Origin of the sequence: Streptomyces sp. NPDC003077 (assembly GCF_040611095.1) — a bacterium.
Classification (GTDB): domain Bacteria; phylum Actinomycetota; class Actinomycetes; order Streptomycetales; family Streptomycetaceae; genus Streptomyces.
In genome coordinates this window covers 1-49,946 of record NZ_JBEXNM010000067.1, presented here as the reverse complement: position 1 = coordinate 49,946, position 49,946 = coordinate 1, and the positions used below count along the sequence as shown (strand labels likewise).

Annotated in this window: 47 protein-coding genes and 1 pseudogene; 26 read left to right on the top strand and 22 right to left on the bottom strand. The window is 72.3% G+C overall.

What is annotated here, in order from left to right; translation table 11 throughout:
* Positions 1 to 117: 117 nt before the first annotated feature.
* The 5 genes from ABZX96_RS31305 to ABZX96_RS31285 all read right to left on the bottom strand — a co-directional run bounded on the left by ABZX96_RS31305 (position 118) and on the right by ABZX96_RS31285 (position 4,659).
* Positions 118 to 873, bottom strand: coding sequence for an SDR family oxidoreductase (locus tag ABZX96_RS31305; protein ID WP_355550900.1), 756 nt, complete (start codon positions 871 to 873; stop codon positions 118 to 120).
* Positions 874 to 1,088: 215 nt separating this feature from the next.
* Positions 1,089 to 2,024: an SURF1 family protein gene (locus ABZX96_RS31300; protein ID WP_355550898.1), complete on the bottom strand. Its 936-nt coding sequence runs from the start codon at positions 2,022 to 2,024 to the stop codon at positions 1,089 to 1,091.
* Between the two features lie 313 nt (positions 2,025 to 2,337).
* Complete coding sequence (locus ABZX96_RS31295) at positions 2,338 to 2,571, bottom strand: hypothetical protein (protein ID WP_355550896.1); 234 nt, start codon at positions 2,569 to 2,571, stop codon at positions 2,338 to 2,340.
* Positions 2,572 to 2,635: 64 nt separating this feature from the next.
* Positions 2,636 to 3,664 (bottom strand): DEDDh family exonuclease, encoded by a 1,029-nt coding sequence (locus ABZX96_RS31290; RefSeq protein WP_355550894.1) that lies wholly within the window; start codon positions 3,662 to 3,664, stop codon positions 2,636 to 2,638.
* Between the two features lie 284 nt (positions 3,665 to 3,948).
* Complete coding sequence (locus ABZX96_RS31285) at positions 3,949 to 4,659, bottom strand: peptidase E (protein ID WP_355550892.1); 711 nt, start codon at positions 4,657 to 4,659, stop codon at positions 3,949 to 3,951.
* A 267-nt stretch (positions 4,660 to 4,926) separates the two neighbouring features.
* Between ABZX96_RS31285 and ABZX96_RS31280 the strand changes: the two genes are divergently transcribed.
* The 4 genes from ABZX96_RS31280 to ABZX96_RS31265 are packed head-to-tail and all read left to right on the top strand — an operon-like array spanning position 4,927 to position 9,589.
* Positions 4,927 to 5,982 (top strand): sterol desaturase family protein, encoded by a 1,056-nt coding sequence (locus ABZX96_RS31280; protein ID WP_355550890.1) that lies wholly within the window; start codon positions 4,927 to 4,929, stop codon positions 5,980 to 5,982.
* Entirely contained in the window at positions 5,979 to 6,722 is a 744-nt protein-coding gene (locus ABZX96_RS31275) for a lysoplasmalogenase (RefSeq protein ID WP_355550889.1), read from the top strand. The genes ABZX96_RS31280 and ABZX96_RS31275 overlap by 4 nt, the downstream gene beginning before the upstream one ends.
* A 17-nt stretch (positions 6,723 to 6,739) precedes the next feature.
* Positions 6,740 to 7,783 carry a zinc-dependent alcohol dehydrogenase family protein gene (locus tag ABZX96_RS31270; protein ID WP_355550887.1) on the top strand — a complete coding sequence of 348 codons (1,044 nt, stop codon included), beginning with the start codon at positions 6,740 to 6,742 and terminating at the stop codon, positions 7,781 to 7,783.
* 48 nt (positions 7,784 to 7,831) lie between these two features.
* On the top strand, positions 7,832 to 9,589 hold the full coding sequence (locus ABZX96_RS31265; RefSeq protein ID WP_355550885.1) for a TIGR03086 family metal-binding protein: 1,758 nt from the start codon (positions 7,832 to 7,834) through the stop codon (positions 9,587 to 9,589).
* A 203-nt stretch (positions 9,590 to 9,792) separates the two neighbouring features.
* Here ABZX96_RS31265 and ABZX96_RS31260 read toward each other — a convergent pair whose 3' ends face one another.
* Positions 9,793 to 11,310, bottom strand: coding sequence for a S8 family serine peptidase (locus tag ABZX96_RS31260; protein WP_355550883.1), 1,518 nt, complete (start codon positions 11,308 to 11,310; stop codon positions 9,793 to 9,795).
* Positions 11,311 to 11,849: 539 nt separating this feature from the next.
* Here ABZX96_RS31260 and ABZX96_RS31255 point away from each other — a divergent pair.
* The 3 genes from ABZX96_RS31255 to moaA all read left to right on the top strand — a co-directional run bounded on the left by ABZX96_RS31255 (position 11,850) and on the right by moaA (position 14,962).
* Positions 11,850 to 12,194 carry a DUF485 domain-containing protein gene (locus ABZX96_RS31255; protein WP_355550882.1) on the top strand — a complete coding sequence of 115 codons (345 nt, stop codon included), beginning with the start codon at positions 11,850 to 11,852 and terminating at the stop codon, positions 12,192 to 12,194.
* Positions 12,191 to 13,813: a cation acetate symporter gene (locus ABZX96_RS31250; protein WP_355550880.1), complete on the top strand. Its 1,623-nt coding sequence runs from the start codon at positions 12,191 to 12,193 to the stop codon at positions 13,811 to 13,813. The genes ABZX96_RS31255 and ABZX96_RS31250 overlap by 4 nt, the downstream gene beginning before the upstream one ends.
* Before the next feature lie 159 nt (positions 13,814 to 13,972).
* Positions 13,973 to 14,962, top strand: coding sequence for a GTP 3',8-cyclase MoaA (moaA, locus tag ABZX96_RS31245; RefSeq protein ID WP_355550878.1), 990 nt, complete (start codon positions 13,973 to 13,975; stop codon positions 14,960 to 14,962).
* 165 nt (positions 14,963 to 15,127) lie between these two features.
* Here moaA and ABZX96_RS31240 read toward each other — a convergent pair.
* Together ABZX96_RS31240 and ABZX96_RS31235 are read right to left on the bottom strand one after the other, a co-directional pair.
* Positions 15,128 to 15,337 (bottom strand): annotated as a pseudogene (locus ABZX96_RS31240) (hypothetical protein); the annotation flags it as partial.
* 346 nt (positions 15,338 to 15,683) lie between these two features.
* Positions 15,684 to 16,058 (bottom strand): DUF3099 domain-containing protein, encoded by a 375-nt coding sequence (locus tag ABZX96_RS31235; protein ID WP_355550876.1) that lies wholly within the window; start codon positions 16,056 to 16,058, stop codon positions 15,684 to 15,686.
* Positions 16,059 to 16,299: 241 nt separating this feature from the next.
* Here ABZX96_RS31235 and ABZX96_RS31230 point away from each other — a divergent pair, with 241 nt between their 5' ends.
* Complete coding sequence (locus ABZX96_RS31230; RefSeq protein WP_355550874.1) at positions 16,300 to 16,572, top strand: GlsB/YeaQ/YmgE family stress response membrane protein; 273 nt, start codon at positions 16,300 to 16,302, stop codon at positions 16,570 to 16,572.
* Positions 16,573 to 16,711: 139 nt separating this feature from the next.
* On the opposite strand, the gene tyrS is transcribed toward ABZX96_RS31230, so the two are convergent.
* From tyrS to ABZX96_RS31215, 3 genes are all read right to left on the bottom strand, one after another.
* The gene (tyrS, locus tag ABZX96_RS31225; RefSeq protein ID WP_355550872.1) at positions 16,712 to 18,115 is read right to left on the bottom strand and encodes a tyrosine--tRNA ligase; all 1,404 of its coding nucleotides are present in this window, start codon (positions 18,113 to 18,115) and stop codon (positions 16,712 to 16,714) included.
* A 184-nt stretch (positions 18,116 to 18,299) separates the two neighbouring features.
* A complete protein-coding gene (locus ABZX96_RS31220) occupies positions 18,300 to 19,694 on the bottom strand; it encodes a metallopeptidase TldD-related protein (RefSeq protein WP_355550870.1) in 1,395 nt (464 codons plus the stop codon).
* Positions 19,691 to 21,214: a TldD/PmbA family protein gene (locus ABZX96_RS31215; RefSeq protein WP_355550868.1), complete on the bottom strand. Its 1,524-nt coding sequence runs from the start codon at positions 21,212 to 21,214 to the stop codon at positions 19,691 to 19,693. Before ABZX96_RS31215 ends, ABZX96_RS31220 begins: the two co-directional genes overlap by 4 nt.
* 489 nt (positions 21,215 to 21,703) lie before the next feature.
* On the opposite strand from ABZX96_RS31215, the gene ABZX96_RS31210 reads away from it, so the two are divergent.
* The 5 genes from ABZX96_RS31210 (at position 21,704) to ABZX96_RS31190 (ending at position 24,738) form a co-directional block, all read left to right on the top strand.
* Positions 21,704 to 21,988: a hypothetical protein gene (locus tag ABZX96_RS31210; RefSeq protein ID WP_355550866.1), complete on the top strand. Its 285-nt coding sequence runs from the start codon at positions 21,704 to 21,706 to the stop codon at positions 21,986 to 21,988.
* A 5-nt stretch (positions 21,989 to 21,993) separates the two neighbouring features.
* Positions 21,994 to 22,377, top strand: coding sequence for a type II toxin-antitoxin system VapC family toxin (locus tag ABZX96_RS31205; protein WP_355550904.1), 384 nt, complete (start codon positions 21,994 to 21,996; stop codon positions 22,375 to 22,377).
* Between the two features lie 185 nt (positions 22,378 to 22,562).
* Positions 22,563 to 23,267 (top strand): 3-oxoacyl-[acyl-carrier-protein] reductase, encoded by a 705-nt coding sequence (gene fabG / locus ABZX96_RS31200; RefSeq protein WP_355550864.1) that lies wholly within the window; start codon positions 22,563 to 22,565, stop codon positions 23,265 to 23,267.
* Between the two features lie 5 nt (positions 23,268 to 23,272).
* Complete coding sequence (fabI, locus tag ABZX96_RS31195; protein ID WP_355550862.1) at positions 23,273 to 24,043, top strand: enoyl-ACP reductase FabI; 771 nt, start codon at positions 23,273 to 23,275, stop codon at positions 24,041 to 24,043.
* Positions 24,044 to 24,324: 281 nt separating this feature from the next.
* On the top strand, positions 24,325 to 24,738 hold the full coding sequence (locus tag ABZX96_RS31190) for a hypothetical protein (RefSeq protein ID WP_355550860.1): 414 nt from the start codon (positions 24,325 to 24,327) through the stop codon (positions 24,736 to 24,738).
* Here ABZX96_RS31190 and ABZX96_RS31185 read toward each other — a convergent pair.
* A complete protein-coding gene (locus tag ABZX96_RS31185) occupies positions 24,716 to 25,402 on the bottom strand; it encodes an FCD domain-containing protein (RefSeq protein ID WP_355550858.1) in 687 nt (228 codons plus the stop codon). The genes ABZX96_RS31190 and ABZX96_RS31185 overlap by 23 nt on opposite strands.
* 172 nt (positions 25,403 to 25,574) lie before the next feature.
* On the opposite strand from ABZX96_RS31185, the gene ABZX96_RS31180 reads away from it, so the two are divergent.
* The 4 genes from ABZX96_RS31180 to ABZX96_RS31165 all read left to right on the top strand — a co-directional run bounded on the left by ABZX96_RS31180 (position 25,575) and on the right by ABZX96_RS31165 (position 28,261).
* Entirely contained in the window at positions 25,575 to 26,990 is a 1,416-nt protein-coding gene (locus tag ABZX96_RS31180; protein WP_355550856.1) for an MFS transporter, read from the top strand.
* A gap of 16 nt (positions 26,991 to 27,006) precedes the next feature.
* A complete protein-coding gene (locus tag ABZX96_RS31175; RefSeq protein WP_355550855.1) occupies positions 27,007 to 27,123 on the top strand; it encodes an SGM_5486 family transporter-associated protein in 117 nt (38 codons plus the stop codon).
* 322 nt (positions 27,124 to 27,445) lie between these two features.
* Entirely contained in the window at positions 27,446 to 27,655 is a 210-nt protein-coding gene (locus ABZX96_RS31170) for a hypothetical protein (RefSeq protein WP_355550853.1), read from the top strand.
* An 87-nt stretch (positions 27,656 to 27,742) separates the two neighbouring features.
* Positions 27,743 to 28,261, top strand: coding sequence for a histidine phosphatase family protein (locus ABZX96_RS31165; RefSeq protein WP_355550851.1), 519 nt, complete (start codon positions 27,743 to 27,745; stop codon positions 28,259 to 28,261).
* A gap of 394 nt (positions 28,262 to 28,655) precedes the next feature.
* Here the strand turns inward: ABZX96_RS31165 and serB are convergent, their stop codons facing one another.
* Entirely contained in the window at positions 28,656 to 29,903 is a 1,248-nt protein-coding gene (serB, locus tag ABZX96_RS31160) for a phosphoserine phosphatase SerB (RefSeq protein ID WP_355550849.1), read from the bottom strand.
* A 335-nt stretch (positions 29,904 to 30,238) separates the two neighbouring features.
* The gene (locus ABZX96_RS31155) at positions 30,239 to 32,479 is read right to left on the bottom strand and encodes a streptophobe family protein (RefSeq protein WP_355550847.1); all 2,241 of its coding nucleotides are present in this window, start codon (positions 32,477 to 32,479) and stop codon (positions 30,239 to 30,241) included.
* 231 nt (positions 32,480 to 32,710) lie between these two features.
* Here ABZX96_RS31155 and ABZX96_RS31150 point away from each other — a divergent pair, with 231 nt between their 5' ends.
* On the top strand, positions 32,711 to 35,296 hold the full coding sequence (locus tag ABZX96_RS31150; RefSeq protein ID WP_355550845.1) for an FHA domain-containing protein: 2,586 nt from the start codon (positions 32,711 to 32,713) through the stop codon (positions 35,294 to 35,296).
* 97 nt (positions 35,297 to 35,393) lie between these two features.
* On the opposite strand, the gene ABZX96_RS31145 is transcribed toward ABZX96_RS31150, so the two are convergent.
* From ABZX96_RS31145 to ABZX96_RS31130, 4 genes are all read right to left on the bottom strand, one after another.
* On the bottom strand, positions 35,394 to 36,113 hold the full coding sequence (locus tag ABZX96_RS31145) for a transglycosylase SLT domain-containing protein (RefSeq protein ID WP_355550843.1): 720 nt from the start codon (positions 36,111 to 36,113) through the stop codon (positions 35,394 to 35,396).
* 437 nt (positions 36,114 to 36,550) lie between these two features.
* The gene (locus ABZX96_RS31140) at positions 36,551 to 37,252 is read right to left on the bottom strand and encodes a nitroreductase family protein (RefSeq protein ID WP_355550841.1); all 702 of its coding nucleotides are present in this window, start codon (positions 37,250 to 37,252) and stop codon (positions 36,551 to 36,553) included.
* Between the two features lie 305 nt (positions 37,253 to 37,557).
* Positions 37,558 to 38,646, bottom strand: a complete 1,089-nt coding sequence (locus tag ABZX96_RS31135) for an S-adenosylmethionine:tRNA ribosyltransferase-isomerase (RefSeq protein ID WP_355550840.1) — start codon at positions 38,644 to 38,646, stop codon at positions 37,558 to 37,560.
* Complete coding sequence (locus ABZX96_RS31130; RefSeq protein WP_355550839.1) at positions 38,643 to 39,359, bottom strand: SDR family NAD(P)-dependent oxidoreductase; 717 nt, start codon at positions 39,357 to 39,359, stop codon at positions 38,643 to 38,645. The genes ABZX96_RS31135 and ABZX96_RS31130 overlap by 4 nt, the downstream gene beginning before the upstream one ends.
* Positions 39,360 to 39,622: 263 nt before the next feature.
* On the opposite strand from ABZX96_RS31130, the gene ABZX96_RS31125 reads away from it, so the two are divergent.
* The 4 genes from ABZX96_RS31125 (at position 39,623) to ABZX96_RS31110 (ending at position 42,312) form a co-directional block, all read left to right on the top strand.
* Complete coding sequence (locus tag ABZX96_RS31125) at positions 39,623 to 40,792, top strand: GAF domain-containing sensor histidine kinase (RefSeq protein ID WP_355550838.1); 1,170 nt, start codon at positions 39,623 to 39,625, stop codon at positions 40,790 to 40,792.
* A complete protein-coding gene (locus tag ABZX96_RS31120) occupies positions 40,785 to 41,468 on the top strand; it encodes a response regulator transcription factor (protein WP_355550836.1) in 684 nt (227 codons plus the stop codon). The genes ABZX96_RS31125 and ABZX96_RS31120 overlap by 8 nt, the downstream gene beginning before the upstream one ends.
* A 230-nt stretch (positions 41,469 to 41,698) precedes the next feature.
* Positions 41,699 to 41,941, top strand: a complete 243-nt coding sequence (locus ABZX96_RS31115) for a chaplin (protein WP_355550834.1) — start codon at positions 41,699 to 41,701, stop codon at positions 41,939 to 41,941.
* Between the two features lie 125 nt (positions 41,942 to 42,066).
* Positions 42,067 to 42,312 (top strand): chaplin, encoded by a 246-nt coding sequence (locus ABZX96_RS31110; RefSeq protein ID WP_355550832.1) that lies wholly within the window; start codon positions 42,067 to 42,069, stop codon positions 42,310 to 42,312.
* 408 nt (positions 42,313 to 42,720) lie between these two features.
* Here ABZX96_RS31110 and ABZX96_RS31105 read toward each other — a convergent pair whose 3' ends face one another.
* Complete coding sequence (locus ABZX96_RS31105; RefSeq protein WP_355550830.1) at positions 42,721 to 43,539, bottom strand: hypothetical protein; 819 nt, start codon at positions 43,537 to 43,539, stop codon at positions 42,721 to 42,723.
* Between the two features lie 110 nt (positions 43,540 to 43,649).
* Between ABZX96_RS31105 and ABZX96_RS31100 the strand changes: the two genes are divergently transcribed.
* From ABZX96_RS31100 to ABZX96_RS31090, 3 genes are all read left to right on the top strand, one after another.
* Positions 43,650 to 44,441, top strand: coding sequence for an ABC transporter ATP-binding protein (locus ABZX96_RS31100; protein ID WP_355550829.1), 792 nt, complete (start codon positions 43,650 to 43,652; stop codon positions 44,439 to 44,441).
* A gap of 91 nt (positions 44,442 to 44,532) precedes the next feature.
* Positions 44,533 to 44,943 carry an NfeD family protein gene (locus tag ABZX96_RS31095; protein ID WP_355550902.1) on the top strand — a complete coding sequence of 137 codons (411 nt, stop codon included), beginning with the start codon at positions 44,533 to 44,535 and terminating at the stop codon, positions 44,941 to 44,943.
* A gap of 262 nt (positions 44,944 to 45,205) precedes the next feature.
* Positions 45,206 to 46,159 (top strand): SPFH domain-containing protein, encoded by a 954-nt coding sequence (locus ABZX96_RS31090; RefSeq protein WP_355550827.1) that lies wholly within the window; start codon positions 45,206 to 45,208, stop codon positions 46,157 to 46,159.
* Positions 46,160 to 46,275: 116 nt separating this feature from the next.
* On the opposite strand, the gene ABZX96_RS31085 is transcribed toward ABZX96_RS31090, so the two are convergent.
* The 3 genes from ABZX96_RS31085 to ABZX96_RS31075 all read right to left on the bottom strand — a co-directional run bounded on the left by ABZX96_RS31085 (position 46,276) and on the right by ABZX96_RS31075 (position 48,633).
* On the bottom strand, positions 46,276 to 46,782 hold the full coding sequence (locus ABZX96_RS31085) for an HNH endonuclease (RefSeq protein ID WP_355550825.1): 507 nt from the start codon (positions 46,780 to 46,782) through the stop codon (positions 46,276 to 46,278).
* A 485-nt stretch (positions 46,783 to 47,267) separates the two neighbouring features.
* Entirely contained in the window at positions 47,268 to 47,807 is a 540-nt protein-coding gene (locus ABZX96_RS31080) for a YbhB/YbcL family Raf kinase inhibitor-like protein (RefSeq protein WP_355550823.1), read from the bottom strand.
* A 43-nt stretch (positions 47,808 to 47,850) separates the two neighbouring features.
* Complete coding sequence (locus ABZX96_RS31075) at positions 47,851 to 48,633, bottom strand: sporulation protein (RefSeq protein ID WP_355550821.1); 783 nt, start codon at positions 48,631 to 48,633, stop codon at positions 47,851 to 47,853.
* A 274-nt stretch (positions 48,634 to 48,907) separates the two neighbouring features.
* Here ABZX96_RS31075 and ABZX96_RS31070 point away from each other — a divergent pair, with 274 nt between their 5' ends.
* On the top strand, positions 48,908 to 49,558 hold the full coding sequence (locus ABZX96_RS31070; RefSeq protein ID WP_355550819.1) for a DNA-3-methyladenine glycosylase: 651 nt from the start codon (positions 48,908 to 48,910) through the stop codon (positions 49,556 to 49,558).
* Positions 49,559 to 49,946 lie beyond the last annotated feature (388 nt).

Below are 49,946 nucleotides of genomic sequence, written 5' to 3'. Positions count from 1 at the left end.
GGGGGGGGGGGCCCGGGCCGCCGCGGCGGGGGGGGGGGCGCGCCGGCGCGGGGGGGGCCGCCGGCCCCCCCGGCCCCCCCCCCCCCGCCCCCCCGCACCCCTGGCGATCGCCCCGGCTCAGAAGCCGCGGTGCGAGCCGCCGTCCACGGGCAGCATGACGCCCGTCAGGTAGGAGGCGGCGGGGGAGAGCACGAAGGCGGCGGTGCGGCCGAACTCCTCCGGGTCGCCGTAGCGGCGCAGCGGGATGGCGGCGGTGTTGCGGGCGCGGGCGGCCTCGGGGTCGTCGGACCGCTCGTCCAGCTGCCGGGTGCGGTCGGTGGCGATCCGGCCCGGCAGCAGGCCCACGACGCGGATGCCGCGCGGCCCGATCTCGTCAGCCAGCGACTTGGCGAAGCCCGCCAGACCCGGGCGCAGTCCGTTGGAGAGTGCCAGGCCGGGGATCGGCTCGTGGACCGAGCCGGAGAGCACCAGACCGATCACACCACCCTCGCCCAGTTCGGCCGCGGCGGTCCGGGCCAGCCGGACGGCGCCGAGGAAGACGGACTCGAAGGCGGTCCGCCACTGCTCGTCGGTCATGTCGGTGCCAGGGCCGGGCGTCGGGCCGCCCACGCTGACGAGGATGCCGTCGAAACGGCCGAACCGTTCGCGAGCCGCGGCGATCAGGCGCGCCGCCGCCTCCGGATCGGCGTTGTCCGCCGCCACGCCGATGGCGCGCTCGCCCAGGTCGGCCGCCGCCGCTCGCGCGCTCTTCTCCTCGCGTCCGCTGACGACGACGTTGGCGCCGTCGGCGGTCAGCGCCCGCGCGGTGGCCAGGCCGAGGCCACGGGTGGCGCCGGTGACGATGTAGGTCCGGTCGGTGAGTCCAAGGTCCATGTGATCAGTCTGCCGTGGTCCTTCCGGACGCGCGGGAGGTGGTGCTGGGAGTGACCGGCTCGTGGGGATATGGCGGGGGTGCGGGGGACGCAGTGGCTCGCGGCGGACGCGGTCGTTCCGGGGGGACGAGTGCGGGTGCGGTCGCCGCCGCTGGATGGGTTGTGGATGAGCCGCCTCCGGCGCTCAGCGCTCGGCGCCCGGCCGGGGCCGTGCCCTCAGCGCTCGGCCGGTGCCTTCTCCCCGGCAGTCGTCACGCCCGCGGCCGGGGCCTCGGCGGACCCGTCCGGAGCAGCGGTGGCCGGTGCCTCGGCAGCCCCGCCCGAAGCAGCCGCGTCCGTCGCCTCCGGTTCCGCGGGGGCGTGCTCGGTGGCCTCCTTGGCCTCCGCCGCCTGCTTGGCCTCGGCCGCGAGCCGGTCCCGGCGTTCGCGGCGGACGAGGACCACCCAGCCCACCGGCACGGCCGCGGCGAACAGCCACCACTGGACCGCGTACGCCATGTGCGGGCCGATGCTGTCGTGGTCCGGGTCGGGCACCAGCTCGGGCGTGCCGCCGGCCGGTTTGGGGGCGGTCTGCTCGATGTAGCCGCCGAGGACCGGCCGGTCCAGGTACTTGGCCTGCTGCTCGCTGTTGATCAGCATGAACATCCGGTCCGGCAGCCCGGAGGTGTTCTTGATCCCGCTGGACTCCGTCGTCTCGTCGGCCATGATGCGGCCGGTGACGGTGACCTTCCCGGCCGGCGCGGCGGGGATCTTCGGGAACTTGGTCAGGTCCCCCCCGGCGGCGATCCACCCGCGGTTGATCAGGACGGACCTGCCGTCGCCCAGGTCCAGCGGGGTCACGACGTAGTAGCCGATGGTCTGCTCGTCGGCGGCGGTGCGCTGCCGGATGACGACCTCGTGCCGGGTGTCGTACGTGCCCGTGGCGGTGACCCTGCGCCACATCTCCTCGCGCGGGACGGTCTTGCCGGGAGCGGTCAGGTCGGTGACCGGGACCGGGCGGGCGACCAGGTTGTCGGCGATGAGCTGGTTCTGCGCCACGCGGTGCTCATGGCGGTGGAACTGCCAGAACCCCAGCTTGATCATGACGGGGATCAGGACGAGGCCCACGAGGGTGAGGATCACCCACTGCCGGGACAACAGGAAGCGGTACACGACTTTGACGGTACCTGGAAGCGGGCTGACGACGCGCAGGGGGGCCGGTGCGGGTCGCGGAGGGGGCGGGTGTACGGGGGTGTACGGAGGCTCGTCCCTCGTACGGGGAGCGCGCCCGGTCTCGTACGGGGACGCCGGACGCTTACGAGGAGCGCGCCCGGCCTTGTACGGGGAACGCCGGACGCGTACGGGGAGCACTGGTCTCGTGCGGAGAACGCCGGACGCGTATGAGGAGCGCCGGTCTCGTACGGAGAACGCCGGACCGCCGGGGCCGGATGGTGACGCCGTCGGAGGGCGCCCCGCCCCGCTGGGATCAGACCCGGTCCACGATCCCCGCGTGCCCCTCCGCGCGGGCGCAGTGGGCCCCGCAGTACCAGCGACCGTCCGCCTCCACGCCCTGCCCGATGACCTGGACCCGGCAGTGTTCGCAGATGGGCGCCATGCGGTGGATGGCGCAGGCGAAGCAGTCGAAGACGTGCACCGCCCCCTGAGCGCGCACTTCGAACGTCATCCCGTAGTCGTTCCCGCAGACCTCGCAACGTGCCATGGGGCACAGCGTGCGGGCGGCGCAGGGGGCGGGGCGAGTCGCGCGGGGGTGTGTCGAGGGGGCTTCACCCGGAAGCAGGCGCCGGGGCCACGTCCTGGAGGAGCTGCATGAAGGCGGCCTCGTCGATGACGGGCGTGCCGAAGGAGCGGGCCTTGACCGTCTTGGACGTGCGGGCTTCCGGGTCGTTGGTGACCAGGAGGCTGGTCAGGCGGGAGACGCTGGTGGCGATGTGCAGCCCGGCCTCGATCGCGCGGTCCTCCAGCAGCTCGCGGTCCACGGAGGTATCGCCCGAGATGGCCACCCGCATCCCCTGCACCAGCCGCGCGCCCGGCTCGTACCGCCCAGGGTTGGGGTAGGGGCAGGCCGGGCGCTTGCGGGCCGGGCGCCAGGTGGTGGGGCGGTAGGAGGACGCGGGGGTGTGCTGCCGGGGCACCGGGGCGTCGGACCACTCGGTGAGCGGCTGGCAGGTCAGCAGCGGCAGGCGCAGGTTGGCCTGCGCGGCCAGCCGCAGGCTCGGGCGGAACGCCTCGGCCAGCACACGGGCGTCGTCGAGGGCGTGGTGGGCGTGCTCCTGAACCACGCCGTAATGGGCCGCCAGGGACTCCAGCTTGTGGTTGGGCAGCGGCAGGCCGAGCTCTTTGGAGAGGGCGATGGTGCACAGCCGCTGCCGTACGGGCGCCTCCGTGCGGGCGCGGGCGTACTCGCGGGCGATCATGGACCAGTCGAACATCGCGTTGTGCGCGACCAGCACCCGGCCCTCCAACCGCCGCGACAGCTCGGGCACGACCTCCGGGAAAAGCGGCGCGGACTCCAGCACCTCGCTGGTCAGGCCGTGGATCCACACCGGACCGGGGTCGCGCTGCGGATTGACGAGCGTGTACCAGTGGTCCTGGACCTCCCCGTACGCGTCGAGCTGATACACGGCGGCGGACACGATGCGGTCGTCCCGGGCCAGGCCGGTGGTCTCCACGTCGACCACCGCGTACCCCTCGGGGTACGCGGTCGGCCAAGGGGAGTCGGGCCCCTGGGGGACCGGCTGCCGCCCGATCGCGGGGGTGATCGGGCGGGCCGCTGCCATGTGGTCTTCGAGCATGGTCACTGAGGATACGGGCCGGCACTGACAGCGCCGCCGCCTCCCCACCGGCTTTTCGTCGCATTCCGGTCGTCCGGGCCGGGCGCGCGGTCCGGGACGGGCCTCCGGTGCGGGGGCGCGGGGGCCTGGTCGGGGGAGTGGCGGTGGGTGTCAACCAGCCGGTACGTGGGGCGAGTTGACGCACTTACGGGTGGAGGCGCGGGGGTGGGTTAACGGGGCGGCGAGTTGAGAGGCGCTCGGCGCTTATGCGACGAATCATCCTATTTGTTCGGCCGGTGGGGGATTCAAGCCGGACCGAGCGACCGGGCGGGCAGCGCCTCCTCCAGGACGGCGCCGTCCTCCGCGATGGTCACCCGGTGCAGCGCGGCACCCTCCTTGCGGGCCACCACCTCCGTCAGGTGGCCGTCCACGAAGAGCGCGGCGCTCCCGTCGTCGAGCGCCCAGCCGCCGGGCAGCGCGCCCGCCCCGAGCGCGGCGAGGTAGCCGGGGCGCCGCCCGGCCTCGCTGTCGTAGTGCGGGCACATGCTGCCCGGGAGCAGTCCCAGGCCGTCCGCCAGCGGGGTCAGCGGCCCGAAGGAATCGGTCAGGCAGCCCTCGAACCAGCAGCACGCCCCGGCGCTGATCCCGCACAGCAGCACCCCCGCCTCGTACGCCGCGCGCAGCGCCTCGTCCACGCCGTGCAGCCGCCAAACGGCGAGCATGCCGGCGGTGTTGCCGCCGCCGACGTACACCGCGTCCTGTGCGAGGAGCAGGGCGCGCGGGTCCGGCTCGGTGCGCCGGAAGAGGGAGAGGTGGGTCGGCTCGCGGTCGGGGCGGTCGCCGAAGGCGGCGTAGAAACGCTCCAGGTAGCCGTCCGCGTCCCCGCTCGCGGTGGGCAGGAAACAGATCCGGGGCCGTTCGCGCCCGGTGGCGGAGAGGGCGAAGTCGTCGATCAGGGTGTCGGGGTCGGTGGAGAAGCCGCCGCCCAGAAGGGCGATCTTGCGCGAGGGGGTCATCGGGGCCTCGTTTCCTGGCGTCGCGTCGGCGTCCGGGATCGCCCGGACCCTACGCCAGGACGGTGGCCCGCCGGTGGCACCGGGGGCCTGAGTGAGGCGCGCGGCGGGGGTCGTCCGGCATGGTCGCCGAAGAGGTCGCGTGCCGGGTACGGAAGGAAAACGAAACTTTCCGATCGCCTTCCGGCCGCCGAACTGACAACCCGTCTCACATACTTGTCGGTAACTACCTCTAGCCGATCGGGCGTTGACGCCTCTATCGTGCCGGACATGCCGCACCTGCCCGATGTCGTGTTGTGGTCCATACCGGCTTTCGTCCTGCTCACCGTGGTGGAAATGGTGAGCTACCGCCTGCACCCGGACGAGGACGCCGCGGGGTACGAGGCCAAGGACGCGGCCACCAGCATCGGCATGGGGCTGGGCAGCCTGGTCTTCGACGCGCTGTGGAAGATCCCGATCGTGGCCGTCTACGCGGCGGTGTACGAGCTGACGCCGCTGCGGGTGCCCGTCCTGGCGTGGACGCTGCCGCTCATGCTGCTCGTCCAGGACTTCTTCTACTACTGGTCGCACCGCGGGCACCACGTCATCCGCATCCTGTGGGCGTGCCACGTGGTGCACCACTCCAGCAGGAAGTTCAACTTCACCACCGCGCTGCGCCAGCCGTGGACGACCTGGACCGTCTGGCCGTTCTATCTGCCGATGATCGCGCTCGGCGTCCATCCGGCCGCGGTCGCCTTCTGCTCCTCCGCGAACCTCGTGTACCAGTTCTGGGTGCACACGGAGCGGATCGGCAAGCTGCCGCGGCCGTTCGAGTTCGTGCTCAACACCCCGTCCCACCACCGAGTGCACCACGCCTCTCAGGGTGGCTACCTGGACCGCAACTTCGGCGGCATCCTGATCGTCTGGGACCGGATGTTCGGCTCGTTCGTGCCGGAGACCGAACGGCCCGTCTACGGGCTCACCAAGAACATCGACACCTTCAACCCGCTCCGGGTCGCCACCCACGAGTACGTCGCCATCGCCCGCGACGTACGGGCGGCGGACACCTGGCGGGAGCGCGCCGGCCGGGTGTTCCGCGGGCCGGGGTGGCAGCCCGAGCCCCGGAAGACGGGGCGGGAGCGGGATCGGGTGGCGGTGGAGGGGACGGGCGCCCGCGACGCCGGATCCGCCCGCCCCGCCTCGTCCCCGGAGCGCGGCTCCGACCGCTCGGGGAAGCGCGCCGTCCGCGAAGCCCGGAAGCATGACGCGGGCCGAGCGCGGAAGCGGGCCACCCGCCGGTCCGGCAAGCGCGGCTCCCCGTCGTCCGTGGAGGAACCCGTCACGTGACGCAGCCCACCCGCGCCGTCCGCCTTGCCCTCGGCCTCTTCCTCTTTCTCACCGCCGCCCACCTCGCCGCCCTCCTGACCGGCGCCGGCACCCTCGCGTACGTCACCAAACCCGCGCTGATGCCGGTGCTCGCCGGGTGGGCCCTGCTGAGCGGGGCGCCCCGGCCGCTGGTCGTCGCACTGCTGTTCGGCTGCGGGGGCGACGCCCTGCTTCAGCTCGACGGCCGGGTGCCGTTCCTCCTGGGCATGGCGTCCTTCGCGGCCGGGCACGTCTGCTACCTCGTCCTCTTCCTGCGGCGGCCGTCGCGCCCGGGGCGCCGGACGCTCGGCCTGACGGCCGCCGCGTACGCCCTTGCCTGGCTCGGCACCACGGCGTTGCTGTGGCCCGGCCTGGAGGAGGGGATGCGGGCCCCGGTGGCGGCGTACGGCCTGCTGCTCACGGTTACGGCGCTGGGCGCCGTCCGGCTCGGGGCGCGGGCGACGGTCGGCGGGCTGTTGTTCCTCCTGTCGGACACCTTGATCGCCGCGGGTGTCGCGCACGGGCCGCAGCTGCCCCTGCCGCAGTTCTGGATCATGCTGACGTACACGGCGGCCCAGTACGCCCTGGCCGACGGCGTGCGCCGGGCCTACCAGGATGGGCGTTCCCGCAGGTCAGAGCCTCGCGGTGGTCGCCTCGCCCGCACCGGACGTCGAAAAGGAACGAGTCGGGCGTACCGTGATGAGGTTCGTACAAACGCCTGACCGCTAGGAAACACCCCATGCGCGCCACCACCATTCACGCCCCCTACGACATACGGGTCGAGGACGTGCCGGACGCCGCCGTCCGGCACCCGAAGGACGCCGTCGTCCGGGTCCTGCGGGCCTGCATCTGCGGCAGCGACCTGTGGGCCTACCGGGGCGAGGCGGAGCGCGAGCCGGGCCAGCGGATCGGTCACGAGTTCCTGGGCACGGTCGTGGAGACCGGTTCCGAGGTGACCGGGCTGCGGCCGGGCGACCTGGTGGTCGCGCCGTTCATGTGGTCGGACGGCGCCTGCGAATTCTGCGCCGAGGGACTGCCGACCTCGTGCCCGAACGGCGGCTTCTGGGGCGCGAACGGTTCGGACGGCGGACAGGGCGAGGCCGTCCGCGTCCCGCACGCCGACGGCACCCTCGTCAAGCTCCCCGCCGAGGCCGCCGGGGACGACCGGCTGCTCACCGCGCTGCTCGCCCTCTCGGACGTGATGGGCACCGGCCACCACGCGGCGGTCGGCGCGGGCGTCCGGCCGGGCTCGACGGTCGCGGTGGTCGGCGACGGCGCGGTGGGCCTGTGCGGCGTCCTGGCCGCCAAGCGCCTGGGCGCCGAGCGGATCATCGCACTGGGCCGCCACCAGGCCCGTACCGACATCGCCCGCACCTTCGGCGCCACCGACGTGGTCGCCGAGCGGGGCGAGGCGGCGGTGGCGGCGGTGCGCGAGCTGACCGCCGGCCACGGCGCGCACGCCGTGATCGAGGCGGTCGGCACCGAGCAGTCGATGCGCACCGCGGTCGGCATCACCCGTCCCGGCGGCGGCATCGGCTGGGTCGGCGTGCCGCACGGCAGCGGCACCGGCCTGGACATGGGCGTGCTCTTCGCCCGCAACATCGCGGTGCGCGGCGGCGTCGCCCCGGTCCGCGCCTACATCCCGGAGCTGCTCCCCGACGTCCTGAACGGCACCATCGACCCGTCCCCGGTCTTCGACCTGACCGTCGACCTCGCCGGCGTCCCGGACGGTTACCGGGCCATGGACGACCGCAGCGCCCTCAAGGTGCTGGTCAAGGCCTGACCGCGGACCGCACCGGACCGGACGGGGGCCGGGCTTGAGTCTCCCCCCGTGGGAGACCCGAAGGTGGCGGACATGTACGAGGACGGCGGCACCCTGCACACGATCGGCGAACTGGCCCGGCTCACCGGCGTACCGGTGAAGACGATCCGCGACTGGTCGGACCGGGGCCTGCTGCCGCCCGCCGCCCGCACCCCCGCGGGCTACCGGCTGTACGGCCCGGACGCCCCCGCCCGGCTGGAGATCGTGCGCACCCTGCGCGAACTCGGCATCGGCACGGCAGGCATCCGGGCCGTCCTCCAGCGCGAACGCTCCGTCGCCGAACTGGCCGCGCACTGGGCGGACGCGCTGGACGCGCAGATCCGGACGCTCCAGTTACGGCGCGCCGTCCTGCGCTCGGTGGCCGAGCGGGGCAGCGCAGCAGAGGAGCTGCCGCACATGAACAAGCTGGCCCGCCTGTCGGCCGAGGAACGCCGCCGCACCGTCCAGGAATTCATCGAGGACACCTTGGCGGGGGTGGACGCCCCCGCTTACCGGGGCGGCCTGCTCGCCCTCGTCCCCGAACTCCCGGACGACCCCACGCCCGACCAGATCACCGCCTGGCTCGACCTCGCGGAACACGTCCGTTCGCCCGGTTTGCGGGGAGCGCTGCGGCGGATGGCGGAGTTCAGCGCGGATGTGGACGTGGCCAATACACAGGCCCCTGACGTGCGGGTCGACGACGCGCATGCCGCCGACGCGCATGCCGCCGACGTGGGCGCCTCCGGCGCGCGAGCAGCCGCTGACGCGCACACCGCCGACGTACGCGCCTCCGACCCGCGAGCAGCCGCTGACGTGGACACCGCCAACGCGCACACCCCCGACGCACACGCCGCCACCCAGGTCGCCGAGCTGATGCGCGAGCGCGCCGAGGCGGCGCTCGCCGCCGGTCTGGCGCCGGATTCGCCGGCCGCCGAGCCGGTCGTCGCCGAACTCGTCGCCGCCTGGATCCCCACCCAGCGGACCCTCCCCGACCCGCCGGCCGCGGACGGCCCCGAGGCCCGCGCCCGCCTGCTGGAGCAGTTGGAGCGCGCCACCGAGCCCGAGGTGGAGCGGTACTGGCGGCTCTTCTGCGCCGCCACCGGACGCCCCGCCCCGCCCGAGTGGGGCCGCGCGGGCGCCTGGACGGCCGCCGCGCTGCGGGCCCACCCCGCGCCCGGCGCACTGGACCTGACGCTCGACGTGTCGGACCTGCCGGACGCGGCCCGGGTGCTGTCGGCGTACGAGACGGTGGCCGAGGAGGTCGGGGCGCTGGTGGCCACCGTGGCATCGGAGGACCTGGCGCGCCCGACCCCGTGCCCCGAGTGGTCCGTACGGCAACTGATCGGCCACATGGTCTGGGAGAACCTGATGGTGACCTCGATCGCTCAGGACGCGCCCCGTACCGATCACACCGCCGATCACCTCGGCGACGATCACGTCACCGCCTTCCGGGACTCGGCACGCGCCGCGCTCGCCGTCTTCCGGTCGGCCGGGGTGCAGGAGCGCACCTACGGCCCGTACGAGGCACCCGGCGCCCTCCTCGTCCAGCAGGCCACCGTCGAACTCCTCGCCCACGGCTGGGACCTCGCGCGCGCCCTCGACGCGGACACCGACCTCGCGGCCGGGGTCGCGCCGGACGTCCTGGAGGCGGCCCACCGGATCTACGGCGCCGCACCGCGCACGGAAGGCGGCTCGTTCGCCCCCGCGCGGCCCACCACGACGTCGGCGAGCGGCGCGGACCGGCTCGCCGCGTACCTGGGGCGGGAGGTGGACCGGCCGGTGGGCTGACAGGCCCGACGAGCCCTCGTACAAGAGGGTCTGAGGAGAAGACGCCGTACAAGGGGTCGGGGTCGACGACCGCGCACAAGGGGCCGGGGCCGACGACCGCATACAAGAGGGCCGGGCGGAAGACCGCCCGGCCCTCTCACGACGCCACCGCGTCAGCGACCCCCGCTCTCAGCGGGGGACCGCCTCCGTACGCGTCACCGCCGTCACTTCACCGCGTCCAGCGCGTCCACGATGCCGTAACCGAAGTGGCTGTTGATGTGCTGGGTGCCCGTGCAGGTCGTGGCCTCCGGGGTGCAGCCCGGGTTGTCGGCGTCCTGCTTGAGCAGCCACTGGATCTCCTGCGGGCTGCTCTTCGGGTGCGCGCTCTTGATCAGGGCCGCGACGCCGGCGACGTGCGGGGAGGCCATGGAGGTACCCGCCAGGTAGGCGTAGTCACCGCCGGGCATGGTGGAGAGGATGTTGCCGTGCTTGGCCGGCAGGTCCGGGACCTGCTTGGCGTCGCCGCCGGGGGCCGCCACGTCGATCTGGTTGAGGCCGTAGTTGGAGTAGCTGGACTTCAGGTTCTTCACACCGGTCGCGGCGACCGAGACCACGCCGGGGAGCTGGCTGGGCACGTCCCAGCAGACCGACGGGTCGATCGTGCGCTCGCCCGGCTTGGTGTCGTTCGGGCTGGACTTGTCGACCAGCGACTTGGCGGCGAGGTCGAGGTTGGAGTTGCCCGCCGAGGAGACGTTGACGATCCCCTTCTTCTGCGCGTACTCCGCGGCCCGGCCGACCGCGTCCATGATCGCCGCCTGGTCCGCCTGGTCCGGGCAGTTGAACATCCACGGGTCGACGTAGTAGCTGTTGTTCGTCACCTGCACGCCGTGGTCGGCGGCGAAGACGAACGCGCACACCACGTTCTCGGCGTAGAACATGGAGGTCTTGGGGTCGCTGACCTTGATGGCGGAGACCTTCACGCCGGGCGCGACGCCCGCGATGCCGACGCCGTTGCGGGCCGCCGCGATCGTGCCCGCCACGTGCGTGCCGTGGTAGTCCTTCTTCGCGTCGTACGGACGCCAGGCGCCCCGCGAGGTGTCGGCCACGCCGCCCACGCAGTTGGCCGACTGGCGGGCGGAGAAGTTGGGGGCCAGGTCCGGGTGGGTGTCGTCGACGCCGGTGTCGATCACGGCGACGGTGACGTTCCTGCTGCCCGGGTTGATCTTCGCGGCCTGGTCCGCCTTGATGGCGGGCAGGTCCCACTGGAGGGGCTCCAGCGGCTCACCGCTCTTGGCGGTCTTGCTGTTCCGGCCGGCCGCGGCGAGCGTCTGCGCCTTGGGGAGCCGGTCGAGCTTCTGGGGCTTGCCGATGTCGGTGGTGGCGGCGGACTTCAGCGGCGAGGTGCGGGTCGCACCGGCCGACTGCACCCCCGCGACGGTGCGTATGGAGGCGGCGAAGCCGGGGTTGGACGAGTGGACGACGATCACGCCGATCTTCTCGTATGCGATCACGACCTTCCCGCCGGCCTTGGATATCGCCTTCTTCACCTGGGTGACCGTGGCGCGGTCGGGCGTGGTGTTGACCACGTAGGAAAGGAGGGGGCCTTGCGTGGTGGAAGCCGCCGGGGCCGCGTTCCTGTCCGCGGCGGTGGCCGCGGTCGGCAGGAAGCTGAGGGAAGCCGTCAGGGCCAGGCCGACCGGAACGGCCAGCGCCCGCACGCGTCGGGGTCGGGGAAGTGCCATGGGTTGGGGTACTCCGCATCGTCCGTGAGTCCGTCGTACACAAGACGTGTACGACGGGTGCATGACCAGTGAAGTTATCCGCGATCACCACGGAACATCAATGGATTCCTGAGAAAACCCACCGCGGGAGCGGCCCTTGCGTCCGCCCGGTGCAACAGGGGTTGCGGGGGCGGGACATCGGTGAACGCGGACCTCCCGCGTGCAAGGGCGCCGGGCCTTCTCGCCCGCACCGGGACGTCCTTCCCATATGCGGACCAGCCGTCCGTCCGCGCCTGGAACGTCCGCCCCCGTATCCGCACGGGCCGTCCGTCCGCGGCCCCGCCGCCCGGTAGGCACATCACATGGGCGTACGCGGCGGATTCGCCCGCCGTCCGCGGTCCGCTGCGCCGTACGAGGGGCGGCGCCCGCGCACGCGTACGGAGTTCAACCACCGACCCCCTGTTGGATCGTTTCCCGCGCCTCTACGATGCGTGATCCGGATCACTTATGCACGCTTTACCGCCGGACTCCGACCCCGCCCCTACGCGTCAGGAGAACTCGTGAGCACCGCACCGTCCACCGAACCGGCACCGCCCGAACCGCCTGATTTCCCGCGGGTCCAGGCGAGCGCGGAGTTCACCGAACTCCGCCGTTCGTACCGTTCCTTCGCCTTTCCCCTCACCATCGCCTTCGTCCTCTGGTACCTGCTGTACGTGCTGCTCTCCAGTTACGCGGGCGATTTCATGGCCACCAAGCTCTTCGGCAACATCAACGTCGCCCTCGTCCTGGGCCTCGCCCAGTTCCTCACCACGTTCCTCATCGCCTGGTGGTACTCCCGCCACGCCGCGGCCAAGCTCGACCCGAAGGCCGAGGCGATCAAGTCCCGCCTGGAGGGCGACGCATGAGCCTGACACACCAGTTCGCCGCCTCGGGCGCGGGCGAGCACCGGGCGCTGATCATCACGCTCTTCGCCGTCTTCGTCGTGGCCACGCTCGGCATCACCGTGTGGGCGGGGCGGCAGACGAAGGGCGCCGAGGACTTCTATGCCGGCGGCCGGCAGTTCAGCGGCTTCCAGAACGGCCTGGCGATCTCCGGCGACTACATGTCCGCCGCGTCCTTCCTCGGCATCGCGGGCGCCATCGCCCTCTTCGGTTACGACGGCTTCCTCTACTCCATCGGCTTCCTCGTCGCCTGGCTCGTCGCCCTCCTGCTGGTCGCCGAACCCCTGCGCAACTCCGGCCGCTTCACGATGGGGGACGTCCTCGCCTACCGGATGCGCCAGCGCCCGGTACGCACCGCCGCCGGCATCTCCACCATCGTCGTCTCGATCTTCTACCTGCTCGCCCAGATGGCGGGCGCCGGCGCCCTGGTGACGCTGCTGCTCGGCATCACCAGCGAGGCGGGCAAGATCCTGGTGGTCGTCCTCGTCGGCATCGTCATGATCCTGTACGTGTCCATCGGCGGCATGAAGGGCACGACCTGGGTCCAGATGGTCAAGGCCGTGCTGCTCATCGCCGGCACCCTGTTGATCACATTCCTGGTACTGCTCAAATTCAACTTCAACATCTCCACCCTGCTCGGCAAGGCGGCCGAAGAGAGCGGCAAGGGCGCGGCGTTCCTGGAGCCCGGGCTCAAGTACGGCGCGACCGCCACCTCGAAGATCGACTTCATCTCCCTGGGCATCGCGCTGGTCCTGGGCACCGCCGGGCTCCCGCACATCCTCATCCGGTTCTACACCGTCCCCACCGCCAAGGCCGCCCGGACCTCCGTCAACTGGGCGATCGGCATCATCGGCGCCTTCTACCTGATGACCATCGCGCTCGGGTTCGGCGCCGCCGCGCTCATCAAGCCCGCCACGATCATGGCGTCCAACAAGGCGGGCAACACCGCGGCCCCGCTGCTCGCCGAGGAGATCGGCGGCGGCGCGGGCTCCACGGGCGGGGCGATCCTGCTGGCCGTCATCTCGGCGGTCGCGTTCGCCACCATCCTCGCCGTGGTCGCGGGCCTCACCCTCGCCTCGTCCTCGTCCTTCTCGCACGACCTGTACGTCAACGTCATCCGCAAGGGGAAGGCGACCGAGAGGGAAGAAGTGGTGGTGGCACGCTGGGCCACCATCGGGATCGGCGCGGTGGCCATCGTCCTGGGGGTGTTCGCCCGCGGGCTGAACGTGGCGGGCCTGGTCGCGCTCGCCTTCGCCGTCGCCGCCTCCGCCAACCTGCCGACGATCCTCTACAGCCTGTTCTGGAAGCGGTTCACCACCCAAGGCGCGCTGTGGTCCATCTACGGCGGCCTGGCCGGGTCCGTGCTGCTGGTCCTCTTCTCGCCGGTCGTCTCCGGCAAGGAGACCTCGATGTTCCCCGGCGTGGACTTCCACTTCTTCCCCCTGGAGAACCCCGGCCTGATCTCCATCCCGCTCGGCTTCCTGCTGGGCTGGCTGGGCTCCCTGCTGTCCAAGGAGGAGCCGGACGTCAAGAAGTACGCGGAGCTGGAGGTCCGGTCCCTGACGGGAACGGGCGCGCACTGAGGCCACGGCTCCCGCCTCCTGCCTTCCGAACGAACCCGGGCCGCGTCGTAGGGATCTACGACGCGGCCCGCTCCGCGTCGTGACTTTTCTCTTCTGCTCGTTGTCGGACCCATCGCGTAGTCTCTAACCGAACTGATCCGGACTTGGGGAGGCGGCCCAGTGCTCATCGACACCTTCGGACGGGTGGCCACCGACCTGCGCGTTTCGCTGACCGACCGGTGCAACCTGCGCTGTACGTACTGCATGCCGGAGGAGGGCCTTCAATGGCTCGCCAAGCCGGATCTGCTGACCGACGACGAGATCGTGCGGCTGATAACGATCGCGGTGCGCGACCTGGGCATCGAGGAGGTCCGCTTCACCGGCGGTGAGCCGCTCCTGCGCCCCGGCCTGGTGGGCATCGTCGAACGGGTCGCGGCCCTGACCCCGCGCCCCCAGATGTCCCTGACGACCAACGGCATCGGCCTGGAGCGCACCGCCGCCGCCCTGCGCGCGGCCGGCCTGGACCGCGTCAACGTCTCCCTGGACACGCTGCGCCCGGACGTCTTCCAGACCCTCACCCGCCGCAAGCGCCACGGCGACGTGCTACGCGGCCTGGAGGCCGCGCGCGCCGCCGGGCTCACCCCGGTCAAGGTGAACTCCGTCCTGATGCCGGGCCTCAACGACGACGAGGCCCCCGACCTGCTGGCCTGGGCGGTGGCCAACGACTACGAGCTGCGCTTCATCGAGCAGATGCCGCTGGACGCCCAGCACGGCTGGACACGCACCGGCATGATCACCGCCGGTGACATCCTCGCCTCCCTGCGCACCCGCTTCGACCTGACGCCCGAGGGCGAGGCGGTACGGGGCTCCGCGCCGGCCGAGCGCTGGATCGTGGACGGCGGCCCGCACCGCGTCGGCGTCATCGCCTCCGTGACCCGCCCGTTCTGCCGCGCCTGCGACCGCACCCGGCTCACCGCCGACGGCCAGGTACGCACCTGCCTGTTCGCCACCGAGGAGACGGACCTGCGCGGCGCGCTCCGCTCCGGCGCACCAGACGAGGAGGTCGCGCGCATATGGAAGGGCGCGATGTGGGGCAAGAAGGCGGGCTCGGGCCTGGACGACCCGGAGTTCGCCCAGCCCGACCGGCCCATGTCGGCGATCGGCGGCTGAGGTCCGGGCTTCACCGGCGGCCCCCCGGGCTTGCTCGGGCGGGCCCCGGGCTCGTCTTGGCGGGCCTCGCTCGTGAAGCCCGGTGGCCCGCCCCGTTCCTCCGCGCTTCCCGGATCACCCGCGGCCTTGAAAGGCGCGTCCCGCCGAGCGCGGCGGTGGCCTCCCTCAGCGATCCCCCGCCGCGCTCTCCCACTCCTCCAGCGTGACGACGTCCTTCAGGAAGCCCCGCACGCCCAGGAATTGGGACAGGTGCTCGCGGTGCTCCTCACAGGCCAGCCAGGTCTTGCGGCGCTCGGGCGTGTGCAGCTTCGGGTTGTTCCACGCCAGCACCCACACGGCGGCGGCCCGGCAGCCCTTGGCGGAGCAGACGGGGGCGGCGGGGGAGCCGTCGGCCCCGGCGGCGTTCCGCGCGTCCGGGAAGCCGAGGAGGCCCGGGAGGCTGGGGGTGCCCGCGGAATGCGAGGGATCCGGGTGGTCCGCGTTCACCGGGTGGGGTGTATCAGGGGAGTTCACAGCCTCAACCCTACGTCCACGGCGTCCCGTCACCGAGCCCGGACATGGCGACGCCGGGCAGCCACGGGGGGAGCCGCCCGGCGTCGGTCCATCGCTCCGACGGGGGATGCGGAGCGCGTACGAAGTATGTCACGGGGAACGGGCCGGAGTGCACCGGAACCGCATGATTGATCTGAGGTTTTCTTGAGCTTCGTGGACGGCCCGAAGATCAGCTCTCGTCCTGCCGCCGTTCCCCGGCGTCCGGCCCGGCCGCTTCCGGGACCGGTTCCGCCGCCCCGTCCGCGGGCGCGGCGCCCAGCGCCGGGCGCGTGGGAGCGGGGATGAAGGTCGAGGGCAGCGAAGGGGCGTTCTCCCGGCCCGCGTTGGCGACGACGACCGCGATGTACGGAAGTGCGATCCCGAGCACCAGCGTGGCCACGGCGACGTGACGCTCGATGTTCCAGAGCACCACCGTGAGGATGACGGCCACCGTGCGCACCGACATGGAGATCACATAGCGTCGCTGCCTGCCCCGTACATCCTCCGACAGCCCCTGTCGTGCCCCGGTGATCCGGAAAGACTGGGCGCCGGTCTGCTTCCGCATCACGTTCCACCACCTGGTTGTCGCGCCGGATTCTCCCCGCTTCCGGACCGGTTCCACGTTACGCCCTGCCTGCGCAGCCTTCGAGACCGGGGAGCGACGCGCGCGGGCCGGACGCGCACAGGCGTCATGCGTACGGGACGCTCCGGCGTGCGGCGTAGGGCCGGCGGAGTGAGACTGGGCGGGCGGCGCGGGACAGGCAGGCGGAACACGCCGCGGGCCACGCGCCGCCGAAGGAGGCGACATGAGCTGGTTGTGGGCAATCATCGTGGGCCTGGTACTGGGCCTGATCGCGAAGGCCATCCTCCCCGGGAAGCAGCGCATCCCGCTCTGGCTGACCGTGGTGTTCGGCATGCTCGGCAGCGTCCTGGGCAACTGGGTGGCCACCGGCATCGGCGTCAACGACACCAGAGGGGTCGACTGGACCCGGCACGTGCTGCAACTGATCGGCGCGATCGTGGTCGTCGGCGTGGGCGACCGGCTCTGGGCCGCCATCCGGGGTGAAAGGACGACCTGAGGCACCGGCCGCGAAAAGACGACCGCGAGGCGGGCGGTCCGTCCGGACGGCACACACACCGCCCGGACGGACCGCCCCCGAAGACTTGCCGCCCTCCGGATCTCCGCGAGGGCTTACCGACCCGGATCTCCGTGCGGTCTTACCGCCCCCGGATCTCCGCGAGCTTGCGGCCGGCCTTGAGGTACGCGGTACCCGGCAGCCCGGCCAGCTTCTCCGCGAGCACGGCGTCCAGCGGGCGGATCGCCTCGTCCTCGGCGAGCACCACGGTCTCCTGACCGCCCTCCGACTCCACGACCAGCCGCAGCGCGTTCTGCTTGGCCAGGCGGCGGGCCGCCGAGGCGCTGGGCGTGAATTCGAGGACCTTGGTCAGCACGGTGGCGACGGTCTCCGTGCCGTGCTCGGCGACGTCCACCGTGGGCAGCGTGCCGACCTCGGCGAAGGACTTCTTGGAGAACTGGGCGACGAACCCGGCGCGCGCGGCCATCGCCGCCGGCAGCCCGTGCAGCGCGGTGACGACCTCGCCCGCGAGGATCTTCTTCAGGTCCATCGGGTGCAGCGAGCGGTCCGCGACGCGGGCCAGGACGAGCGCGATCTCCTCGTCCGTCCACTCCGTCCACGCCTTCAGGTACGGCTCGATCAGCCGGTCCGGCACCGACATGATCTTGCCGAAGACGTCCTCGGCGGTCGCGTTCAGCCCGACGTAGTTGCCCTTGGACTTGGACATCTTCGCGCCGGTGCCGTCCGTGCCCTCGATCAGCGGCATGGTCATCACCAGCTGCGGCTGCTGCCCGCGCAGCTCCATGAGCTTGCGGCCCATCTGGAGGTTGAGGAGCTGGTCGGCGCCGCCGAGCTCGATGTCGCACTCCAGCGCCACCGAGTCCAGCGCCTGCGCGATCGGGTACAGCAGCTCGGACATCGTCAGACCGGACCCCTGGGCCAGCCGGTTGCGGAAGTCCTCGCGCTGGAGGAGCTGGGAGGCCGGCACCTGCGAGAGCAGGCCGAGCAGCTCGGGGAAGGTGTACGGCGCCAGCCACTCGCTGTTCTGCCGGAAGCTGACCCTCTCGAAGTCGAAGAAGGGCCGCACCTGCTCCCGGTAGCCGGCGAGGTTCAGGGCGATGTCCTCGTCGGTCAGCGGCGGGCGCTCGGCCGTGCGGCCGGTCGGGTCGCCGATCTTGGCGGTGAAGTCGCCGATGATGAGGGTGACGTCGTGCCCCATCCGCTGGAAACGGCTGAGGATGATCACGGGGACGGCGTGGCCGAGGTGGATGTCCGCCGCCGTCGGGTCGATGCCGAGTTTGACGCTCAGGCCCTTGCCCGCCGCGCGGCGCTGCTCGATCCGCTCCGCCAGCTTGTCCGTGCCCGGCAGGACCTCCACCGTGCGGGCGGCGATCAGCTCGGCCTGCTCGGCGGCGGAGAGGTCCGTCAGGTCCAGATAGCGCCGCGCGCTCGTCTCCTGCAGCAGCTCCTCAACGGTGGAGTCTGCGGAGAGGTCCGCGGAAAGCAGCGTGCGGGCGCGGGCGACGGATGCGCCGAGGCGTGTCATGGCGTTCCTGATCGATCGATGGTCCCGGATGGGAGGACAAAGGGAGAGTCTATGAGGTCGGGCCGAAACTTTTTACGACGCGGTGGGGGCGGGGGCGGTCGGAGGGGGACCGGAGGGGGAGCGGGACGCCCTGTGCTCCGGCGCCCCTGGCGTCGGACAAGCGCCCCACCCCCCACCGTCCCGCTCACACCCCCGGGCTCACCGAACTCATGTTGAAGTCCGGCACCCGCAGGGCCGGCGTCGCGGCCCGGGTGAAGTAGTCGCTCCACTCCCGGGGGAGCGTCCGCTCGGTGCGCCCGGCCTCCACCGCGCGGGAGAGCACGTCCACCGGCGACTCGTTGAACCGGAAGTTGTTGACCTCCCCGACCACCTCACCGTTCTCCACGAGGTAGACGCCGTCCCGGGTGAGGCCGGTGAGCAGCAGCGTCGCCGGATCCACCTCGCGGATGTACCACAGGGAGGTCAGCAGCAGCCCGCGCTCGGTGGCCGCCACCATCTCGTCCAGGGAGCGGGTGCCGCCCGCCTCCATCAGCAGGTTGTCGATGCCGGGCGCCACCGGCAGGCCGGTCAGCCCGGCGGTGTGCCGCGTCGTGACGAGCCGCTCCAGCACGCCGTCCCGGATCCAGTCGGTGGCCTGGAGCGGCACGCCATTGTCGAAGACCGAGGCGTCGTCGCCCGAGCTGTGGGTCAGGACGAAGGGCGCGCACTCCAGCCCCGGCGCGTGCGGGTCGCTGCTCAGCGTCAGCGGCAGGGAGGACAGCCGCTCGCCCAGGCGGGTGCCGCCGCCCGGCTGGGAGAAGACCGTGCGGCCCTCGACGGCGTCCCGGGCGGTGGACGCCCAGTACTGGCAGACGAGCAGGTCCGCGACGGCGGTGGGCGGGAGCAGCGTCTCGTACCGGCCGGCGGGCAGGTCGATCCTGCGCTCGGCCCAGCCGAGCCGCCGGCCCAGGTCGGCGTCCATCGCCAGCGGGTCCACGTCCGCGAAGTCGCGGGTGGCCAGGCCCGCCCAGGCCGAACGGGTGCGGTCGGGGGACTTGGCGTTCAGCTCCAGCGTGCCGGTGGGCTGGTCGTGGCGCAGCCGCAGGCCGGTGGAGGTGCCGAGGTAGGACGAGGCGATCTCGTGGTACGCGAAGCCGTACAGCTCGCGACCGCCGGCCCGCGCCTGCCGGAAGGACTCGCCGAGCGCGGGCGCGAAGGCGGCGAAGACGTCGGAGGAGGTCTCGGCGGGCGCGTCGGTGAACGCGGGGTCCGGGGCGCCGCCGGAGACCAGCGGCTGCGCGTCCTCGGCCGGGCCCGCGTCCCGGGCCGCCGCCTCCGCGGCCCGCACCAGCGGTTCCAGCTCGTCGGCGGTGACGGCGGAGCGGGAGACCACGCCGGAGGCGGTGCCTTTGCCGCCGTCCACGGTGGCCACGACGGTGACGGTGCGGCCCCGGGTGACGCCGTTCGTGGTCAGGGCGTTGCCGGCCCAGCGCAGGTTGGCGCTGGAGTTCTCCTCGGCGATGACCACGCAGCCGTCGGCCCGGGACAGCTCCAGCGCCCGCTCGACGATCTCGTGGGGCTTCGTGCTGCGCGGGCTCATCGGCCGGCCTCCTGGGCGGTGTTGAGGATGGTGACGCCCGTGAACAGGGCGGAGGGGCAACCGTGCGAGACGGCGGCGATCTGGCCCGGCTGGGCCTTGCCGCAGTTGAAGGCACCGCCCAGGACGTAGGTCTGCGGCCCGCCCACCGCGGCCATCGAGCCCCAGAAGTCGGTGGTGGTCGCCTGGTACGCGACGTCCCGGAGCTGCCCGGTCAGCTGCCCGTTCTCGATCTTGAAGAACCGCTGCCCGGTGAACTGGAAGTTGTACCTTTGCATATCAATTGACCAAGAACGGTCGCCGACGACATAAATGCCCCGCTCCACCCCGTCGATGAGCTGCCGGGTGGACGGCCCCTGGGGCGCGGGCTGCAGGGACACGTTCGCCATCCGCTGGACGGGCACGTGGCCGGGCGAATCGGCGAACGCGCACCCGTTGGACCGCTCGAAGCCGGTCAGCTTGGCCATGCGGCGGTCGAGCTGGTAGCCGACGAGCGTGCCGTCCTTGACCAGGTCCCAGGACTGGGCCGCCACGCCCTCGTCGTCGTACCCGATGGTGGCCAGGCCGTGCTCGGCGGTCCGGTCGCCGGTCACGTTCATCACCTCGGAGCCGTACCGCAGCTTGCCGAGCTGGTCGAAGGTGGCGAACGAGGTGCCCGCGTACGCCGCCTCGTACCCCAGCGCGCGGTCCAGCTCGGTGGCGTGCCCGATCGACTCGTGGATCGTCAGCCACAGGTTGGACGGGTCCACCACCAGGTCGTACGTACCCGGCTCGACGCTCGGGGCGCGCATCTTCTGCGCCAGCAGCTCCGGCATCCGGGCCAGCTCGTCGTCCCAGTCGTAGTGGCCGCCGGTCAGGTACTCCCAGCCGCGGCCCACCGGCGGCGCCAGCGTGCGCATCGAGTCGAACTCGCCGCTCGCCGGGTCCACCGCCACCGCCGTGAGGTCCGCGTGCAGCCGGACGCGCTGCTGGGTGGTGCTGGTGCCCGCGGTGTCCGCGTAGAACTTGTTCTCCTGCACGGTCAGCAACGACGCGTCCGCGTGCGCCACATCCGGCGCCGCCAGCAGCCGCTCGCTCCACTCCGCCAGCAGCCCCGTCTTGTCGGCGTCCGGCACGTCGAACGGGTTGATCTCGTACGAGGACACCCACGTCCGGTCCGCGTGGACCGGCTCCGGCGCCAGCTCCACCCGCTCCCGGGACCCGGACGCCTCGATCACCTTCGCCGAGAGCTTGGCCATCGCCACCGCCTGCGAGGCGACCCGCGCGGCGGCGTCCATCGTCAGATCGACCCCCGAGGCGAACCCCCACGCCCCACCGTGCACCACGCGCACCGCGTACCCCAGGTCCGTGGTGTCGGAGGACCCGGACGGTTTCGCGTCCCGCAGCCGCCACGCCGCACTCCGCACCCGCTCCAGCCGGAAATCGGCGTGCTCGGCACCCAGCGCCCGCGCCCGCGCCAGCGCCGCGTCGGCCAGCGCCCGCAACGGCAGCGCCAGAAATGACTGATCGACCTGATGGGCCACGAAGGGCTCCCTCTCTCTTGCCTGCTCTCTCGCCTGCTCCTGACGTGTTACGGACTGAATCATGGGCGCCCACGAGGACGGCCGTCCACCGGTAAAACGGGTGGACGGCCGGGGAACGTCATGCGGATCCGGACGCCATCGCGTGCGTGCCCTTCTCGGTGGGAGCGCGGCGCGGATGTGGCCGGCGGCTTGTGAGGCCAGGGGGAGCGGTGGGTGCTCGTGCACGGGCAGTCGCTGCCCGCGTCTATGAGAGGGCGTTACTTCGATAGGAGGACAGGATTGTTGTCCGTCCACATGAGTCCGCGGCGGAATCTGGCCCCATACGCCCGGCCGCACCTTTGTGAGCTGTGCCTTCTCCGCGCCGTGACCGGTTCTTGTTCGGACGCCGCATGAGAGTCGTGAACGCGGGACATCGTCCGTTCGTCGATGAACGCCTACCATCCCCCACAGACGCGGGTATTCCTTGAACGACTGCCGAGCGGAGAGCCCATGAGTGTGGTTTCCGTCCGTGAATTCTCCTGCGATCCCGACGCCATCTTCGCGCGCGTGGAGGAGGGAGAGACGATTCAGGTGACACGGCATGGCAATGTGATTGCCATACTGCTTCCCGGAGCGGGCGCCTCGGAGCGCTATGCGACGCTCGTCGCGCGGGGCCGGATCCGGCTGAAGCCGGTAACCACCGCGGATCTCGACCGATTTCCGGTGTACGAGTCGGTGAGTGACGAGTCGCCGCTGAGCATCCTGCTCGCGGCGCGGGAGGACGAGCCGCGTTGATCTACATGGATACGTCGGCGATCGTCACCCTGCTCGCCGGACGCGAATACGCTCGTGAATTGCGTGCCTATTTGACCGATCGCACGGCTACCCATCTGGGGACCAGCACCATCGGTTTTGTCGAGACGGTGCGCACTTTAGACCTTCTCGGTGATTTTCCGACCGTCATGCAGGACCTCGATCGCGATTACACCGAAATCCTGCTGACCGATGAGGTGCGGGACGCCGCCGCGATACTGCCCGGCAGGCTCCGGGCGCTGGACGCGGTCCATGTGGCCAGTGCACAGGTCCTGGGCGACGCGCTCGATGTGCTCATCAGTTACGACAAACGCATGGTGGAAGCCGCCCAAGGAGCCGGGCTCCCCATTGCCGCACCCGGGCTGCGCTGACGGGCGTCCGGCCGCGCGGAAGCCGGGCCGGCGCCTCACGAGGGCATCGGGGGAAACGGCTCCTCTGTAGGAACCCCACAGACCCCGCCATCCGCTCCTGTGCGGGGCCGATTCTCCCTGGCGGGCCGGTGACCGATAGTTTCGTACGGAACACAGGTTGGACACGACAGGGAAAGGGTGATCTCTTGAGCCGCTCGGTTCTGGTCACCGGAGGTAACCGCGGCATTGGTCTCGCCATTGCCCGTGCCTTCGCCGAGGCAGGCGACAAGGTCGCCATCACCTACCGTTCGGGGGAGCCGCCCGAGGGCTTCTTGGCCGTGAAGTGCGACATCACGGACACCGAGCAGGTCGATCAGGCCTTCAAGGAGATCGAGGAGAAGCAGGGCGCGGTCGAGGTGCTGGTCGCCAACGCCGGTGTCACCCGCGACCAGCTTCTGATGCGGATGTCCGAGGAGGACTTCACCTCGGTCCTGGAGACCAACCTCACCGGTACCTTCCGGGTGGTCAAGCGCGCCAACCGCGCCATGCTGCGCGCACGCAAGGGCCGGGTCGTGCTGATCTCGTCCGTCGTGGGCCTGCTGGGCTCCGCGGGGCAGGCGAACTACGCCGCCTCGAAGGCGGGCCTGGTCGGCTTCGCCCGTTCGCTCGCCCGGGAACTGGGGTCGCGCAACATCACCGTCAACGTCGTCGCCCCGGGTTTCGTCGACACCGACATGACCCGCGTGCTCACCGACGAGCAGCGGGCGAACATCGTGCAGCAGGTGCCGCTCGCGCGCTACGCGCAGCCCGAGGAGATCGCCGCCTCGGTCCGCTTCCTGGCCTCCGACGAGGCCGCGTACATCACTGGAGCCGTCATTCCCGTCGACGGCGGATTGGGCATGGGTCACTGATCACTATGAGTGGAATCCTCGCCGGCAAGCGCATTCTGGTCACGGGCGTCATCACCGAGGGCTCGATCGCCTTCCACGCGGCCAAGGTCGCGCAGAACGAGGGCGCCGAGGTCATCCTGACCGGCTTCGGCCGGCTCTCGCTCGTGGAGCGCATCGCCAAGCGGCTGCCCAAGGAAGCCCCCGTCATCGAACTGGACGTCACCAACCAGGAGCACCTGGACGGTCTCGCCGACAAGATCCGCGAGCACACCGGTGACGAGGGCCGGCTCGACGGGCTCGTGCACTCCATCGCCTTCGGCCCGCAGGGCGCCTTCAACTTCCTGGAGGCGGAGTGGGCGGACGTGGCCACCGCCGTGCAGGTCTCGGCGTACTCCTTGAAGTCCCTGACCATGGCCTGCCTGCCGCTGATGCCGCAGGGCGGCTCGGTCGTCGGCCTGACCTTCGACGCCTCGATCGCCTGGCCGAAGTACGACTGGATGGGCGTGGCCAAGGCGGCCCTGGAGTCCACCAACCGCTACCTGGCCCGCGACCTGGGCGCCAAGAACGTCCGCTGCAACCTGGTCTCGGCCGGCCCGATCAAGTCGATGGCCGCCAAGTCCATCCCCGGCTTCGAGGAGCTGGCGGACGTGTGGAACCACCGCGCCCCGATCGGCTGGGACCTGTCCGACCCGGAGCCGGCCGGCCGTGGCGTCGTCGGCCTGCTGTCGGACTTCTTCCCGCGGACCACCGGCGAGATCGTGCACGTCGACGGCGGCGTGCACATGATGGGTGCCTGAGCGGCCGTAGACAGGGGCTGGTAGGGCCTCCGTCACCTGAAGACCGAAGACCGTGATGCCCGTCCTGGGATGCCAGGGCGGGCATCGGGCTTCGGAGGGGGCGGCCGGTGCTCCTTCCGGTCGTGATCTCCGCGTCCTGCCGCCAGAATGTTCGAAGGGGATGAAGAGGTCCGGAGGGGCGGGTGGGGCGTGGTGGAGGCGCGCCGTGTCGCCGACGTGATGCCCTGAGCTCGTCGTTCGTCCCGAATGCTTCGTCCGCGTCGTGACGAGGAGGTGCGGGGATGCGTCTGGGCGCCGGCCGCCGCGCGGCGGTCCTGGTGAGCGGCCTCGTCGCGTCGGCCGCCTTCGTTGCCTGCGGCACCGTGACGGCGGCACCGGCACCTTCCGCGGCGAGTACCTCGTACGCCACACCGGTCACGTCCGTCCTCGTGCGCGCCGCCCCGTTGCCGCCTTCCGACGAGCCCCTACGGGCGTGGTGCCGGACCGGCGTGCGCGGCAGTACCGGGAGTGCCGAGTGCTTCAACCCCAACGCCTCGGTCGACCGGGTCCGCCTGCACGTCGAGTGCCGCAGGTGGTACGACCCGGACGTGGACACCGCGGCCGAGCGGATCGGACCGGCCGGGCACGCCTCGCTCTCGGGGCGCTGCTGGCACGAGGTCGACGATGTGTGGATCAGCCACGATTCCGGGCGCTGAGCCGGCAGCCGTAAGGGTGCGCGGCGGCTTCGACGGCGGCCTGTTCCCCGTTGCCCGCGCGGATCGCGGCGACCATCCGGGCGTGGTCGGTGTGCGACTCCGGCCGCAGCACCTCGCCGATGTCGGCGCGCAGGAACTCGCGCAGCACGCCGCCGAGGTCCGCGTACAGCTCGGCCAGGACGTCGTTGTGCGAGGCCGCCACGATCGCCATGTGGAAGGTGGCGTCCGCCTCCACGAACGCCGCCGCCGCGCCGGACTCCCAGGCGTTCTCCCGCCGCTCCAGGAGCGCTTCGAGCTGCTGGAGGTCCTGCTCCGTGCGGCGCCGCGCGGCCAGCCGGGCCGCCGTCGCCTCCAGGGCGCTGCGCAGCTCGGCGACGTGCTCGGGGTCGGCGTCGGCGAACCGGCGGTGCATCACCCCGGCCAGCTCGCTGGTCGCCACCACATAGGTGCCCGAGCCCTGGCGGATGTCGAGCAGGCCGTTGTGGGCCAGCGCCCGTACGGCCTCGCGGACGGTGTTCCGGGCCACGCCGAGCTGTTCGACGAGTTCGGGCTCGGTCGGGATGCGCGAGCCCACCGGCCACTCGCCGGAGGTGATCTGGGCGCGGAGCTGCGCGATCACCTGGTCCGCCAGCGCCGAACGCCGGGGGGAGGTCAGTGGCGGCATGGCTGCGCTCCTGGGTCCTGGGTCACGGCATCGCCGAGGATATCGGTACGAAGGGGACCGGCCGCAGGCAGTGGTGCCCGGCCGGGGTCCCCCCTCTCCGGGCCGGACCGCCGGCCCTGTGACGCACGGAACGCTGGACAGTCATTCATCCCATGATTCTATGATGACCTTTATGGCAGACGAAGACCTCGCGACCCTCGGCCCCCGTGCCGGGGCCCCCGGTTCCACCCCCGACGCTCCGACGGGCGCCCGTACCGCGGCGCGCACGGCTGACGGTCCCACCCCCGGCGGACCGGAGAAAGCCGCCGGAGCGGCGGCCGGTCCGGGAGGCGAACCCGCGGTGGCCCCCGCCCCGTCCGCGGAGGCGCCGGCCGGCGGGGCTCCCGCGTCCGCCCGCTGGCTCACCGGTGTGGTGATCGCCGGCATCGTCCTGGCGGCGCTGAACCTCCGCCCGGCCATCACCAGCCTCGGCGCCCTCATGGAAGAGGTGCGGGTCGGCCTCGGCATGGGCGGCACCGTCGCGGGGATGCTGACGTCCGTGCCGGCGCTGTGCTTCGCGGTCTTCGGCATCACCGCGCCCCGGCTGGCCCGGCGCTGGGGGCCCGGGAGGATCGTCTGCGCCGGCATGGCCGCCATCGCCGTCGGCGTCGCGGTCCGCCCGTTCACCGGTGGCACGGCGGCGTTCCTGGTCACCACCGCCCTGGCGCTGGCCGGGATCGCGGTCAGCAACGTTCTGATACCGGTCGTCATCAAGAGCTGGTTCCCGCAGCGGGTCGGCCAGATGACCGGGCTGTACTCGATGGCCCTCGCCCTGGGGACCTCGCTCGCCGCGTCGCTCACCGTGCCGCTGACGGCGGCGCTGGGCGGCGGCTGGAAGATCGGACTGGCGGCGTGGGCCACGCTCGCCGCCGTCGCGGTGCTGCCCTGGGTGCTGATCGGACGGCAGCGCGGGGTGACCGCCGGTGCCGCCCGCCCGGCCGCCGGGCGGCAGGACGGGGCCGCCCCCCGCGCCCGGATCACCAAGTCGCCGACCGCCTGGGCGCTGGCCGTCTTCTTCGGCCTCCAGGCCACCGGGGCCTACATCACCATGGGCTGGCTGCCGCAGATCTTCCGCGACGCCGGGGTCTCGGCCGGTACGGCGGGCGTCCTGCTCGCCGTCACGATGGCCGTGAGCGTTCCGCTCTCCTTCGTCCTGCCGAGGCTGGCGGGCCGCATGCGGAACCAGGGGCCGCTGGCCGTGGTGCTGGGGCTGTGCGGCATCTCCGGATACGCCGGGCTGTGGCTGGCGCCGGCCGGCGGTGCCTGGGCGTGGGCCCTGCTGCTGGGCGTCTCCAACTGCGCCTTCCCGCTCGCCATCGCCATGATCGGCATGCGCGCGCGCTCCGCGGACGGCGTCGTCCGGCTCTCCGCCTTCGCGCAGAGCGTCGGCTACCTCATCTCCATCCCCGGACCGCTGCTGGTCGGCACGCTCAACCAGCACAGCGGTGGCTGGGACCAGCCGATCGCACTGATGATCGGCCTGCTGGTGCCGCAGATCGTGATGGGTGTACTCGCCGGGCGGGACCGCCGCATCGAGGACGAGCTCTGAGTGCGACACTGGGGCCATGCCAGTGCTCGAACCGAATCCGCAGGGCGGCCAGAAGAAGCTGCTCACCGTCCTGGGCGTGATGCTCGCCGTGACCGTCGTCATCGCCGTGATCGCGACCATCGCGTCGCCGTGAGGCGCGGCCCGCAGCGGCTTCATGGGGGATGACCCCGGGGCCGCGGGGCACGTCTCGCGCGGATCGCGGTGCGGTGTGCGCAGCGGTGTGGTGTGCGTATACGCGGTGGCGTCGGCGGCCCACGGATCGTGGCCGTGGCCCGGGAACGGGGTGGGGGAAACCCCACCGTCCCCTAGGGGGTGCGGGTCAGGGTTAAGTGGGTGGCATCCCGGATAGGACGGGACGCCGGTGATCCGTAGCGTGTGAGTACACCGTGCCGCTGCGGTGGGCGCGGTCGCCGGCCGGTGACCGCGCCGCTCCCTCACTCCCCGGAGGCGATCCCATGTCCACCGTGTCCAGCCGGCCGGCCGTCCCTGAGGCCCGTGGCCTGCACGTGCGGTTGCCTTGGTGGGCCGTGGCCCTGGCGGTCCTCTCGTTCTCCGCGTTGCTCATCCTCATAGCCCTGCCCACCGACACCCCGGGGACGGGCGCCGCGCAGAGCCTCACCTCGCTCTACCACTTCCTGGGCCGCGCCTTCCCCTTCGGTGCCTGACGTCCCGTTCCTCCCTTCTGTCACCCGCCAGGGGGAGCCCCTCAACACCCCGCGCCCCGCGCCGCGTTTCGTGCGAAGCTGGGGAACATGAGCGTCGATACACCACGCCGGATTGTCCTTCTCCGACACGCGAAGGCCGAATGGTCGCAGTCGAGTGATCATGAGCGTCCGCTCGCCGAGCGGGGCCGCAAGGACGCCCCGGTCGCCGGCCGCAGGCTGGCCGAATCCGGGATCGTCCCCGACCTGACCTTGTGCTCGACAGCCGATCGCACCCGCGAGACGTGGAAGCTGTTCGTCCACGAGCTCCCGCAGCGGCCGAAGACCGTCTACGAGGAGCGGTTGTACGAAGCGTCCCTCGGCGAGCTCATCGCGCTGGTGAACGAGACCTCGGACGAGGTGAACACCCTGATGCTCGTCGGCCACAACCCCGGGATGCACGCGCTGGCCGACGCGCTCGCGGGGGAGGCCGAAGGCGACCTGCTGCCCCGCATGAACCGCAGCGGCTTCCCGACCTCCGCACTGGCCGTGCTCACCTTCAACGGCTCCTGGAAGTCGGTCGAGCACGGAGTCGGCCGGCTCGTCGCCTACTGGTCGCCGCACGACTGACGGTTGCCCGGCGCCCGGCTGAGGCGGCTCCCGGCTGAGGCGGCGGTGACCGGACTCGTCCGAACGAGGCGGTGACGCGACCGAGGCGGGCGGCGGGCGGACGGGCCACCGGGCGGCCGACGGGTCCGCCGTCCGCCCTACGGTCCGGGCCGGACGCACGGACGTGGCCGACCGATCGGACGTACGTATGCCGAGGCCCCGGCGCGGAGGACAATCCGCGCCGGGGCTTTCGCGTGCCTGGGCTGCCGTTCTTCCGGTGCGCGGCCTTCCAGCCCGCTGCCTTCCGGTGCGGCGGTCCGGACCGGGTGGCGTCCGGCACACCGGTTCCGGCCCGCGCCCTCTCGTACGTCGGACCGGGCCTTCCCCGCACGGGGCCGAGCCGGTGGCCTCCGGCTCAGTCGTCGTGCATGTCGGCGGCTTCGACCTCTTCGCGGGTGATGCCCAGCAGGTACAGGACGGTGTCCAGGAACGGCACGTTCACGGCGGTGTGCGCGGCCTCCCGGACGACGGGCTTGGCGTTGAAGGCGACGCCGAGCCCGGCCGCGTTCAGCATGTCCAGGTCGTTCGCGCCGTCACCGATCGCCACCGTCTGCGCGAGCGGTACCCCGGCCTGGTGCGCGAAGCTGCGGAGCAGGCGCGCCTTGCCGGCCCGGTCCACGATGTCGCCGGTGACCCGGCCGGTCAGCCGCCCGTCGACGATCTCCAGGGTGTTGGCCGAGGCGAAGTCCAGCCCCAGCTCCTCCTGGAGCGCGTCCGTGACCTGTGTGAACCCGCCGGAGACCACACCGACCTGGTAGCCGAGGTGCTTGAGCGTGCGGACGAGCGTGCGGGCCCCGGGGGTGAGCCGGACCTCCTTGCGGACCTTCTCCACCACCGAGGCGTCCAGCCCCTCCAGGAGCGCGACCCGGGCGTGCAGCGACTGCTCGAAGTCCAGCTCGCCGCGCATCGCGGCGGCGGTGACCTTCGCGACCTCGGCCTCGCACCCCGCGTGCGCGGCGAAGAGCTCGATCACCTCGTCCTGGATGAGGGTGGAGTCCACGTCCATGACGACCAGCCGCTGGGCGCGCCGCTGGAGCCCGGAGGCGACCACGGCCACGTCCACGCCGAGGACGGCGGCCTCGGTGGCCAGGGCGGTGCGCAGGATTTCGGTCGGGGCGCCGGACACCGCGAACTCGACGGCGGTCACCGGGTACTTCGCGAGGCGGAAGATGCGGTCGATGTTGCCGCCGGTCGCGGTGATCGCGGCGGCGATGGCGGCGGTCGACTCCGCGGTGAGCGGGTGACCGAGGACGGTGACGTGCGAGCGGCCGATGCCGCGCGGGCGGTTGTCGCCGATGCCGGAGATGATCTCGGCCTGGAGGTTCATCGACTCGGCCCAGCTGTGCACCGTGGCGCGCAGGTCGCCCTCCGTGCTGCCGGTCGAGCCGTGGAGCGGTTCGGGCGCGGTGACCAGGACGCACAGGACGATGCGGCCCCGGGTCACGACCTGTTCGATGTCCACGACATCGACGGAGTAGGCGGCGAGGGTGTCGAAGAGACCTGCGGTGATGCCCGGCCGGTCCTTCCCGAAGATCTTGACGAGGAGGGTGGGCGTGTCATCGGCCGGTACGGCGGTGGCAGGCGGGATCTGCGATGCGCTCATGGTGCTCTTACGGTATCCGGCCCGCGCCGGCCGCCGTACAGGTGTCCGTGGTGCGGACGGGGGCGGGTGCGAAGGGGCTGGTGGGGGTGGTGGGGACGGAGAAAACGGAGGGTTCGACCCGACGCGGGGGAGCGGCGGACCGGGTGGGCCGGATCGCTGCTCCGGAGGTGATGGGGGCGATGGATCGGGTGGGCTCGATCGCTGCTCCGGGTGCGGTGGGGCTGAGGGACCGGGGGGTGTTCCGGATCGGCTCTCCGGGGGCGGCGGGTTCGGCGGATCCGCGTCCGGGGCGGGCGGCGCTCCCGGTACGCGGGGGTTCTTCGGCGTCCGGCCGGTCATCCGGGCCCGGGCGGGGGGTCGTCGGGCGCGCCGCCCTCACGACGATCCGGCTCGTCCCTATGACGGTCCGGGTCGCCCTTGTGCCCCTGTCCGGGGCCGCCGGTCCGCGGCGTCTGGGGAGGCCCCGGAGGCCGGGGCGGCTTCGGCGGGGCGGACGGCCGGGACCGCTTGGGCGGCGGTGGCGGGGCGCCGCGCACGGTGGGGGAGAAGTGCGGGTCCGAGGGGCCGCCCTGGTGGGACGGGGGCTGGCCGGATGCGTGGGACGGGCCGGAGGCCGGGGGCTGGTCACCCCGCCCGGTCGGCGGTTGCTGCGGTGGCGCGTCCGGGGGGAGAGGCCGCAGGTACGGGTTGGTTTCGGGGCGCGGGGGCCGGAAGACCGGCGCGGGGTGGTACGGCCCCGGCTCGTGGGGCACGTCCGCATGAGAGGGACGACCATCGGCCGACGGACGAGCGCCCCCCGGGCCCGGTCGCTCCTGTCCCGTTCCCGGCCCGGATGCCGGCCGACCCGTCTCCCGGTCCGGCGGGCCTTGAGCCGATTCCGTCGGACCTCGACCCGTTCCTCCCGGCCCCGGTCGACCCGTTCCCCACTCCGGCTCCCCGTGATCCGCCCCCGGCTCGTCCCCTCCCGCACGCGGACGCCCCGACCAGCGCCCCCGGCCCCCCGCAGAACCCTCCGCCCCGTTCCCCGGAGTCCGCCGCAACCTCCGCGTCGGCGCGTCCCCCTCAGGTGCCCACCCCGCCGACCCGGCACCGCCCGAAGGCTCCGGAGCACCGGCCGAAGGAGGCCCGCCCGAAGGCGCACCGTCCCAAGGCACCCCCTCCGCACCCATCGGCCGCACCGCCTGCCGCCCCGCGGCCCCCGTCGCGCAGGCCAGCAAGGCGCCCACCAGCCCCGCGCCCGCACCCCACGCGGCGCCGATCACGAAGGCGAGCGGCACGTCGCCGCGCAGCGCCACCCGGGCGCCGAACGCGTCGAAGCCGAAGACCGACAGCCCGGCGTTGGCCGAGACCCCGGTCAGCCCCACCAGGAGCGGCAGCGTCAGGGCCGTCAGCACGGCGAGCGGCAGCGCGCAGCGCACGGCGAACGGCAGCGCCTTCAGGCGCGCCGGGCGCGGCGTGCGGACCGCGGCCACCGCCCCGGCGAGCAGCATCATCAAGGCCGCCGCGACCACCAGCAGCCACACCCGGCCGTCCAGCTCCGCCAGCCGCGGAACGGTGAGCAGCGCGTTCTCCTGGCCGTCGAGGAGCCGGTCCACCGGGTCGGGCAGCAACTGGGTCAGCGCCCCACTGGCGGTGCCGTGCCAGGGGACGAAGAGGCCGAGCGGGATGGCGAGCCACGCCCCGTTGGGCGCGCCGAGCAGCGCCGCGCCCAGGACGCGCCGCGGATGGTCGTCGCCGATCGCGGCGTACACGGCCGCCGCCAGCCCGGCGACCACGGCCAGGACCAGGACGAGGACCAGCGCGGACGCCGCCGGACGCACCCAGCGGTGCGCCGCGTCCAGCGCGCGGGGGAGCGGCGTGCGCCGGGTCGCCAGCAGTGCGACGAGGAGGACGCCCAGGACCCACAGGACGCCGCCGCCGAGCGAGGCCCCGGTGTGCACGTCGAACCCGACGGCCGCCTTCGCGCCGATCAGATCGGCGATCCGGCCCGGCAGCCCGCCCCCGTCGTCGTCACCGCCGAGGCCCGTGAGGTCGCCGAGCCCTTTGGTGAGCTGGTCGATGAGGCCGCCGCCTCCCTCGTCACCGTTGCCGCCACCGCCACCACCGCCCACCAGCCCGGCCAGCGACTTCCCGTCGATGGTGATCGAGTCGTGCCCGGCCCAGGACAGGCCCGCCAGCACCGTGAGGAAGAACGCCGTCAGGACCCCTGCCCGCGCGCCGAGTTCCGCCCAGCTCACGGTGGCCCCGAGCCGCCGCAGCGACCGCACGAATATCCACCCCAGCAACAGGGCACCCACCAGGCTCACGCCCAACGGCATGATGTCAACGGCGGATTCGGCCGCTTGCCCGGTCAGTCCGAACGCGTGCACGTCGCCCGACGGCGTCACCGTGCCGCCCACGGCCAGCACGACCGCCGCGGCCGTCAGCGGGCCGAGGGCGCCCGTCGCGTCCGCGCCCAGCAGGTACAGCCCCAGCGCCGCCACACCGGTCATCGCGAGAAAGGCCCAGCTCACCGCGGCGACGGAGGACAGGACGACGTCGCCCCACCGGATGCGTGCGGTGCCCCCTGCGGCCATGGTGAGCCCCCGATCGGTGGCGAGTTGCCCGGAACGAGCACGATGACGGTGATCCGTACGGATCCATGGCCCTTACCACTCTCCGGGGGAGTTTCGCCGTCGTCAACGGGAACGCTTCCGGGCCCGCGCCACGGCCCGGTTTCCGGTCGGAGCACCGCGCCTGAAATAGTTCCTCACGATGTTCGCCATCCCTAGACTTCCCATACAGGGCGTCACTCGGGGGACTATGTAATGGGGCATGGAGTGCCTGATCTCGTACTGGAATTGAACGGAAGGACCTGGACGCTCGATTCGTCCCGGACCTACACCCTGGGCCGTGATCCTCAGGGCGACATGGTGCTCGACGACGCCAGGGTCTCCTGGCGGCACGCCATGGTGAGGTGGGGCGGACGCAGCTGGGTCATCGAGGACCTGGGCAGCACGAACGGCACCTATGTCCAGGGTCAGCGGGTCCACCAGATGGAGATCGGCCCCGGTTCGACCGTCCATTTGGGCAACGCCACCGACGGGCCCCGCCTGCACCTGTCCACCAGCGCTCCCGCCGATCTGTACGACGCCCAGACGACGATGACACCGCGCCAGGAGGCCCCCGGCCCCGGCTGGGCCGCGCCGCCGGCCGGTCAGCGTCCGCGCCCCGCGGCGTACGAGCCGACGCCGCCGCGGCGGCTGCCCGGCCAGCAGCAGGTGCCCGCGCACGACTCCCAGCAGGCCCCGTACATCCCGCAGCAGCAGCGGGTGCCCCAGGAGCGGCCCGCCCAGGAGCGTCCCGGCGGCCCGGCCGCGGGCGACGGCGCGCTGCCCCCGGTCTACGGCGACCGCAGCCCGACCACCTTCCACCGCCTGGACCTCGGCCGCGTCATGCGCATCGGCCGTGCCCTGGAGAACGACCTGGTCGTCTCCGACCTCCAGGTCTCCCGGCACCACGCGGAGTTCCGGGCCACGCCCGACGGCAAGTACGAGATCCGGGACCTGGGCAGCCACAACGGCACCTACGTCAACGGTCAGCCGCTGGGCCGCTCCGGTTCGGCGGTGCTCGGCCCGAACGACATCGTCGGCGTCGGCCACTCCACGTTCCGGCTGGTCGGGGACCGCCTGGAAGAGTTCGTCGACACCGGTGAGGTCTCCTTCTCGGCCCGCCACCTGACCGTCACCGTCGAGGGCGGCAAGCAGATCCTCAAGGACGTCTCCTTCGGCGTCCCCGAGAAGTCGCTGATCGCCGTCATCGGCCCGTCCGGCTCCGGCAAGTCCACCCTGCTCAAGGCGCTGACGGGCTACCGCCCGGCAGACCAGGGCGACGTCCTGTACGACAACCGCAACCTCTACAAGCAGTTCGCCGAGCTGCGCCAGCGCATCGGCCTGGTGCCGCAGGACGACATCCTCCACAAGGAGCTGTCCGTCCAGAAGGCGCTGCGGTACGCGGCCAAGCTCCGCTTCCCCGGCGACACCGCAGAGACCGAGCGCGAGGCCCGCATCGACGAGGTGCTGCGCGAGCTCAAGCTCGACATCCACAAGGACAAGAAGGTCACCTCCCTCTCCGGTGGCCAGCGCAAGCGCGTCTCGGTGGCCCTGGAGCTGCTGACGAAGCCCTCGTTGATCTTCCTGGACGAGCCGACCTCCGGCCTCGACCCGGGCATGGACCGCGACGTGATGCAGCTGCTGCGCGGCCTGGCCGACGACGGGCGCACCGTCCTGGTCGTCACGCACTCCGTCGCCGAGCTGGCGCTGTGCGACAAGCTGCTGGTGATGGCCCCGGGCGGCGGCGTCGCCTACTTCGGCCCGCCGGAAGAGGCGCTGAACTTCTTCCAGTACGACAGCTGGGCGGACGTCTTCTCCGCCTTCGAGAACTACCGCGACTACGACTGGATGGGCCGCTGGCGCGGCTCCCCGCACTACCAGATGTACGCCGCGGACATCGACGCCGTCGCCGCCCAGTCGGTGGCCATCCAGCCCCCGCCCGCGCGGATGCAGAAGTCGCAGGGCTGGGGTTCGCAGCTGTGGACGCTGATCCGCCGCTACGTGTCGGTGCTCGCCTCCGACCGGGGATTCCTCGGCCTGATGATCATCCTGCCCGCCGTCCTCGGCGTGGTCTCGATCCTCATCCCCAGTGAGTTCGGCCTCGGCTACGGCCCGCTGAACAAGGGCCGGGCCAACCGCGACGCCAGCACGATCCTGCTGATCCTGGCGGTCGGCATGTGCTTCTCGGGCGCGGCCAACTCCGTCCGTGAGCTGATCAAGGAGCGGGTCATCTACGAGCGCGAGCGGGCCACCGGCCTGTCGCGCTCGGCGTACCTGATGTCCAAGGTGGTCGTCCTCGGCGTGGTCACGGCCATCCAGGGCGTGATCATCGCGGCCATCGGCTTCTCGCCCCGCGCGATGCCCGCCGAGGGCGTCCTGATCAAGAACCTGCCGTCCGTCGAGATGGCGCTGGCCGTCATCGCGCTCGGCTTCACCTCGATGATGTTCGGCCTGATCATCTCGGCGCTGGTCCGGACGGCCGAGAAGACCATGCCGCTGCTGGTCATGTTCGCCATCGTCCAGGTGGTGTTCACCGGCGTGCTCTTCCAGCTCTTCGACACGCTCGGCGTCGCCCAGGTCGCCTGGCTGATGCCGTCCCGCTGGGCCGTCGCCGCCATGGGCGCCACCGCCGACATGAACGTGCTGTTGCCCTGGGAGCCGGGCAACCCCGACCCCCTGTGGAAGCACACCACCAGCGTCTACGTGATGGACATGGTCATCCTCGTCGGCCTGGGCGTCGTCCTCGCCTTCGTCGTCGCCCGGCTGCTGCGCCGCCACGAGCCCGAGGTCATGCGCAAGTAGCGGGACGCGCGTACGCGCCTGAGGGGCGGCACCGGTCATCGGTGCCGCCCCTCAGGCATGTGCGTGGACGGTGGCCCGTCCGCCACTCGTCCCCGGCTCAGTACGCCGAGTACACGTTGTCCATCGAGCCGTACATCGCCGCCGCGTACTTGCAGGCCGCGGTGATGTTGGCGACCGGGTCGTAGATGTCCCAGGAGGTGCCGTCGACGTGGTACGCCTGGAAGGTCGGGTCGATGACCTGGAGCAGGCCCTTGGACGGGGTGCCCTGCATGGCGTTGGAGTCGTAGTCGTTCACGGCGTACGGGTTGCCCGTCGACTCCCGCATGATGTTGCGGTACAGCCCGTCGTACGAGCCCGGGATGCCCTGGCGCGCCATGATGTCCAGCGACTCGCGGATCCAGCCGTCCAGATTGTTGGCGTACGTCTTCGGGGCCGGCGCCGCGGCGCGGTCGGCGGACCGGCTCGCCGCCTGCTGCTCCTGCCGCTCCCGCTCGGCCTTCTCCTTCTCCTCGGCCTCCGCCTTCTTCCTGGCCTCCTCGTCGGCCTTCTTCTTGGCGGCGGCCTCGCTGCGGCCCTTCGCCGCGGAGTCGTCGGCCTGCTTGGTGATCGTCGCCTGCTGCTCCCGCGCGGCGGTCTGCACCGTGCTGAACGCGACCGGCTGGACGTTCCGCGCGACGGCGGGGCCCTGCTCGGCGTCGGCGGAACCCGGGACGAGGGCGAAGGCCAGCGCCGCGGCACCGACCGCGGCGACCCCCGCGGCGGAAAGCTTGTGCGTGCGATTCAGGCGATGGTAGCCGGGAATGGCGGGCTTGGGCATTGCGGGGACGACCTCTTCGAATGGACTGCGCCGCAGTGGCCGTGAAAGGCAGAACGCCGAGTTCTGAACCCACGGCGCCGTGCGGCGGCAGTCATTGTTAGCGGCCGTAAATTGCTCGGGCAAAGCAGCGATATACGAAGCCCGATAGTGGAACCCGGTCCCGGCTCCTTGCGTCCGTACCGGGTCCATCCCAGCTCACGCCGTCTTCACGGCATCCACTAAGCGGCTTCGTAGGTGATCTGCGCCCTATGGGCGGGCTCACACCGACGACAGGTTTACGTCGCCCCGAGTAATTGCAGTTGCGCATACAGTGAGGGTCAAATTCGATCGGTGACGGGCCATCAATAAATGGTCACCGTTCGTGCGGCAGCCGGGGAATCTCCGAAGATCGAATCGCGAAGATCAAAAGGATTCCCCGGATGCCCACAGCCCCCTTCTCAGATCTCCACCAGCACTTGATCCAGGGATTTGCGCACCAGATCCGGCACCTGGCAGTCCGCCGCCGGATACCCCACCGGAATCACCGCGAACGCCTTCTCATTGGCCGGCCGCCCCAGCACCTCCTGGAGGAAACGCATCGGGCTCGGCGTGTGCACCAGCGCCGCCAGCCCCGACAGGTGCAGCGCGGACAGCAGCATCCCCACCGCGATCCCCACCGACTCGTCCACGTAGTAGTGCTTGTGCTTGGTCCCGTCCGCGCCCAGCCAGTACCGCTGCTGGAACACCACGATCAGGTGCGGCGCGTCCGTCAGGTGCGGCTTGACCTCGTCCGTACCCAGGGGGCGCAGCGCCGTCAGCCACTCCTCGCCCAGCCGCCCGGCGTAGGACACGCGCTCCTCTTCCTCCGCCGCCTCCCGTATCCGGCGGCGCACCTCCGGGTCCTTGACCAGGACGAACGTCCATGGCTGCTGGTGCGCCCCGGACGGCGCGGTGGCCGCGCAGGCGATGGCGTCCTTCACCACCTGCTCCGGGACCGGGTCGGGGGAGAACTGCCGGACGGTCCGCCGCGCGTCCATCCGCTCCCGCAGTTCGGCGGCGCGGGCGAGCGATTCGCCGGCCGGCATCCGAGCGGGCCGGTACGGCACCGGCTGGTAGGGGTCGCCGTGGGTCGGTTTCCAGTTCCTCGTCGATACAGACATGCGGCCGAGTCTGGCCCGGGGCGCGGCGGCCCGGGGCCGGATTCCGGAATTCGTGCCCCGGGCACCGGCATGGGGACGGAGGGCGGGCACGGCGTTCGTCAGGGTTCGCGCGGGTCCGCGGTGGCGCGGCTTCCCCGGACCGGCCGCGGATGGCGACGCCCTGCGCGCCGCACGTGCCTCCGGGATCAGCCTGCGGGTGACGATGCCCGATACCGCGCGTGCCTCCCCCTCGGACGGCGAGGCCCGGCACTCCGCGCCCTCGGAACCGTCCCCGGGCGACGCCACCACCCCGGCACCCCGCCCCCTCACCCCGGCAGCACCAGATGCAGATCCCCGAACTCGTGCCACAGATACCCCTGGGCCAGCGCCGCCGCGTACGCCCGGCACAGCGGTTCGGTGTCCGCGATCGCCTCCAGCATCTGCAGGTGCGACGCCTGCGGCTCGTGCAGGCCGGTCAGCAGGCCGTCCACCGCCCGCACCCCGCGCCGCGGCGTCACCGTCAGTTCCGTCCACCCGGCCGCCGCCCGCACCCGGCCGTCCTCGGTGGCGGCCGACTCCAGGGCCCGGACGACCGTGGTGCCCACCGCCACGATCCGCCCGCCGCCCGCCCGGGCGGCGTTCACCAGCCAGGCGGTGGACGGCGGCACCGCGAACCGTTCCGGGTAGGGCGGTTCGTACGCCTCCGCCGACGCCACCCCCGTGTGCAGCGTCACCGGCGCGAACTGCACGCCCCTGCTGACCAGCCGGGCCACCAGAGAGGGGGTGAACGGCCGGGCCGCGCTCGGCATCTCCGCGCTGCCGCCGCCGTCCGCGGCCTCCAGCGAGAACACCGTCTGGTACGCGGACAGCGGCTGGTCCCGCTCCGTATAGGAGTAACGGATGGGACGCCCCCGCCGCCGCAGCAGCTCCGGCACCGGCGGACCGTCCACCCGCGCCCACCACAACCGGGCGCTGCCCGCGGCCAGCGGCGCCCGCAGCGTCAGCCGCGCGCCGCCCGCCAGCCGCACCACCGCGCCCTCCCGCAGCCGGGCCGCGCCGCCGGCCGGCCACGGCCCGGTGCTGCCCCGCCCGTCCGGCTTCCGCAGCTCGACCGCCCAGGCACCGGCCACGTCCTGCGCACCGGGGTACTCGGCGTCGCCCCGCGTCGAGAAGTGCACCACCACCGGCGTGCCCCGCAGCCGCCCGTCCACCGCGGCGGGCAGTGTCCGCGAGGTGTTGACCACCAGCACGTCCCCGGGCGACAGCAGCTGTGGCAGCTCCCGGAACGCGTGGTGCGCCGGCTCCGCCGTCCCCCGGCTGACGAGCAGCCGCACCGCGTCCCGGCCGGCCCCACGCTGCTCGGCCGGGACGCGGGCGGCCCGCTCCGGCGGCAGCCGCAGCGTGATCGTCGTCATCGGGCGCCCGCCTGCAGGTCCGGGGCGGAGTAGCGTCCGCTCGCCGCGCGGGCGTCCAGCAGCCGCAGCAGCGCGGGGACGACGGTCGCGGGCTCCGGGCGGTCGGAGTCGTCGTCGGCGGGCACCGCCGCCTTATACAGGTCGGTCCGCATGTCGCCCGGGTCCACCCACCACACCCGCAGGCCCGGTTCCTCCACCGCCAGCACCGCCGACCACTGGTCCAGTGCCGCCTTCGAGGCCCCGTAACCGCCCCAGGTCTCGTACGCCTCGGCCGCCGCGTCCGAACTCACGTTGAGCACCGCGCCACCGGCCCCGTCCGCGTACGAACCCGCCCGCAGCAGCGGCAGCGCCTCCTGGACGAGGCCCAGCGGCGCCACCGCGTTGACCTCCAGCGCCGCCCGCAGCCCGGCCAGCGTGTGGTCCGCCAGCCGCGCCAGCGGCTCGGCGCCCAGCACGCTCGCGTTGTTGACCAGCAGGTCCAGGCCGCCCAGCTCGCGGGCGGCGCCCACCAGGGCGGACCGGTGGTCCGCGTCCGTCACGTCCCCCGGCAGCGCGACCACGCGGGTCCCGGCCGCCCGCAGCTCCCCCGCCGCCGCGGCCAGCGGCCCCGCGGATCTGGCGTCTACGACCAGGTCCCAGCCGCGCCCGGCCAGCGCGCCCGCGAGCGCGCGCCCCAGCCCCTTCGATGCCCCCGTGATGATTGCCACCGGCATCTCCGACCCCGTCCCCTCGGTTCTCGTCTTGCCGTCTCCCTCACCGTAGGAACGGAGCCCCACCGGCCACCTCGGGCGCCGGACGGGCCGCCGCCGGGCACTTCGGACTAGGACCGCCGTCCGGACGGCCCCCCGGCCCTTCCCCGGACGGCCCCGGTCCGCTCCCCAAACGGCCTCGTCACCGGGACCTAGGCCATCCGGCGTAAGCACCGGCCGCCGGTGGTCCGATCCGGTCGCCATACCCCCGCCGGTACGGTGAGGCCATGACCAACGGACCGGGAGACGCGCCGGGGGACGGGACGGGCGCCGGTATCCCCGCCGTCAGCTCCGCCATCCTCGCCATGAGCCGCCACCTGGAGGTGCGCGACGTCCTCAAGACGATCGTCGCCTCCGCCCGCGAGCTGCTGAACGCCGAGTACGGCGCCCTCGGGGTGCCCGACGACCACGGCGGCTTCGCGCAGTTCGTGGTGGACGGCGTCAGCGAGGAGCAGTGGAAGGCGATCGGCCCGCTGCCCCGCCAGCACGGCATCCTCGCCGCCATGCTGCACAACGCCACACCGCAGCGCCTGGGCGACGTCCGCCAGGACCCCCGCTTCGGCGGCTGGCCCGCCGCCCACCCGGAACTGTCCGACTTCATCGGCCTGCCCATCGCCGACGGTGACGAGATCCTCGGCGCGCTGTTCCTCGCCAACAAGAAGTCCCCCAAGCCCGCGGGGAGTTGCGGGTTCACCGCCGAGGACGAGCGGCTGCTCGGCATTCTCGCCCAGCACGCCGCCATCGCCCTGACCAACGCCCGCCTGTACGAGCGCAGCCGCGAACTGACCATCGCCGGGGAGCGCGCCCGCCTCGCCCACGAACTGCACGACGCGGTCGCCCAGAAGCTGTTCTCGCTGCGGCTCACCGCGCAGGCCGCCACGGCTCTGGTCGACCGCGACCCCGTACGCGCCAAGGAAGAGCTGCGGCAGATCACCGCGCTCGCCGCCGAGGCCGCCGACGAACTGCGCGCCGCCGTCGTCGAACTGCGGCCCGCCGCGCTGGACGAGGACGGTCTGGTCGCCACCCTCCGCTCGCAGGCCCAGGTGCTGGACCGGGCGCACACCGCCCGTGTGACCTTCGAGTCCCGCGGGGTGCGCGCGCTCCCCGCCGCCCAGGAGGAAGCGCTCCTGAGAGTCGCCCAGGAGGCGCTGCACAACGCCCTGCGCCACTCCGACGCCCAGCGGGTGGACGTCACCCTCGCCCGGCACGGCGCCCGCGTGATCCTGCGCGTCGCCGACGACGGGCACGGCTTCGACCCCGGCGCGGTCCGCCGGGCCGGACGCCACCTGGGGCTGGTGTCCATGCGCGACCGCGCGAGCGGCGTCGGCGGCAAGCTCACCGTGGAGTCGGCGCCCGGCAAGGGCACCGCCGTGGAGATGGAGGTACCCGGTGGCTGATTACGAGAAGGACGGCACGGAACGCCCCGGCCCCGCCACGGCGGTGATCCGGGTCCTGCTCGTCGACGACCATCAGGTCGTACGGCGCGGGCTGCGGACGTTCCTGGAGGTCCAGGACGACATCGAGGTGGTGGGGGAGGCGTCCGACGGCGCGGAGGGCGTCGCCGCCGCCGAACGGCTCCGCCCGGACGTCGTCCTGATGGACGTCAAGATGCCCGGCATGGACGGCGTCGAGGCGCTGCGCAAACTCCGCGAACTGGACAACCCGGCGCGCGTCCTGGTGGTCACCAGCTTCACCGAGCAGCGCACGGTCGTCCCGGCGCTGCGCGCGGGCGCGGCCGGCTACGTCTACAAGGACGTCGACCCGGACGCCCTGGCCGGCGCCATCCGCTCGGTGCACGCCGGGCACGTGCTGCTCCAACCCGAGGTGGCCTGCGCGCTGCTCTCCCAGGAGGAGGCCGGCAACGGCACCGGGCGCGGCTCCACGCTCACCGAACGGGAGCGCGAGGTACTCAGCCTGATCGCGGACGGCCGGTCCAACCGGGAGATCGCCCGCGCGCTCGTCCTCTCCGAGAAGACCGTCAAGACGCACGTCTCCAACATCCTCATGAAGCTGGACCTCGCCGACCGCACCCAGGCCGCCCTGTGGGCGGTCCGGCACGGGATCGGGGCCTGAGGGCGCGAGCCCCGGCGGTCTCCGCGGGCCCGGTGGAGCACGGACCGGGCCCCGCCGCCCGCGTCCGCCCGCCGGACTCCGACGAGGCGGCCACCCGGCCACGTCGTCTTCAGATCTGAGATTCATACCGTCGTGTGGATGTCACCCGACCGGCGCAACCTGGCCGGTGCGGGCCCGTTCTCCATGCGTGCCGCGGCGACGGGCCGCGGCTTTCGCACGGAAGGTCCACAGTGATGAACATCAAGAAGGCCGTGACCGTCATGATCGCGGCGAGCGGCCTCGCCGTCGCCGGCGCCGGTGCCGCCTCGGCCCACGGCGGTGACGCCCGCGGTCTCGCGAAGGACTCGCCGGGCGTCGTCGCCGGCAACACCACGCAGCTGCCGGTGTCCGTGCCCCTGAACCTCTGCGGCAACACCACCAACGTGGTCGGCATCGGCAACGTGGCCAAGGACAACGACTGCAAGAACGTCTGACGGCACCCGCGCACGGGCTCCAGGGCCGGTCCGCCGCACCTCCCGGGCGGCACCGGCCCTTCGCGTCCGTCCACCACCCGCGGCACCAGGGCTCCCCGAGCCCGCGGCACAGAAAGAACCCCTCCATGAACACTGGCAGGAAAGCCCTCATGGCCCTCGTCACCGCCGGTCTCGCCGTCGGCGCGGCGGCCGGCTCCGCGTGTGCGGCCGGCGGCGGCCAGGCCGACGGCAAGGCCACCAACGCGCCGGGCGCCGTCTCGGGCGGCACCGCCCAGGCGCCGGTGCACGTCCCGGCGAACGTCGCGGGCGGCAACCTCGCCGTCGCCGGCGCGCTGAACCCGGCCTTCGGCAACGAATCGTCGAACAGCTGACCCCAGGTCCCGGCGGGGCACTCCGGCTCCCTGTGCCCCGCCGTCCGGGATCCCGACGACGACCGCGGCCCCGTGCCGCACCGGCTCGTTCCCGGCCCGGGCCCCGTCCTCGTCCCTCGGAGCCTTCGGAGCCTCGCGGTGTCGCGACGGCTCCACTTCCGCTTTCGGGCGCACTCACCTCAGGGCGTGGCACCGCCACCGGCCATCAGACCGTGGCTCGGCCCCCATCCCGGCGCCCGCCCATCAGACAGCCGCCGCGCGGCACCGCCCCGGCTTTCGGCTCCCGAGCCCCTCCCGGCTGCCAAGCCCCGCGCCCGCCCATCAGACAGCCGCCGCGCGGCACCGCCCCGGCCACCGGGCTCCGAACCTCTCCCGGCCCCCGGGCCCCAAGCCCGTCCCGGCTCTCCCTCAGCCGCGCCCCCTCTCCCGCTCCTCCACGTACGCGTTGTACGCGGCCACCTGCGCCCGACGAGCCGTCCGCTCCACCGGCCGCAGCGCCTCCGCCCGGGCCGCCATCTCCGACGAGCTGACCGCGCCGCCGTGCTCCCGGCCGTCCCCGCCCGCCTGGCCGGCGATCCGGATCAGCGCACCGACCCGCTGCGCCAGCTCCAGCACCCGCACCGCGCGCGGCGGGTACCCCGGCGCCAGCACCTGCCGCCCGGCCTCGGCCCGGGCGCGGTACGCCGCCAGCGCGGCCTGCGCCACCGGGCCCGACCCCGCCACGTCCAGCCGGGTCAGGACCTCGGTCGCCTCCCGAAGCGCCTCCGCCAGCTCCCGTTCCGCCTCGCCGAGCGAGGGGACGTCCGCGGGCGGGGCGTCCCGTATCGCCAGGCAGTGCCAGACCACCTCCACATGGACGTCCGGCGCCGACCACTCGCCCTCGGGCCCGGCCTCGTACACCTCCGGCACCAGCCCCAGCGCGAGGCCCGGGACCGTCACCGCCTCCCCGGCCTCCAGCGCCCGGGCGTTGAACTCGGGCGGCCCGCTCAGCCCCAGCGGGTGCCCGGGCACCGGCAGCGCCACGCCGAGGCCCGTCGCGCCCAGGGCGCGCAGCCGCCCCAGGGCCAGCGTCAGCCCGACCGGGGCCGGCTCCCCGGGCAGGCCCCGCACGCGGTGCACCACGTCATCCCGCGCGATCCGCTCCGCGGCTTCATCAGGTGAGACAAGACCGGCCAAAAGGGCGTTTCCCCACGCAGCCAGCCGTCCGGAACGAGGTTCATCGAGCATGGTCCCCAGCCTAAGGACAGGCACTGACATCCAGTGGCGTAGGTTTGCTGAGGGGATGCGCCCACAGGCGCACGCTGAGACCGAGAGATGCAATGGGAGACAACGCGCTCATGAGCGATGTACTGGAGCTGGTGGACGTATCGGTGGTCCGCGACGGACGGGCTCTGGTGGACCAGGTCTCCTGGTCGGTCAAGGAAGGACAGCGGTGGGTCATCCTCGGCCCCAACGGAGCGGGTAAGACCACCCTCCTGAACGTCGCGTCCAGCTACCTCTTCCCGAGCAGCGGCACCGCCACCATCCTCGGCGAGACGCTCGGCAAGGTCGACGTCTTCGAGCTGCGCCCACGCATCGGCATCGCGGGCATCGCGCTGGCCGACAAGCTGCCGCGCAGCCAGACCGTGCTGCAGACGGTGCTGACCGCCGCGTACGGCATGACCGCCGGCTGGCAGGAGAGCTACGAGGCCGTCGACGAGGACCGCGCCCGCGCCTTCCTGGACCGCCTGGGCATGAGCGAGTACCTGGACCGCAAGTTCGGCACCCTCTCCGAGGGCGAGCGCAAGCGCACCCTGATCGCCCGCGCCATGATGACCGACCCGGAGCTGCTGCTCCTGGACGAGCCCGCGGCCGGGCTCGACCTCGGTGGCCGCGAGGACCTGGTCCGCCGCCTGGGCCGGCTGGCCCGCGACCCGTACGCCCCCTCGATGGTCATGGTCACCCACCACGTCGAGGAGATCGCGCCGGGGTTCACCCACGTCCTGATGATCCGCCAGGGCAAGGTGCTCGCGGCCGGCCCGCTCGACCTGGAGCTGACCTCCGCCAACCTCTCCCGCTGCTTCGGCCTGCCGCTGATCGTCGAGCGCCGCGGCGACCGCTGGACCGCTCAGGGGCTTCCCCTTTCCTGACCGATTCGTAGCCGGACCATGACCGGCCCCGGCCACCGCGGCCCTGTCCCCGACCGGGTCGCGCGCCTACCATGAACGCGTGGAGTCATGGGTGTGGTGGCTGATCGCCGCCGTGGGGCTGGGCATCCCGCTCGTCGTGACCGCGATGCCCGAATTCGGGATGCTCGCGATCGGCGCCGCCGCCGGTGCCGTCACCGCGGCACTGGGCGGCGGCGTGATCCTTCAGGTCGTCGTGTTCGTCGCCGTCTCGGTCGCGCTCATCGCGGTCGTACGGCCCATCGCCAAGCGCCACAGCGCGCAACGTCCGGGCCTGGCCTCCGGCGTCGCCGCCCTTCCGGGCAAGACGGCCACGGTGCTGGAGCGGGTCGACGGCGAAGGGGGACGCATCAAGCTGGAGGGCGAGGTCTGGTCGGCCCGCGCCCTGGACCCGGACAAGAGTTACGAGCCCGGGGAGACCGTGGACGTGGTCGAGATCAAGGGCGCGACCGCGATGGTCCTGTGAGGCGTCGCCCCCTCACCTCCGGAGCGCCCGCGGACTGAAGGGGGCGGCGGTCCACGGCACCTGATGGCACGTCACCGCGCCGCGTATCCCTACGCGCCGTCGGCGAGCCGCAGTTCAGCCGAAAACCGCCCGCCTCCCGGTCGGACCCGCAGGAGAACGGCCGAACGCCCTGCCCAACGGCCCTCGACTCTGAAAGACTCGATCAACCGACAAGCCGGCCCGGCCGGCACAGAACCACTACCGAAGGGCGACGGGAGCCGCTGTGGAACCGATCATCATCGTCCTGATCATCCTGGTGGTGCTCGTCTTCATCGCACTCATCAAGACGATCCAGGTCATCCCGCAGGCCAGCGCCGCCATCGTCGAGCGCTTCGGCCGCTACACCCGCACGCTGAACGCCGGCCTGAACATCGTCGTCCCGTTCATCGACTCCATCCGCAACCGCGTCGACCTGCGCGAACAGGTCGTGCCGTTCCCGCCGCAGCCGGTGATCACCCAGGACAACCTGGTCGTCAACATCGACACGGTCATCTACTACCAGGTCACCGACGCCAGGGCCGCGACCTACGAGGTGTCCAGCTTCATCCAGGCCATCGAGCAGCTCACCGTCACCACCCTCCGCAACATCATCGGCGGCATGGACCTGGAACGGACGCTGACCTCCCGCGAGGAGATCAACGCGGCGCTGCGCGGCGTCCTCGACGAGGCCACCGGCAAGTGGGGCATCCGCGTCAACCGCGTCGAGCTCAAGGCCATCGAGCCGCCGACCTCCATCCAGGACTCGATGGAGAAGCAGATGCGCGCCGACCGGGACAAGCGCGCCGCGATCCTCCAGGCCGAGGGCACCCGGCAGTCCGCGATCCTCACCGCCGAGGGTGAGAAGCAGTCGGCGATCCTGCGGGCCGAGGGTGAGGCCAAGGCCGCGGCCCTGCGCGCGGAAGGCGAGGCCCAGGCGATCCGCACGGTCTTCGAGTCCATCCACGCCGGCGACCCGGACCAGAAGCTGCTCTCCTACCAGTACCTCCAGATGCTCCCGAAGATCGCCGAGGGCGACGCCAACAAGCTCTGGATCGTGCCCAGCGAGATCGGCGACGCCCTCAAGGGCCTCAGCGGCGCCATCGGCAGCTTCAACCCCGCGGGCGGCGGCTTCAACCCGTCGGGCGGCGGCACCACCAAGTCCACCGCTCCGCACCGCGAGCAGCCCCCGATCGACTGACGGGCCGCCACGGTCCGCCGCGCTGACGGCGATCGCCCAACCTCCGCACCGAAGCGAGAGGTTGGGCGATCGCCGTCAGATCTGTCCGTTCGTCCGCCGTCAGGCCTGTCCGCCCATCAGGCGGACGCTCCCAGCCACCCCGCCACTTCGCCCCGTACCGCCCCGTCCGTCAGCGACGCCAGGAGGACGTCCACCGGCGTCGGTTCGAACGGCCGCCTCAGCAGCCGCATCCCCGCCTGCTCCGGCGTTCGGTCCGCCTTGCGGTGATTGTCCTCCGCGCAGGAGGCGACGGTATTCAGCCAAGTGTCACCACCGCCGCGCGACCGGGGCACGATGTGGTCCACCGTGGTCGCCCGCCGCCCGCAGTATGCGCACCGGTGCTGGTCCCGCGCCAGCACACCCCGCCGCGACCAGGGCGCCCGTCTTCGGAACGGCACCCTGACGTACCTGCTCAGCCGGATCACCTGGGGGAGCGGCATGTCCACCGAGGCGGCGCGGATCCGCAACCCCGGATGCGCCCGCTCGACCACGGCCTTGTCCTGCATGACGAGCACCACCGCCCGCCGCAGGGACACCGCCGCCAGTGGCTCGAAGCTCGCGTTGAGCACCAGCGTCTCCCGCATCCCGTCCACCTCCCGGAACCCCGTTCGCCCCTCGGCGAAGTGGCACCACTGTGCAGGTGCACTGTTTCCCGGGACAACGCAATTTCCGCACGCCAGAAGGCAAATGACAGGTGATCAGGAGATGAGGGGTCGGAAAAGTCCCGCGCCGCGCCCGCGACGGGCGGGACCGCTTCGACGGCGGGGCTGGACGCTCCGGGCTCCCGCCCCCGTGTCATCAGGAGCCCGGAGCGCATGACAGCCAACGCGGTCGTCCGACACGAGTGCGGACTCCGGCGAACGAAGGGGCGACACACCGGCGCCCCACCGCCCCCGCCACTGCGGTGTCGGCTGCCCGACGGCCGGATGCGAACGGTCAGCCAGTCACCACTGTGCGATCGGGGGCGCCGGGGCGCAACGCATTTAACGGGCCGGTCCAAGGCGGCCGGACCGGAACGCGGGGCCCGGGCCGACCCATGAGGCCGGACCGGCCCGGGCCCGCCACGAGGTCAGCCCTCGGCGGGCACCTCGTACTCGGCGATCAGCTGGGCCCGGCCCAGCGTGTGGAACCGCAGGTTGAAGCCCACCACGGCCGGCGACGCGTCCGCGTCCGGACCGAGCTTCTCCTGGTCCACCGCGTACACGGTGAACACATAGCGGTGCGGACCGTCCCCGGGCGGCGGCGCCGCGCCCCCGAAGTCCCGCGTCCCGTAGTCGTTGCGCACATGGACGGCCTCAGGGGGGAGCCCCTTCATGTCACCGGTACCGGCACCCGCCGGCAGCTCGGTCACCGACGCCGGAATGTCGAAGACCGACCAGTGCCAGAAACCGCTGCCGGTCGGCGCGTCCGGATCGAAGCAGGTGACGGCGTAGCTGCGAGTGCCCTCGGGCGCTCCCTCCCACCGCAGGTGCGGGGAGGTGTTCCCCTCGGCATGGACCTGCGCCGCGGGCAGCGTCCCCCCGGACGGCACGTCGTCGCTCACCACCGTGAACGCGGGCACCGGCGGGTGGAAATCGTGCGGGAGCGGCCGTCGCTTCGGCTCGGACACCTCGACACCTCCTGAGTCGCGTACTGACACCTTCGCGGTCAGGTTAGAGCCAGTTCCGCTGCCCACCGACCTCGGCGAGCCACTGGTTCAGGTACGCCGCCCAGTCGGTCCCCTGGAAGTCGGCCAGCTCCACCTGGAACGCCCGGTAGGAGTCCGACCCCTCGGTGAACAGCCCCGGCTTCTTGTCCATCTCCAGGACGACGTCCATCGCGCGGTCGTCGGCCACGAAGGACAGCTCGACCTGGTTCAGGCCGCGGTACTGGGACGGCGCGAAGAACTCGATCTCCTGGTAGAAGGGCAGCCGCTGCCGCGTGCCCCGGATGTGCCCCTGCTCCAGGTCCGCGCTCTTGAAGCGGAACCCGAGCCGCCCGAACGCGTCCAGGATGGCCTGCTGCGCCGGCAGCGGGTGCACGTTCACCGGGTCGAGGTCCCCGGAGTCCACCGCCCGGGCGATCGCCAGCTCGGTCGTGACCCCCACACTCATCCCGTGCAGGTGCTGCCCCTGGAACATCGTGATCGGCGTCTCCCATGGGATCTCCAGCCCGAACGGCACCGTGTGGATCGCTCCCGCCTGCACCTCGAACTCGCCACCCAGCCGCAGCTTGGTGAACTCCACGTCCCGCTTGTACTCGGAGTCGCCCCCCTCGACCTCGACCCTGGCCTGGAGCCCGACCGAGAGCCCCTCGATCCGCTGGGCCACCGAGCCGCCCTGGATCCGCACCTCACCCTGCACGACCCCGCCCGGCACGACGTTCTCCTCGAAGAGCACCGTCTCCACCGAAGCGCCCCCGGCCCCCAGGCTCGCCAACAGCTTCTTGAATCCCATGATCATCCTCCCCAGGCCGCTGCCTGAACCTCGCCGTGAACTTCGTCTCGAACGGACGCGAAGACCGTACGCACTCGTGCTCCGTACGGCCCCGTCCGCCCGCACACCCCGATTGGCCGATTCCGAACCCTGACCACGCCAAACGAAGCGGACCGGTTCCACTCTCCCCACGGAACGGGCGCCCGGCCCACGCCTTCCCACCAAGCGGCGCCACAGTCGCCCGCTCTCCGTTCCACCCCTTGCGACGAGGTCCGCTGGGTTACCCTCGGAACGCATGATCGTCGCACCTGACCGTATGCCGCTGCCCCGCGACTTCTTCGACCGCCCGGTCCTGGAAGTCGCCCCGGACCTGCTCGGCCGCACCCTCGTCCGGATGTCCCCCGAGGGGCCGATCGAGCTGCGCCTGACCGAGGTGGAGGCGTACAGCGGCGCGTCGGACCCCGGATCACACGCCTATCGCGGACGCACCGAGCGGAACGCCTCGATGTTCGGCCCTCCCGGCCACGCGTACGTGTACTTCATCTACGGCATGTGGTTCAGCCTCAACCTGGTCTGCGGCCCCGAAGGCACCGCCAGCGGAGTACTGCTCCGAGCAGGTGAAATCCTCACGGGCGAGAAGCTGGCGGCCGAACGCCGCCCCAAGGCCCGCACCCCCAAGGAACTGGCCAAGGGCCCCGCCCGCCTGGCCACCGCCCTGGACATCGACCGCAATCTGAACTGCATCGACATCTGCGCCGGCCCCGACGCCCCGCTGTCGGTCCGCCACGGCACGCCCGCGCACCCCGATCAGGTGCGCAACGGCCCGCGCACCGGCGTGGGCGGCGAGGGCGCCGTCCACCCCTGGCGCTTCTGGATCGACGGCGACCCGACCGTCAGCCCGTACCGCCCGCACGTCCCGCGAAACCGCCGGACCAGGGTTGCTTGACTCCGCCCCGGCGAGCGCCTAACGTAGCCCGAGCCGCTTGAGAAGGGCAGCGCTATCTGCGCGAGCCGACAAGCGACACCCCCACTACCTACGAACGATTCCCTCGACAGGGGACTCTCTTCGGCAGCGCCGAACGAGAATTCCCCGGGCCGATTACGGTTTATCGAGAAAATCGTCTAACGTAGTGACCGCGCCGAAAGGCGCAAGCCCCTCCGACGGGGAATCGGATGCGAATTCGCTGACGTCCACGGCTTACGCCGGGGAACGGCCACGGAAAAGGATCTGATAAAGTCGGAAACCGCGAGAAAGGCGGCCGAAAGGCAGCCCGGACCGCGAACCGGCGAAAATCAGGGCCGCGAGGATCTGATAGAGTCGGAAACGCAAGACC

Excerpts from the sequence above, each read along its gene's own strand:
- ABZX96_RS31175 (WP_355550855.1), top strand. The coding sequence starts at position 27,007 with ATGCCAGTGCTCGAACCGAATCCGCAGGGCGGCCAGAAGAAGCTGCTC.
- ABZX96_RS31100 (WP_355550829.1), top strand. The coding sequence starts at position 43,650 with ATGAGCGATGTACTGGAGCTGGTGGACGTATCGGTGGTCCGCGACGGA.
- ABZX96_RS31190 (WP_355550860.1), top strand. The coding sequence starts at position 24,325 with ATGCGTCTGGGCGCCGGCCGCCGCGCGGCGGTCCTGGTGAGCGGCCTC.
- ABZX96_RS31250 (WP_355550880.1), top strand. The coding sequence starts at position 12,191 with ATGAGCCTGACACACCAGTTCGCCGCCTCGGGCGCGGGCGAGCACCGG.
- ABZX96_RS31125 (WP_355550838.1), top strand. The coding sequence starts at position 39,623 with ATGACCAACGGACCGGGAGACGCGCCGGGGGACGGGACGGGCGCCGGT.
- ABZX96_RS31205 (WP_355550904.1), top strand. The coding sequence starts at position 21,994 with ATGGATACGTCGGCGATCGTCACCCTGCTCGCCGGACGCGAATACGCT.
- ABZX96_RS31280 (WP_355550890.1), top strand. The coding sequence starts at position 4,927 with ATGCCGCACCTGCCCGATGTCGTGTTGTGGTCCATACCGGCTTTCGTC.
- ABZX96_RS31110 (WP_355550832.1), top strand. The coding sequence starts at position 42,067 with ATGAACACTGGCAGGAAAGCCCTCATGGCCCTCGTCACCGCCGGTCTC.
- ABZX96_RS31130 (WP_355550839.1), bottom strand. The coding sequence starts at position 39,359 with ATGCCGGTGGCAATCATCACGGGGGCATCGAAGGGGCTGGGGCGCGCG.
- ABZX96_RS31290 (WP_355550894.1), bottom strand. The coding sequence starts at position 3,664 with ATGCTCGAAGACCACATGGCAGCGGCCCGCCCGATCACCCCCGCGATC.
- ABZX96_RS31150 (WP_355550845.1), top strand. The coding sequence starts at position 32,711 with ATGGGGCATGGAGTGCCTGATCTCGTACTGGAATTGAACGGAAGGACC.
- ABZX96_RS31180 (WP_355550856.1), top strand. The coding sequence starts at position 25,575 with ATGGCAGACGAAGACCTCGCGACCCTCGGCCCCCGTGCCGGGGCCCCC.
- ABZX96_RS31070 (WP_355550819.1), top strand. The coding sequence starts at position 48,908 with ATGATCGTCGCACCTGACCGTATGCCGCTGCCCCGCGACTTCTTCGAC.
- ABZX96_RS31260 (WP_355550883.1), bottom strand. The coding sequence starts at position 11,310 with ATGGCACTTCCCCGACCCCGACGCGTGCGGGCGCTGGCCGTTCCGGTC.
- ABZX96_RS31105 (WP_355550830.1), bottom strand. The coding sequence starts at position 43,539 with ATGCTCGATGAACCTCGTTCCGGACGGCTGGCTGCGTGGGGAAACGCC.
- ABZX96_RS31235 (WP_355550876.1), bottom strand. The coding sequence starts at position 16,058 with ATGCGGAAGCAGACCGGCGCCCAGTCTTTCCGGATCACCGGGGCACGA.
- tyrS (WP_355550872.1), bottom strand. The coding sequence starts at position 18,115 with ATGACACGCCTCGGCGCATCCGTCGCCCGCGCCCGCACGCTGCTTTCC.
- ABZX96_RS31210 (WP_355550866.1), top strand. The coding sequence starts at position 21,704 with ATGAGTGTGGTTTCCGTCCGTGAATTCTCCTGCGATCCCGACGCCATC.
- ABZX96_RS31075 (WP_355550821.1), bottom strand. The coding sequence starts at position 48,633 with ATGGGATTCAAGAAGCTGTTGGCGAGCCTGGGGGCCGGGGGCGCTTCG.
- ABZX96_RS31230 (WP_355550874.1), top strand. The coding sequence starts at position 16,300 with ATGAGCTGGTTGTGGGCAATCATCGTGGGCCTGGTACTGGGCCTGATC.
- ABZX96_RS31295 (WP_355550896.1), bottom strand. The coding sequence starts at position 2,571 with ATGGCACGTTGCGAGGTCTGCGGGAACGACTACGGGATGACGTTCGAA.
- ABZX96_RS31285 (WP_355550892.1), bottom strand. The coding sequence starts at position 4,659 with ATGACCCCCTCGCGCAAGATCGCCCTTCTGGGCGGCGGCTTCTCCACC.
- ABZX96_RS31140 (WP_355550841.1), bottom strand. The coding sequence starts at position 37,252 with ATGTCTGTATCGACGAGGAACTGGAAACCGACCCACGGCGACCCCTAC.
- ABZX96_RS31270 (WP_355550887.1), top strand. The coding sequence starts at position 6,740 with ATGCGCGCCACCACCATTCACGCCCCCTACGACATACGGGTCGAGGAC.
- serB (WP_355550849.1), bottom strand. The coding sequence starts at position 29,903 with ATGAGCGCATCGCAGATCCCGCCTGCCACCGCCGTACCGGCCGATGAC.
- ABZX96_RS31155 (WP_355550847.1), bottom strand. The coding sequence starts at position 32,479 with ATGGCCGCAGGGGGCACCGCACGCATCCGGTGGGGCGACGTCGTCCTG.
- ABZX96_RS31170 (WP_355550853.1), top strand. The coding sequence starts at position 27,446 with ATGTCCACCGTGTCCAGCCGGCCGGCCGTCCCTGAGGCCCGTGGCCTG.
- ABZX96_RS31135 (WP_355550840.1), bottom strand. The coding sequence starts at position 38,646 with ATGACGACGATCACGCTGCGGCTGCCGCCGGAGCGGGCCGCCCGCGTC.
- ABZX96_RS31220 (WP_355550870.1), bottom strand. The coding sequence starts at position 19,694 with ATGAGCCCGCGCAGCACGAAGCCCCACGAGATCGTCGAGCGGGCGCTG.
- ABZX96_RS31145 (WP_355550843.1), bottom strand. The coding sequence starts at position 36,113 with ATGCCCAAGCCCGCCATTCCCGGCTACCATCGCCTGAATCGCACGCAC.
- ABZX96_RS31185 (WP_355550858.1), bottom strand. The coding sequence starts at position 25,402 with ATGCCGCCACTGACCTCCCCCCGGCGTTCGGCGCTGGCGGACCAGGTG.
- ABZX96_RS31305 (WP_355550900.1), bottom strand. The coding sequence starts at position 873 with ATGGACCTTGGACTCACCGACCGGACCTACATCGTCACCGGCGCCACC.
- fabI (WP_355550862.1), top strand. The coding sequence starts at position 23,273 with ATGAGTGGAATCCTCGCCGGCAAGCGCATTCTGGTCACGGGCGTCATC.
- ABZX96_RS31085 (WP_355550825.1), bottom strand. The coding sequence starts at position 46,782 with ATGCGGGAGACGCTGGTGCTCAACGCGAGCTTCGAGCCACTGGCGGCG.
- ABZX96_RS31165 (WP_355550851.1), top strand. The coding sequence starts at position 27,743 with ATGAGCGTCGATACACCACGCCGGATTGTCCTTCTCCGACACGCGAAG.